Origin of the sequence: Streptomyces djakartensis, from assembly GCF_014651075.1 — a bacterium.
Classification (GTDB): Bacteria; Actinomycetota; Actinomycetes; order Streptomycetales; family Streptomycetaceae; genus Streptomyces; species Streptomyces djakartensis.
The window spans coordinates 54,766-112,436 of the sequence record NZ_BMWE01000015.1; the positions used below are offsets into that span (position 1 = coordinate 54,766).

A 57,671-nucleotide genomic window follows, 5' to 3' on the forward strand; every position below is an offset into this window, starting at 1 on the left:
TCCGGCGCGGTGATGGGCGCGGGCCTCGGCCGCAAGGGCGGTGTCGTCCGCTGGTCGACGGCGACCCGGATGTTCGTCGCCTGGGGCCTGACGCTCCCGGCGGCCGCCCTGGTGGGCGCGCTCGCGGAGTACGTCACCGGTTTCGGCGACTGGGGCACGGCCGTGGTGGCGGTCTTCCTCGTCGCGTCCAGCGCGGTGATCTGGAAGCTCTCGCGGCGAGAGGTCGTCGACCACACCAACGTCAACGACACCGGCGAGGCGGAGCCGGCCGGTGTGGTGACCGCGGCGATGGCCGCGGTGACCCCGCCGCCCGCGGCCGGCGCGGTGACGGAGGAGCCGGTTCCCGACTTCCCCGCCCAGGCCACCTCCGAGCGGACCCCGTCCACGACCACCACGGTCTGACGGCCACCGGTTACAAGGAAGAGTCTCTGAGATGAAGATCGACTGGGCGGCCCTCGGCTCCGTCTTCGGCGTCAGCCTCGTGGTCACGGTAGCCCTCGTGGGCCTGTTCACCCTCGGCATCGTCGGCCTGTCCCGCCGCGAGCGGGCGGTCGCGGCGGGTGGCTCCGCGGGCCTCGCGGTCACCGGCGCGTACGCGTGCTTCGCGGCGTGCGCGGCGGCTGTGGGATACGGGATCTATCTGATCGTGGCCTGACCACGATCGCGCGTGCCGGGCGGCACAGGGCTCATCGCCCTGTGCCGCCCGGCTGTCGTGTGGGGTTCTGCACACTCCCCCCTCGCAGGTCAACGGCAAGTTGACGGCCGTTCGCGGCCGTGGTGGACTGCCGGGGCCAGTACGGCGGCAGGAGAGGAAGCCGGTGCGAGTCCGGCGCGGTCCCGCCACTGTCACCGGGGTAGTGAACCCCCGGGAGCCAGGAACTCTCACCGCCGGTCTCGTCGAACCAGGGCGCGGACACCCTGAGTGAGGACATGTATCGCCATGCGCGGCTGCCGATCGAGGTTCAGCAACCCACCCCTGCCTGCCCCGTCGGCCGGCTGAGCCCATGGGTGCCGGTCGCGTCTTCGCGTACGGCGCCGCCGCCGGTCTGATCGGTGACCTGCTGCTCGGCGATCCTCGCCGGGGGCATCCGGTCGCCGCGTTCGGGCGGGCCTCGGGCGCCGTGGAACGGGTGTTGTGGCGGGACCACCGGGGGTGGGGCGCGCTGCACGCCGTGGTGTGCGCCGGGAGTGCGGTGGCCCTGGGGGCCGTCGCCGGGCGTGCCGTGCGGACCTCCGCCGTCGCCTCCGTGGCACTGACCGGCGCCGCCACCTGGGCCGTGGTCGGGGGGACTTCCCTCGCACGCGAGGCGCGGACGATCGGGCGTGCCCTGGAGGCGGGGGACGTCGAAGCGGCCCGGGCGCGGCTGCCGCATCTGTGCGGGCGGGACCCGCAGGCGCTCGACGCGGACGGGATCGCCCGGGCCGTCGTCGAGTCCGTTGCCGAGAACACCTCCGACGCCGTGGTGGGTGCCCTGGTGTGGGGGGCCGTCGGCGGCGTGCCGGGGCTGCTCGGGTTCCGGGCCGTGAACACCCTGGACGCCATGGTCGGTCACAAGTCCGCCCGGTACCGGCGGTTCGGGTGGGCCTCCGCCCGGCTGGACGACCTCGCGGGGTGGCCGGGGGCCCGGCTGACCGCCGTGCTCGCGGCCGTGGCCGGGGACGATCCACGGGGAGCCGTCAGGGCCTGGCGTGCCGATGCCGCCCGGCATCCGAGCCCCAACGCCGGGCCTGTGGAGGCCTCGTTCGCGGGGGCGCTCGGGGTGCGGCTCGGCGGGACCCTGTCGTACGGCGGGCGCGTCGAGCACCGGCCCGTGCTCAATGGGGCGGGGCGGCGCGTCGGCACCCGGGACGTGGACCGGGCGGTCCGGCTGTCCAGGCACGTGAGTTGGCTCGCGCTCGGCGTCTGTGTCGCCGCGCGCCGCATCGTGAAGGGGCGTACGTCATGACGGGCGGTGGACTTCTGGTCGCCGGTACCACCTCCGACGCCGGCAAGAGCGTCGTGACCGCCGGGATCTGCCGGTGGCTGGTGCGCCAGGGCGTCAAGGTCGCGCCCTTCAAGGCGCAGAACATGTCCCTCAACTCGTTCGTGACGAGGGAGGGCGCCGAGATCGGGCGGGCGCAGGCCATGCAGGCGCAGGCCTGCCGCGTCGAGCCGGTCGCGCTGATGAATCCCGTGCTGCTCAAACCCGGTGGCGAGCGGAGCAGTCAGGTCGTGCTGCTGGGCAAACCGGTGGGCGAGATGAGTGCGCGCGGCTACCACGGCGGACGGCAGCGGAAGCTGCTCGGGACCGTGCTGGACTGCCTGGAGCAGTTGCGGGGCACGTATGACGCGGTGATCTGCGAGGGGGCCGGGAGCCCGGCTGAGATCAACCTCAGGCGGACCGACATCGTCAACATGGGGATCGCCCGGGGCGCCGGGCTCCCCGTGCTCGTCGTCGGCGACATCGACCGGGGCGGGGTGTTCGCCTCGTTCTTCGGCACCGTCGCGCTGTTGTCACCCGAGGACCAGGAGTGCGTCGCGGGGTTCCTCGTCAACAAGTTCCGCGGGGACGTCTCGCTGCTGGAGCCCGGCCTCGACATGCTGCACGACCTCACCGGGCGGCGCACGTACGGCGTGCTGCCCTTCCGGCACGGGCTCGGGATCGACGAGGAGGACGGGCTGCGGGTGTCCCTGCGGGGAGCGGTGCGGGAGTCCGTCGTCGCGCCGCCCCACGGCGAGGACGTGCTGCGGGTCGCGGTCTGTGCCGTGCCGCTGATGTCCAACTTCACCGACGTGGACGCGCTCGCCGCCGAACCCGGTGTCGTGGTGCGGTTCGTGGACCGGCCGGAGGAACTGGCGGACGCCGACCTCGTCATCGTGCCCGGAACGCGCGGCACCGTCCGTGCCCTGGAGTGGCTCCGGGAGCGCGGGCTCGCCGACGCGCTGGTGCGCAGGGCCGCCGAACAGCGGCCCGTGCTGGGCGTCTGCGGCGGTTTCCAGATCCTCGGCGAGCACATCGAGGACGACGTGGAGAGCCGCCGGGGCCACGTCGACGGGCTGGGGATCCTGCCCGTACGGGTGCGGTTCGCCCGGGAGAAGACCCTCACCCGGCCGGAGGGCGAGGCCCTCGGGGAGCGCGTGGAGGGGTACGAGATCCACCACGGGGTCGCCGACGTCACCGGCGGCGTGCCCTTCCTCGACGGCTGCCGGGTCGGCCAGACCTGGGGCACGCACTGGCACGGTTCCCTGGAGTCGGACGGCTTCCGGCGGGCCTTCCTGCGCGAGGTGGCGGCCGCCGCCGGCCGGCGTTTCGTGCCGGCGCCCGACACCTCGTTCGCCGCGCTGCGCGAGGAGCAGCTAGACCGGCTCGGCGATCTGATCGAACAACACGCGGACACGGACGCGCTGTGGCGGCTCATCGAGTCGGGCGCGCCGCGAGGACTGCCCTTCATTCCACCGGGAGCGCCCGCATGAGCACTGTGTTGTTGTTGTCGACCGCCGACACGGACCTGCTGGCGGCCCGGGCCGCCTCCGGTGCCTCGTACCGGATCGGCAACCCGACCCGGGTGGACGTCCAGGAGGAGCTTCCGGCGCTGCTGGAGGGCGCCGACATCGCCGTGGTGCGGCTGCTCGGCGGCAAGCGGGCCTGGGAGGACGGGCTGGCCGCGCTGAAGGCGTCCGGCGTCCCGGCCGTGCTGCTCGGCGGCGAGACGGTGCCGGACGCGGAGCTGATGGCCGAGTCGTCCGTGCCGGCCGGTGTCGTGGCGGAGGCGCTGAAGTACCTCGTCGAGGGCGGACCGGCCAACCTCACCGAGCTGGCCCGGTTCCTGTCCGACACCGTGCTGCTCACGGGCGAGGGCTTCGCCGCTCCGCAGCGCATGCCGGAGTACGGCGTCCGCGGCGGGCGAGCACGGGCCGAGGGCCGGCCGACGGTCGGCGTGCTCTTCTACCGGGCGCACGAGCTGAGCGGCAACACCGCGTTCGTGGACACCCTGTGCGACGCGATCGAGGCGCGGGGGGCCAACGCGCTGCCCGTGTACTGCGGTTCGCTGCGCGGCGCGGACGAGGGACTGTACGAGATCCTCGGGCGGGCGGACGCCCTCGTGGCCACCGTCCTCGCGGCCGGCGGCAGCCACGCCTCGCAGGCCTCCGCGGGCGGCGACGAGGAGTCCTGGGACATCGGCGCCCTCGCCGAGCTGGACATCCCCGTGCTGCAAGGTCTGTGCCTGACGTCGTCGCGGCGCGCCTGGGAGGAGTCGGACGCCGCCCTCTCCCCCATGGACGCCGCGATGCAGGTCGCCATCCCGGAGTTCGACGGGCGGCTGATCACCGTGCCGTTCTCCTTCAAGGAGCAGGTCGCCGAGGAGGGCGCCGATGTGCCCGTGTACGTGGCCGACCCGGAGCGCGCCGCCCGGGTCGCCGGGATCGCCGTGCGGCACGCGCGGCTGAGGCACAAGGCGAACGCCGACAAGAAGCTCGCGCTCGTCTTCACCGCGTACCCGACCAAGCACTCCCGGGTCGGCAACGCGGTCGGCCTGGACACCCCGGCCTCGGCGGTGCGGGTGCTGGACGCCCTGCGGGACGCCGGATACGTGGTCGAGGGGTATCCCGCGGGCGGCGACGAGCTGATCCACCGGCTCATCGAGGCCGGGGGGCACGACGTGGAGTGGCTGACACAGGAGCAGCTGTCCGCCGCCCCGGCGCGGGTGCCGCTGGCCGACTACCGCGCCTGGTTCGACACGCTCGATCCCGCGCTCAGGGACGCCATGACCGAGGCGTGGGGCGAGCCGCCGGGCGGCCTGTACGTGGACGGCGACGACATCGTGCTGGCGTCGCTGCGGTTCGGCAACGTCGTGGTGATGATCCAGCCGCCGCGCGGCTTCGGCGAGAACCCGATCGCGATCTACCACGATCCGGACATGCCGCCGTCCCACCACTACCTGGCGGCGTACCGGTGGCTGGAGAACAGTTTCGGCGCGGACGCGATCGTGCACATGGGCAAGCACGGCACGATGGAGTGGCTGCCCGGCAAGGGGCTCGGGCTCAGCGCCGGCTGCGCCCCGGACGCCGTGCTCGGGGATCTGCCGCTGATCTACCCGTTCATCGTCAACGACCCGGGCGAGGGCACCCAGGCCAAGCGCCGCGGGCACGCCACGGTCGTCGACCACCTGGTGCCGCCGATGGCACGCGCCGACACCTACGGCGACCTGGCCAAGCTGGAACAGCTGCTCGACGAGTACGCGCTCGTGTCCGACCTGGACCCGGCGAAGGCCCCGGCGGTGCGCGCGCAGATCTGGACGCTGGTCAAGGCCGCCGAGCTCCACCACGATCTGCACGTCGACGAGCAGCCGGACGACGACGCGTTCGACGAGTTCGTCATGCACATCGACGGCTACCTGTGCGAGATCAAGGACGTGCAGATCCGCGACGGCCTGCACGTCCTGGGCTGCGGCCCGGTCGGTGAGCCGCGCGTCAACCTGGTGCTGGCCGTGCTGCGCGCCTCGCAGGTGTGGGGCGGGCGGGCGAACGCGCTGCCGGGGCTGAGGGCGGCACTGGCGGAGCACTTCGGGCTGGTGGAGAAGGAGCTGCTGGCCGAGCCGGGCGCTCCGGTGAAGGCGCCGGCGGAGCTGACGGACCTGGTGCCGGGCCCGGCGCGTACCGGAGCCGACGCGATCGACCTGCTGGAGCAGCTGTGCCGGCGGCTCGCGGAGGGCATGGAGGAGCGCGGCTGGGCGGTGGCCGAGAGCGCGGCGCTGGTCCGGGAGGTGCTCGGCACCGAACTGCCCGCCGCCGTGGCGGTGCTGGAGTTCGCCTGCACGGAGGTCGTGCCGCGGCTGGCCCGGACCACCGACGAGATCGGGCACATCCTGCGGGCCCTGGACGGCGGCTACGTCCCGGCCGGCCCGTCCGGTTCGCCGACCCGCGGGCTGGTCAACGTCCTGCCGACAGGCCGCAACTTCTACTCCGTCGACCCCAAGGCGATTCCGTCCCGGCTGAGCTGGGAGGTCGGGCAGTCGCTCGCGGACTCGCTGGTGCAGCGCTATCTGAGCGACACCGGCGCGTACCCGAAGTCCGTCGGGCTGACGGTGTGGGGCACCTCGGCCATGCGCACCCAGGGCGACGACATCGCCGAGATCCTGGCGCTGCTGGGCTGCCGGCCGGTGTGGGACGACGCCTCGCGGCGGGTGACCGGGTTCGAGGTGATCCCCCTCGCCGAGCTGGGGCGTCCGCGCATCGACGTCACGGTCCGTATCTCCGGGTTCTTCCGGGACGCGTTCCCGCACGTGGTGGGGCTGATCGACGACGCCGTCCGCGAGGTGGCCGAGCTGGACGAACCGGCGGAGTCCAACTACGTCCGGGCGCACGCCGACGCGGACACCGCCGGGCACGGCGACCGGCGCCGCGCGACCGCCCGGATCTTCGGCTCCAAGCCGGGGGCCTACGGGGCGGGTCTGCTGCCGCTGATCGACGCCCGCAACTGGCGCTCCGACGCGGACCTCGCCGAGGTGTACGCGGTGTGGGGCGGCTACGCCTACGGGCGGGGGCTCGACGGGCGGGCCGCGCGCGGGGACATGGAGACGGCGTTCCGGCGGATCGCGGTCGCCGCGAAGAACGTCGACACCCGCGAACACGACCTCGTCGACGCCGACGACTACTTCCAGTACCACGGCGGCATGGTCGCCATGGTCCGCCATCTGACGGGGGCCAGCCCCGAGGCGTACGTGGGCGACTCCGCGACCCCGGACCAGGTGAGGACCCGCACGCTCGGCGAGGAGACCCACCGCGTCTTCCGGGCCCGGGTGGTCAACCCGCGATGGATGGCGGCCATGCGGCGGCACGGCTACAAGGGCGCCTTCGAGATGGCGGCGACGGTGGACTACCTGTTCGGGTACGACGCCACGGCCGGGGTCGTGGACGACTGGATGTACGAGAAGCTCAGCGCGGAGTACGTCTTCGACCCGGAGAACCGGGACTTCATGAAGACGTCCAACCCCTGGGCCCTGCGCGGTATCGCCGAGCGGCTGCTGGAGGCCGCCGACCGCGGACTGTGGGCGGAGCCGGACCAGCAGACCCTGGAACGGCTCCGGGCGACCTACCTCGAGCTTGAGGGAGATCTGGAGGGCGACGCATGAATGCCCTGGAAGTCCCCGCGTCGGCGGGGAGCACACCAGCACACCGCCGACCGCCGGCGACACGGCCGGACGAGCCCCGCCTCGGCGGGGAGCAGGCTTCGACCATGACGAGACCGCGGCTCGGCCGCGAGTCCTTCTGCCGTGAATCCCCTGAAGGAGTGATCACCGCGTGAGCACGCCCTACCCCTTTTCCGCCCTCGTCGGACAGGACAGCCTCCGCTTGGCGCTGCTCATCAACGCGGTGAGCCCGGCGGTCGGCGGTGTGCTGGTGCGCGGTGAGAAGGGCACGGCCAAGTCGACGGCCGTGCGGGCGCTGTCGGCGCTCATCCCGGAGGTGGACGTCGTCTCCGGGTGCCGTTTCTCCTGCGACCCCGGCGCGCCCGACCCGGGCTGCCCGGACGGGCCGCACGAGCGGGGGGCGTCCGTCTCCCGTCCGGCCCGGATGGTGGAGCTGCCCGTCGGTGCCTCCGAGGACCGGCTCGTCGGCGCGCTGGACATCGAGCGGGCGCTCGCCGAGGGCGTGAAGGCCTTCGAGCCCGGGCTGCTCGCCGACGCGCACCGCGGGATCCTCTACGTCGACGAGGTCAACCTCCTCCACGACCACCTGGTCGACCTGCTGCTGGACGCGGCCGCGATGGGTGCCTCGTACGTCGAGCGGGAGGGCGTCTCGGTACGGCACGCCGCGCGGTTCCTGCTGGTCGGCACCATGAACCCCGAAGAGGGCGAGCTGCGGCCGCAGTTGCTCGACCGGTTCGGGCTGACCGTGGAGGTCACGGCCTCCCGGGAGCCCGACCAGCGGGTGGAGGTCGTCAGGCGGCGGCTCGCCTACGACGCCGATCCGGCCGCCTTCGCGGCCCGGTGGGCGGACGAGGAGGCCGCCGTACGGGCCCGGATCGCGGCGGCGCGGGAGCTGCTGCCGTCCGTGCGGCTGGGCGACGGGGCGCTGCGGCAGATCGCGGCGACCTGCGCGGCGTTCGAGGTGGACGGCATGCGCGCCGACATCGTGATGGCGCGCACCGCCACCGCGCTGGCGGCCTGGGCGGGGCGTACGGACGTGCTCGCGGAGGACGTACGGCAGGCGGCGCTGCTCGCGCTGCCGCACCGGCGGCGGCGCAACCCTTTCGACGCGCCGGGGCTGGACGAGGACAAGCTGGACGAGACCCTGGAGGAGTTCTCCGGGGACGACGACGATCAGGACCCCGACCCGGACCCGGGGCCGGACGGGCCCGGTGGCGGCGGTGGCGGTGGTGGGAAGCCGGAGCCCGGCGAGGGGCCTCAGGGCGGCGACGCCGAGGCGCAGGCCGAGCCGGGGGAAGGCGGGCAGCCGCAGCCGTCGGGGACCGGTGAGCAGTCGGCCGTACGGGCCGCCGAACCGTTCCGGACCAAGGTGCTGAGCGTGCCCGGACTCGGCGAGGGCGCGGCCGGGCGGCGTTCCAGGGCGCGGACCGAGCACGGGCGCACCACCGGGGCCCGGCGGCCGCGGGGCGCGCTCACCAAGCTGCACCTGGCGGCGACCGTGCAGGCCGCGGCGCCGCACCAGCGGGCGCGTGGACGGTCGGGGCCGGGACTGGTCGTGCGCCGGGACGACCTGCGGCAGGCCACCCGCGAGGGACACGAGGGCAATCTCGTGCTGTTCGTGGTGGACGCCTCCGGGTCGATGGCGGCACGGCAGCGGATGAGCGCCGTGAAGGGCGCCGTGCTGTCGCTGCTGCTGGACGCGTACCAGCGGCGGGACAAGGTGGGGCTGGTGACCTTCCGGGGATCGGACGCGGACGTCGCGCTGCCCCCGACCTCGTCCGTGGACGCGGCGGCGGCCCGGCTGGAGTCGCTGCCGACGGGCGGGCGTACGCCGCTGGCCGCCGGGCTGCTGCGCGCACACGACGTGCTGCGCGTGGAGCGGCTGCGGGATCCGGCGCGGCGCCCGCTGGTCGTGGTGGTGACGGACGGGCGGGCCACCGGGGGCCCGGAGCCGGTCGCCCTGGCCGGGCGGGCGGCACGGCTGTTCGCGGCCGAGGGCGTCGCGTCCGTCGTCGTGGACTGCGAGTCGGGGCCGGTGCGGCTGGGGCTCGCCGGGCAGCTCGCCGGTGAACTGGGTGGCACCGCCGTGACGCTGGACGAGCTGCGGGCCGACTCGATCGCCGGGCTGGTCAGGGATGTGCAGGGGACTACGAGGAGGGCCGCGTAATGCCGCAGGGACAGCCGAGTGTGGTTCCGGACGACGGGCTGACGACCCGACAGCGCCGGAACCGGCCGCTCGTCATGGTTCACACGGGCGTCGGGAAGGGCAAGTCCACCGCCGCCTTCGGGCTCGCGCTGCGGGCCTGGAACCAGGGGTGGCCGATCGGGGTGTTCCAGTTCGTCAAGTCGGCGAAGTGGAAGGTCGGCGAGGAGAACGCGCTGCGGGTGCTCGGTGCCTCCGGCGAGGGCGGGTCCGTCGCCTGGCACAAGATGGGCGAGGGCTGGTCCTGGGTGCAGCGTGATCTCCAGGGTGACAACTCGAGCAACGAGGAGAAGGCCCGGGAGGGCTGGGAGCAGGTCAAGCGGGACCTGGCGGCCGAGACGTACCGGCTGTACGTGCTGGACGAGTTCGCCTACCCGATGCACTGGGGATGGATCGACACGGACGAGGTCGTGGACGTCCTGCGGAACCGGCCCGGCACCCAGCATGTGGTGATCACCGGGCGCAACGCCCCCGGGAAGCTGCTGGACTTCGCCGACCTGGTGACCGAGATGTCCAAGGTGAAGCACCCCATGGACGCAGGGCAGAAGGGGCAGAGAGGCATCGAGTGGTGACGTCCTCGTCCGTTCCCCGGCTGGTGATCGCCGCGCCCTCCTCACGGAGCGGCAAGACCACCGTCGCCACGGGGCTGATGGCCGCGTTCGCCGCGCGGGGGCTCGCCGTGTCCCCGCACAAGGTCGGGCCGGACTACATCGACCCCGGGTACCACGCGCTCGCGACCGGGCGGGTGGGGCGGAACCTCGACGCGTACCTGTGCGGGCCGGAGCTGGTCGGGCCGTTGTTCCGGCACGGGGCGCGGGGGTGTGACCTCGCCGTGGTCGAGGGCGTGATGGGGATGTACGACGGGGCCGCGGGAGAGGGTGAACTCGCGTCCACGGCGCATGTGGCGAAGCTGCTGCGGGCGCCGGTGGTGCTGGTCGTCGACGCGGCGTCGCAGTCGCGGTCGGTGGCGGCGCTGGTGCACGGGTTCGTCTCCTGGGATCCGGAGGTCCGGGTCGGGGGCGTGATCCTGAACAAGGTCGCCTCGGACCGGCACGAGGAGCTGTTGCGGGAGGCCCTGGAGCAGGTGGGGGTGCCGGTGCTCGGGGTGTTGCGGCGGGCTCCGCAGGTGGACACGCCGTCGCGGCATCTGGGGCTGGTGCCGGTCGCCGAACGGCGGGCCGAGGCGGTGGAGGCCGTTGCCGCGATGGCCGCGCAGGTGGCCGAGGGGTGTGATCTGGAGGCGCTGCTGGGGTTGGCTCGGAGCGCCGGTGCGTTGTCGTGTGCCGCCTGGGATGCGGCTGAGGCTGTTTCCCCGCCCACCCACCACCCGACACGTTCGCAGGAAGGCACCAAGCCGAGAGTGGCGGTCGCCGGCGGGTCCGCGTTCACCTTCTCCTACGCCGAGCATGCCGAACTGCTCGCCGCCGCCGGTGCGGAGGTCGTGCCCTTCGACCCCCTGCGGGACGAGGAACTGCCCGAAGGGACGAGCGGGTTGGTGATCGGCGGCGGGTTCCCCGAGGTGTACGCCGCCGAACTGTCCGCCAACGAGCCGCTGCGCAAGTCCGTCGCCGCGCTCGCGGACAGCGGCGCTCCCCTCGCCGCCGAGTGCGCGGGGCTGCTGTACCTGTGCCGGGAGCTGGACGGGCAGCCGATGTGCGGGGTGCTGGACGCCGGGGCGCGGATGACCGACCGGCTGACCCTGGGCTACCGGGACGCCGTCGCCGTGGGCGACAGTGTGCTCGCGGCGGCCGGGACCCGGATGCGCGGCCACGAGTTCCACCGGACCGCCGTGGAGCCCGGCTCGGGGACGGACCCCGCCTGGGGCGTGCGGACTCCGCGGCGCGTCGAAGGCTTCGTACAGCGCGGTGTGCACGCGAGCTATCTGCACACCCACTGGGCGTCCCGGCCCGGTGTCGCCCGCCGGTTCGTGGAGAGGTGCCGCACGTCATGAGCAGCAGGTTGATCGGTGTCGGCGTCGGGCCCGGTGATCCGGAACTGGTGACCGTGAAGGGCGTCAACGCCTTGCGGCAGGCGGATGTCGTGGTCGTGCCCGTGATGGAGGGCGGGGAGCGCGGCCGGGCCGAGGCGACCGTGCTGCACTACGTGCCCGAGGAGAAGATCGTACGCGTGGTGTTCGCCCTCAACGAGCGGACCGACCGGGCGCGGCGTGAGGCCGCCTGGGACGCGGCCGGTCAGCGGGTCGCGGGGTTGCTGCGCGGACACGGTGCCGTCGCCTTCGCCACCATCGGGGACCCCAACGTGTACTCCACGTTCACGTACCTCGCGCAGACCGTCGCACAGCTCGTGCCGGGGACCGTCGTCGAGACCGTGCCCGGCATCACCGCCATGCAGGACCTCGCGGCACGGTCGGGCGCCGTGCTGACCGAGGGAACCGAGCCGCTCACCCTCGTGCCCGTCACCGCGGGGGCGACCGTGCTCAAGGAGGCCCTCGCGGGGCCCGGGACCGTCGTGGCCTACAAGTTCGGGCGGCAGGCCCACGAGGTCGCCGAGGCGCTGCGGGAGACCGGGCGGATCGGCGGCGCCGTGTGGGGGTCGGCGCTGGGACTGGCGGACGAGTCGATCCGGCCGGCCGCCGAACTCGACGACGCTCCCCTGCCCTATCTGTCGACGCTCATCGCCCCCGCGCGGCGGGACGGCGGGCGGGGCGGAAAGCTCTGACGCGCCGGTACTTCACCGTCAACCCTGTACGAGAGGACCATTCCATGGCCGACGCCCCAGCCGGCAAGGTGACCTTCGTCGGTGCCGGCCCCGGCGCCGCCGACCTGCTGACGTTCCGCGCCGCGCGCGCCATCGCCGAGGCCGATGTCGTGATCTGGGCGGCCAGCCTGGTCCAGGAGGAGGTCCTGCGGCACGCGCGCGAGGACGCGGAGATCCTCGACTCGGCGGGCCTCTCCCTGGAGGACGTCGTGGCGGTGTACCGGCGGGCCCGCGAGGAGGGGCTGCGCGTCGCCCGGATCCACTCCGGCGACCCCGCCCTGTGGGGCGGCACCCAGGAGCAGCTCGACCGGTGCGCAGAGATCGGTATCGCCACCGAGATCGTGCCCGGTGTGTCCTCCTTCTCCGCCGTCGCCGCTCTCGCACAGCGCGAGCTGACCATTCCGGAGGTCGCGCAGTCCGTCGTCCTGACCCGGCTCGGCGGTGGCAAGACGCCCATGCCGCCCGGGGAGGAGGTCCGCGAGTTCGCCCGGCACGGCACCACCATGGCGGTCTTCCTGTCCGCCGCCCGCAGCGGTCAGCTCGTGCGGGAGCTGCTGGAGGGCGGCTACCCGACGACCACCCCGGTCGTCGTCGCGTACCAGGCGACCTGGCCGGAGGAGCTGGTCGTGCGGTGCACGGTCGGCACACTGGAGGAGACGGTCAAGGAACACAAGCTCTGGAAGCACACCCTGTTCCTCGTCGGTCCGGCCCTCGACGCGCACGGCACGCGCTCGCACCTGTACCACCCGGGCCACTTCCACGGCTACCGCAAGGCCGACCCCGAGGCCCGCAGGGCCCTGCGCGCACGGCGAGCCGGCAGCACGTCCGCCGAAGAAGGAGTCGCCCGGTGATCGGCCTCATCTCCGCCACGGCGGCGGGAGCGGCGGCGCGGGACCGGCTGGCCGCCGCGTGGCCGGACCGCACGCGGGTGTACGAGGGTCCCGTCGGGGACGCCGTACGGGCCGCGTTCGCCCAGTGCGAGCAGCTCGTGTGCTTCCTGGCGACGGGCGCGGTGGTGCGCCTGGTGGCGCCGCTGCTGTCGGGCAAGGCGGCCGACCCGGGTGTGGTGTGTGTCGACGAGGGCGGCCGGTTCGCGGTGTCCCTGGTGGGCGGGCACGCGGGCGGCGCAAACGAACTCGCCGCAGAAGTCGGGGAGTTGCTGGGTGCCGAGCCGGTGGTGACGACGGCCACGGACGCCGTGGGGCTGCCCGGCCTGGACACCCTCGGCCTGCCGGTGGAGGGCGATGTCGCCGGGGTGTCGCGGGCGTTGCTGGACGGCGAGGCGGTGGCGCTGCGGGCCGAGGTGGCCTGGCCGCTGCCGCCGCTGCCGGTGGCGGCCGAGGGGGCGTACACGATCCGGGTGACCGACCGTGCGGTCGAGCCGGACGGGCGCGAGGTGGTGCTGCGGCCGCCGTCCCTGGTCGTCGGGGTCGGGGCATCGCGGGGTGCGCCCGCCGAGGAGGTTCTCGGGCTGGTCGAGGACGCCCTGCGGGAGGCCGGGCTGTCCGCCGCGTCCGTGGCCGAGCTGGCCACCGTCGACGCCAAGGCCGGGGAGCCGGGCATCGTCGAGGCCGCGCGGCGGCTGGGCGTACCGCTGGTGACGTACGCCGCCGGGGAGCTGGCCGGGGTCGAGGTGCCCAACCCGTCCGGCGCCCCGCTGGCCGCCGTCGGCACACCCTCCGTCGCGGAGGCCTCGGCGCTGCTGCGGGGCGGCGAACTCCTGGTCCCCAAGCGGAAGTCCGCCGGCAACCCGGCCATGGCCACCTGTGCCGTCGTACGGCGACCGGGCCGCGGGCGGCTCGCGGTGATCGGGCTCGGGCCGGGCGCCCGGGACCTGCTGACGCCGCGCGCCAGGGCCGAACTCCGGCGTGCCTCCGTGCTCGTCGGTCTCGACCAGTACGTCGACCAGATCCGCGATCTGCTGCGGCCCGGCACCCGGGTCCTGGAATCGGGGCTCGGGGCCGAGGAGGAGCGGGCGCGCACGGCCGTCGAGGAGGCCCGCAAGGGGCAGGCCGTCGCGCTCATCGGCAGCGGGGACGCGGGCGTGTACGCCATGGCCTCCCCCGCGCTCGCCGAGGCCTCCGACGACATCGACGTGGTCGGCGTGCCCGGTGTGACGGCCGCGCTCGCCGCCGGGGCGATCCTGGGGGCGCCGCTGGGCCACGACCACGTGTCGATCAGCCTGTCCGACCTGCACACCCCTTGGGAGGTCATCGAGCGGCGGGTGCGCGCGGCGGCCGAGGCGGACCTGGTCGTGACGTTCTACAACCCGCGCAGCCGGGGCCGCGACTGGCAGCTGCCGAAGGCGCTGGCGATCCTCGCCGGGCACCGGGAGCCGACGACCCCGGTCGGCGTGGTGCGCAACGCCTCGCGGCCGGACGAGTCCGCCCGCGTCACCACCCTGGCCGGGCTCGACCCCGCGACGGTCGACATGATGACGGTCGTGACCGTGGGCAACACGGCGACCCGCGAGATCGCCGGCCGCATGGTGACGCCGCGCGGCTACCGCTGGCAGGAGGGAGCCGAGTGAACCGCACGGCCCACCCGCCCACGCTCGACACCCCGCTCTACCACGCCGCTCGCGCCCCGAGGAGAAACCGTGACCACGCCGCCCGCCCTGCTGATCGCCGGCCACGGCACCCGTGACGACGCCGGAGCCGAGGCGTTCCGCGACTTCGTACGGGAGCTGGGGCGCCGCCACCCCGAACTGCCCGTCGCGGGCGGCTTCATCGAGCTGTCCCCGCCGCCGCTGGGCGAGGCCGTCACCGAGCTGGTGGAGCGGGGCGTACGGCGGTTCGCCGCCGTACCGCTGATGCTGGTGTCCGCCGGGCACGCCAAGGGTGACATCCCGGCGGCGCTGGCCCGCGAGAAGGAACGGCACCCCGGCATCTCGTACACCTACGGGCGCCCGCTCGGCCCGCACCCGGCACTGCTGAACGTGCTGGAGCGGCGGCTGGACGAGGCGCTGGGCGGTACGGCGCGCAGGCCGGGCGACCGCGCCGACGTGATGGTGCTGCTGGTGGGGCGCGGGTCGACGGACCCGGACGCCAACGCCGAGGTGCACAAGGCGGCGCGGCTGCTGTGGGAGGGACGCGGATACGCGGGTGTCGAGACGGCGTTCGTGTCCCTGGCGGCGCCGGACGTGCCGAGCGGGCTCGACCGGTGCGTGCGGCTCGGCGCCCGCCGGATCGTGGTGCTCCCCTACTTCCTGTTCACCGGCGTCCTTCCGGACCGGGTCCGGATGCAGACGGAGGGCTGGGCGGCGGCCCACCCGGAGGTCGAGGTGTGCTCGGCCGGTGTGGTCGGGCCGGAGCCGGAGCTGCTGGACCTGGTGTGGGAGCGGTACGAGGAGGCTCTCCGGGGCGATCTGCGGATGAACTGCGACAGTTGCGTCTACCGCGTCGCCCTGCCGGGCTTCGAGGACAAGGTGGGTTTGCCGCAGCAGCCGCACTTCCACCCGGACGACGACGCCCACCACGGGCACGGGCACCACCACGGGACGCACTCGCATGTGCACTGAGCACGGGCACGATCTGCGCCACCACGGGGACGCCGAGGTCCGGGACGACGGCGGCTCACTCGTCGACCTCGCCGTGAACGTCCGCGCGGACACGCCTCCGGTGTGGCTGCGGGAGCACATCGCCGCGTCGCTGGCCGGACTCGCGGCCTACCCGGACGGGCGGGCCGCCCGCGCGGCGGTGGCGGCGCGGCACGGGCTGCCGGTGGAGAGGGTGCTGCTGACGGCGGGGGCGGCGGAGGCGTTCGTACTGCTGGCACGGGCGCTGAAGGCGCGGCTGCCGGTCGTCGTCCATCCCCAGTTCACGGAGCCGGAGGCGGCGCTCCGGGACGCCGGGCACACGGTGGACCGGGTGCTGCTGCGGGAGGAGGACGGCTTCCGGCTCGACCCCGCGGACGTCCCGGAGGCCGCGGACCTGGTGGTGATCGGGAACCCGACCAACCCGACGTCGGTGCTGCACCCGGCGGACACGATCGCCTCGCTCGCCCGCCCCGGGCGGGTCCTGGTGGTGGACGAGGCCTTCATGGACGCGGTGCCGGGCGAGCGGGAGACCCTGGCGGACCGTGTCGACGTGCCCGGCCTCGTGGTGCTGCGCAGCCTGACCAAGACATGGGGGCTGGCGGGGCTGCGGATCGGGTACGTGCTGGCTGCGCCGGAGACCGTCGCGGACCTGGAGCGCGCGCAGCCGCTGTGGCCGGTCTCCACGCCGGCGCTGGCCGCGGCGCGGGCGTGTGTGGGGCCGCGCGCCGTCGCCGAGGCGGCCCACGCGGCCCACCGCATCGCGGCGGACCGGGCCCACCTGCTGGCGGGCCTCGCCGGGTTCGCCCCGGCGGGGTTGCGGGTGGTGGAGCCGGCCGAGGGCCCGTTCGTCCTCGTCCGTCTGCCGCACGCCGCCGCCGTCCGCCGGCGCCTGCGCGACCTCGGCTTCGCCGTGCGACGCGGGGACACGTTCCCCGGACTCGACGAGGAGTGGCTGCGGCTGGCGGTACGGGACCGGCGGACGACGGACGGCTTCCTGCGGGCACTGCGGCGAGCGGTACCCCACTGACGCTCCCCACACGGCGGTTCCGGGCCGGCCCCGCCCCCGGCCGGCCGGCTCTCCCGCGGGCACTACCGCGGACGGTGAGACGCCGGCCGCAGGCCGATACCAGTGCGGGCAGGTCACAGCCCTGCCGCCCCGCGGCGGCCACGGCGGCCAGCGGTGCACCGGGCACCGCCAAGAACAGCGGCAGGCCAGCACCAGGCCGGACCGGCCACAACGGGGACTGCCGTGGGCGTCACGGCGAACGGTGGGACGACGGCGGCGTCCTGCCGCAGGCCGGTGCCGGGAGTCGGGGTGGCGGCCGGGCCGCCGTCAGGGCAGGTGTTGGCCTGGGCGTTCTCGGGGTCAGCCGACCACGTGGCCGTTCAGCACCACCCGGCGCGGGGCGCCGAGCACGCGGACGTCCGCTCGCGGGTCCTCGTCGTAGACGACGAGGTCGGCGGGGGCGCCCTCCTCCAGGCCGGGGCGGCCGAGCCAGGCCCGGGCCGTCCAGGTGCCCGCCGCCAGGGCGTCGACGGGCGGGATGCCCGCGGTGACCAGTTCGGCGACCTCGGCCGCCGCGAGGCCGTGGGCGAGTTGGCCGCCGGCGTCAGTGCCGACGAAGACGGGGATGCCGGCGTCATAGGCACCCCGCACGGTGTCGTAGCGGCGTTCGTGGAGCCGGCGCATATGGGCCGACCAGCGCGGGAACCGGGCCTCGCCGCCGTCGGCGAGCTGCGGGAAGGTGGCGATGTTGACCAGGGTCGGCACGATGGCGACGCCACGGTCGGCGAACAGCGGGATCAGGTCCTCGGTCAGGCCCGTCGCGTGCTCGATGCAGTCGATGCCCGCCTCGACCAGATCCTGGAGGGAGTCCTCCGAGAAGCAGTGCGCGGTGACCCGGGCACCCAGGCGGTGCGCCTCCGCGATCGCCGCCTCGACCGCCCCGCGGGGCCAGCAGGCCGACAGGTCACCGAGGTCGCGGTCGATCCAGTCGCCGACCAGCTTCACCCAGCCGTCACCGCGCCGGGCCTCCTGGGCGACATAGGCGACCAGGTCCTCCGGCTCGATCTCCCAGGCGTAGTTGCGGATGTAGCGGCGGGTGCGGGCGATGTGCCGCCCGGCGCGGATGATCTTCGGCAGGTCGTCGCGGTCGTCCACCCACCTGGTGTCGGAGGGCGAGCCCGCGTCACGGATCAGCAGCGTGCCCGCGTCCCGGTCGGTCAGTGCCTGCTTCTCGGCGACGTCCTTCGGGACCGCCCCGTGCCGGTCCAGCCCCACGTGGCAGTGCGCGTCGACGAGGCCGGGCAGGGCCCAGCCCACGACCGTGCGGACGTCGCGGACGCCGGCCGGACGGTCGTAGGAGACGCGGCCGTCCACCACCCACAGCTCGTCCCGGACGTCCTCGGGCCCGACGAGCACCCGACCCTTCACGTGCAGCACCGCGCGATCGTTCATGCTCCGCACCTTAATGAGGCGCCGGGCGCGCCCCGCAAGGGGCGGGTGTCCCGGCAGGGCGGCGATACCCGGCGGTTACCCTCGATTCCGTTGTCCCCGTAGTGAAGAGAGCCACACCGTGACGCATCCGTTTCTGGACCTGGCCCCGCTCGGCGCGGACCGCTTCGCCGCCATCGAGGACCGTGTGGCGCGGCTGCTGAGCACCGAGCAGGACGTAGTGATCATGCAGGGCGAGGCGCTGCTGCCGCTGGAGGGAGCGATCCGCGCCACGGCCGGTCCGGGCACGACCGCGCTCAACGTCATCACCGGCCCGTACGGGCAGACCTTCGGCGACTGGCTGCGGGACTGCGGCGCCACGGTCGTCGATCTGGCGGTGCCGTTCCACACGGCGGTCACGGCCGAGCAGATCCGGCAGGCCCTCACCGAGCACCCGGAGATCGACTTCGTGTCCCTGGTGCACGCGGAGGCGGCGACCGGCAACACCAACCCGGTCGCGGAGATCGGCGAGGTGGTGCGGGCGCACGGAGCCCTGTTCTACCTGGACGCGGTGGCGTCGATCGGTGCCGAGCCGGTCCTGACGGACGCGTGGGGCGTGGACCTGTGCGTCATCGGTGCGCAGAAGGCGATGGGCGGGCCGGCCGGGGTGTCCGCGGTGTCGGTGAGCGAGCGGGCCTGGGCCCGGATGGCGGCGAACCCGAAGGCGCCGCGGCGGTCGTACCTGTCGCTCCTCGACTGGAAGGAGCGGTGGATCGAAGGCGGCCGGAGGGCGCTGCCGCACGCGCCGGCGCAGCTGGAGATGCTGGCGCTCGAGGCGTGTGTGGAGCGGATCGAGGCGGTGGGGCTGGACGCCTTGATGGCCCGGCACGCGTCCGCCGCGGCGGCCACGCGGGCCGGGGCCCTCGCGCTGGGTGGCGGCCTGGAGCCGTACGTGTACGAGGCGCGGGACGCGGCGCCGGTCGCCACGACGCTCCGGGTGCCGTCGGGGGCGGTGGCGTCCGAGGTGGTGGCGAGGGCGCTGGAGGCGGATCCGGCGGTGCCGGTCGCGGCCGGCGGGGGCGCGTTGGCCAAGGAGATGATCCGGGTCAACCACTACGGTGCCGATGCGACGCGTGGGGCGGTGCGGGCGAGTCTGACGGCGCTCGGGCAGGCGTTGGCCGAGCGGGGACTGGCCGTCGACGTGGAGGCGGCGCTGCGGGCCGTGGAGGGCGCGTGGCGGTAGCCCGGCACTGACGCGGCCGGGACGTGCGGCACGGGCGCGTTGTCAGAGGCCCGTGCCATGCTCCCCGTATGACCACCGACACACCCGCCGACAGCCCCCGCTCCCTCCCCGACGGCCGTCCCATACCCCACCTCACCGGCGACGAACGGGCCATGCTCGAGAGCTGGCTCGACTTCCACCGGGCCACGCTGGAGCTGAAGTGCGCCGGGCTGGACGACACGCAGGTGCGGGTCGCCGCGGCGGCGCCGTCGGCGCTGACGTTGCTCGGCCTGGTGCAGCACCTGGCCGAGGTCGAGCGGAACTGGTTCCAGAGGGTGGCCGCCGGTGCCGACGTGCCGCCCGTGTTCGAGGACCCGACCGGGTATGCCCTGGATCCCGCCCGAGGTCTCGACGAGGCGCTCGGCATCTGGCGGCGGGAGATCGCGCGGGGACGGGAACTGTGTGCCGGGCTGCCACTGGACCACGTCGGGCGGGTCACCGAGGGGCCCGTCCCCGGGATGGAGGTCAGCATGCGGTGGGTGCTCATTCACATGATCGAGGAGTACGCCCGGCACAACGGCCACGCCGATCTCCTGCGGGAACGCATCGACGGAGTGACCGGCGCCTGAATTCGCCATGGCCCCCACGGCTTCGCATATGTAAGCTGGCACACAATTAAGAATTGTTTCAAGATTAGCTTCCCGTATTCTTCTGCCCGCTTTCCTCGACCCTAAACACGCAGATTTTGAGGAAACTTCGCGGACAAATTCTGGCAGATCTCGTGGGGGTTACATACCTGTGACGCGTTACACATCGTGACCGCTTTGCCCGGTATTTTCCGGGCAAAGCCGGGCATACCACCTCTCATTCGCGGGGGCCTTCGCGCCCGCGTGATAACACAGGCCATGCCCATACGTAACCCCGATCGACGATGCAATTTTGAATTTCGCTGGGTAAGTTCAATTTGCATGACTGCCGTACAAGCAGATCCGCAAATCGACCGCCCCACGACGGCCGACGGAGCCGCACTGTGGCGGATGGCCAAGGACTCGAAGGTTCTCGACCTGAACTCGTCCTACAGCTATCTGCTGTGGTGCCGCGACTTCGCGGCCACCTCGGCCGTCGCGCGTGACGAACGCGGCGAGCCGATGGGCTTCATCACCGGGTACGTGCGGCCGGACAGCCCGCACACCCTGCTGGTGTGGCAGGTGGCGGTGGACGAGGCACACCGCGGGCGCGGCCTGGCCGCCAAGCTGCTCGACGGTCTGGTCGCGCGCACGGTCGCCGAGCGCGGGGTGACCACGGTGGAGACCACCATCACCCCGGGCAACACCGCCTCGGAGCGCCTGTTCACGTCGTTCGCCGAGCGGCACGGCGCCCGGCTGGAGCGCGAGGTGCTGTTCGACACCGGTCTGTTCCCCGACGGGCCGCACGACCCCGAGGTCCTGTACCGCATCGGCCCGCTGCCCCACTGACTTCCCACCCCCACTCCCACAGACTTCCCCCACGCCCCGAGGAGCGATTCGTCGTGACCATCACCCAGCCCGACCTGAGTGTCTTCGAGACCGTTGAGTCCGAGGTGCGCAGCTACTGCCGCGGCTGGCCCACCGTCTTCGACCGCGCGGTGGGCAGCCGCATGTACGACGAGGACGGCCACGAGTACCTCGACTTCTTCGCCGGAGCGGGGTCACTGAACTACGGGCACAACAACCCGGTCCTGAAACGCGCGCTGATCGACTACCTGGAGCGCGACGGCGTCACGCACGGGCTCGACATGTCGACCACCGCCAAGCGCACGTTCCTGGAGGCCTTCCAGAACCTGCTGCTGCGTCCGCGTGACCTGCCGTACAAGGTCATGTTCCCCGGCCCGACCGGCACCAACGCCGTGGAGTCCGCGCTGAAGCTGGCGCGGAAGGTGAAGGGACGCGAGGCGATCGTGTCGTTCACCAACGCCTTCCACGGCATGTCGCTGGGCTCGCTGGCCGTGACCGGCAACGCGTTCAAGCGGGCCGGCGCCGGCATCCCGCTGGTGCACGGCACGCCGATGCCGTTCGACAACTACTTCGACGGCACCGTCGAGGACTTCCTGTGGTTCGAGCGGCTCCTGGAGGACCAGGGCTCCGGCCTCAACAAGCCCGCCGCCGTGATCGTCGAGACGGTCCAGGGCGAGGGCGGCATCAACGTGGCCCGGCCCGAGTGGCTGCGCGCCCTGTCCGAGCTGTGCGAGCGGCAGGACATGCTGCTGATCGTCGACGACATCCAGATGGGCTGCGGCCGTACCGGCGCCTTCTTCTCCTTCGAGGAGGCGGGCATCACGCCGGACATCGTCACCGTCTCCAAGTCGATCAGCGGCTACGGCCTGCCCATGTCGCTGTGCCTGTTCAAGCCGGAGCTCGACATCTGGGAGCCGGGCGAGCACAACGGCACCTTCCGCGGCAACAACCCGGCCTTCGTCACGGCCACCGCGGCCCTGGAGACGTACTGGGCCGACGGCAGCGCGATGGAGAAGCAGACCCGCAAGCGCGGCGAGCAGGTCGAGCAGGCGATGATCTCCATCACCGAGGAGAACCTGGCCGACGTGAAGGAGTACCGGGGCCGCGGCCTGGTGTGGGGCCTGGAGTTCCACGACAAGTCCCGCGCCGGCAAGGTCGCCAAGCGCGCCTTCGAGCTCGGACTGCTCATCGAGACGTCCGGCCCCGAGAGCGAGGTCGTCAAACTGCTCCCCGCCCTCACGATCACCCCCGAGGAACTGGACGAGGGCCTGACGACGCTGGCCCGCGCCGTCCGCGAGACCGCCTGACCAAGAAGCACCACTCACCTAGGAGGCATCGCAGCACCGTGATTGTCCGTTCGTTCAAGGAGATCGAAGGTACCGACCGGCACGTGAAGTCGGCGTCCGGTACGTGGGAGAGCAAACGCATCGTTCTCGCCAAGGAGAAGGTCGGTTTCTCCCTGCACGAGACGACCCTGTACGCGGGTACGGAGACGTCGATGTGGTACGCGAACCACATCGAGGCCGTCGTCTGCGTGGAGGGCGAGGCCGAGCTGACCGACCACGAGACCGGGAAGTCGTACACCATCACGCCCGGCACCATGTACCTCCTGGACGGCCACGAGAAGCACACGCTGCGGATCAAGAAGGACTTCCGCTGCCTCTGCGTCTTCAATCCGCCCGTGACCGGACGGGAGGACCACGACGAGAACGGCGTTTACCCGCTGCTCACCGAGGAGGTGTGACGTTCCATGACCGCCACCATCGACACCACCACCACCGGTATCCCGGACCTGTACCCCAGCCGCGGTGCCACCGAGGTGATGACCCCGCGCCAGGACCCGGTCGTCTGGGGCGCGCCCGACGCTCCCGGCCCGGTCGCGCCGGCGGACCTGCTCTCCTTCGAGCGTGACGGCTTCCTCGCCATCGACGAGCTGATCACCGACGACGAGGTCACCGTCTACCGCAACGAGCTGAACCGGCTGGTCAACGACCCGGACATCCGTGCCGACGAGCGGTCGATCGTCGAGCCGATGTCCAAGGAGATCCGCTCGGTCTTCGAGGTGCACAAGATCAGCGAGGTCTTCGCCAAGCTGGTCCGTGACGAGCGGGTCGTCGGCCGGGCGCGCCAGATCCTCGGCTCGGACGTGTACGTCCACCAGTCGCGGATCAACGTCAAGCCGGGGTTCGGCGCCAGTGGTTTCTACTGGCACTCGGACTTCGAGACGTGGCACGCCGAGGACGGTCTGCCGCGGATGCGCACGGTGTCGGTCTCGATCGCGCTGACCGAGAACTACGACACCAACGGCGGACTGATGATCATGCCGGGGTCGCACAAGACGTTCCTCGGGTGCGCGGGGGCCACGCCGAAGGACAACTACAAGAAGTCGCTGCAGATGCAGGACGCGGGCACGCCGTCCGACGAGGCGCTGACCAAGTTCGCCTCCGAGCACGGCATCAAGCTCTTCACGGGCAAGGCCGGTTCGGCGACCTGGTTCGACTGCAACTGCATGCACGGTTCCGGCGACAACATCACGCCGTTCCCGCGCAGCAACGTCTTCATCGTGTTCAACAGCGTGGAGAACACGGCGGTGGAGCCGTTCGCGGCGCCGGTGCGGCGGCCGGAGTTCATCGGGGCGCGGGACTTCACGCCCGTTCGGTGACCGACCCCCCGGCCGGGGGTCCGGGGGTTGCCCCCGGAGAACACAGCATCGGGGCGCGGGACTTCACGCCGGTGAGGTGACCGTGTGACACAGCTGCCGGGTGGGGCCTCCTCGTGTGGGACGGGAGGCCCCACCCGGTTCTGTCATGCGGACAGCACGTCCAGCAGACGGTCCACGTCCGCGGACGTGTTGTGGAGGTGGAACGCGGCCCGCAGATTGCCCGCCCGGTCGGACACCTCGATGCCCGCCCTGCTCAGTTCGCCCTGCCGGTGGCCGAGCCCGGGGACGGACACGATCGCCGAGCCCGGCGCGGGCACCGGCGTGTGCCCCAGCTCGGCGAGCCCGGCGCGGAAGCGGTCGGCGAGGGCGACGTCGTGGGCGTGCACGACGTCGACGCCGATCTCCTCGATGAGCTCCAGCGAGGCGCGCAGCCCGGCATAGGTGAAGAGGGACGGGCTGACGTCGAACCGCCGCGCGGAGTGGGCGAGTTCCTCGACGGGCCCGTAGCAGCTCTCCCAGGGAACCTCACCGGCGACCCAGCCCGCGAGCAGCGGTGAGAGCCCGCCGAAGTCCTGCGGGACGACGCAGAACGCGGCCCCGTGCGGCCCCAGGAGCCACTTGAAACCGACAGCGGCGAGGAAGTCGTCCGCGTCGGCCTCCATCGGCAGCCAGCCTGCCGACTGGGAGGCGTCGACGTAGGTGCGGGCCCCGTGCGCCCGGGCCGCCTCACGTACGGCCGGCAGGTCGGCGAGCCGGCCGTCGGCGGACTGGACGGTGCTGACCGCGACGAGTGCGGTGCCGGGGCGGACGGACTCGGCGAGCCGCTCCAGGGGCACGACGCGCACCTTGAGGTCGTCGCGCACGTGGAAGGGGTTCACCAGCGAGGAGAAGTCGCCCTCAGCGGTGAGGACTTCCGCGCCGGCGGGCAGCGACGCGGCGATCAGTCCGCCGTACTCGGCGACCGAGGCGACCGTGGCGACCCACTCGGCCGGCACACCGGCCAGCCGGGCGAAGGACGCGCGGGCGGCCTCCACGTTCTCGTACAGGGGACCCAGGGGCATGCCCTCGGCCCGCATCCGCACCGCCTGGTCCAGGGCGGTGACGGTGCGGGCGGGCAGGAGCCCGTTGCTCGCGGTGTTCAGGTAGGTGTGCTTCGGGGTGAACTCGGCACGGACGAGGTTCTCGAAGGTCTCCATGGGACCACTCTGCGTCCCCGGGACCTCCCCGTCCATTGCCGATTTCTGCGCGGTGTCGCTAAGGAGCGCTTATGGATCCGCCCCGACCTGCGCGTTTTCAGTGCTGGGGCACGGCACACCCGTCCGGGCCGCACGCGTCCGCGTCACCGCCGTCCACGATCGTCAGGGGCGTGCGCTCGCCGTACGCCTGCGCCAGGGCCTGGGTGAAGACCTCGGCGGGCTGGGCGCCGGAGACGCCGTACTTGCGGTCGAGTACGAAGAACGGCACACCGCTCGCGCCGAGCTGCGCGGCCTCCCGCTCGTCGGCCCGGACCTCGGCGGCGTAGGCACCGGGGTCGGCGAGCACCCCACGGGCGGCGTCCGCTTCCAGACCAGCGGCCACGGCCAGCTCCACGAGCCGCTCGTCGTCACCGAAAACCGAGCGCTCCTCGGTGAAGTTGGCCCGGTACAGCAGGTCGAGCAGCCGCTCCTGGCGGCCCTGCTCCTTGGCGAAGTGGAGCAGCCGGTGCATGTCGAAGGTGCTGCCGTGGTCACGACCGCGCGTGCGGTACTCCAGCCCCTCTGCGGCGGCCTGCGCGCCCAGGTTGTCCTCGCCGGCCTCGGCCTGCGCCTCGGTCATCCCGTACTTCCTGGTGAGCATCGTGATCACGGGCTGGATGTCGTCCTTGGCGCGGCCCGGGTCGAGCTCGAAGGAGCGGTGCACCACCTCGACCTGGTCGCGGTGCGGGAAGTCCCGCAGCGCCTTCTCGAAGCGGGCCTTGCCCACGTAGCACCAGGGGCAGGCGATGTCGCTCCAGATCTCGACGCGCATGTCCAGTTCTCTCCAGCTCGTACGGGGTGCGGAGACTCCCTCCGCCGAGTAGGTGAACGTTCAAGCAGCTCGTTTCATTCCGGAGGCCGGCCCGGCCGGGGACGCGTTTCCCGCCGGGCCTCAGCTGCCGTCCCGCAGATCATCCGGCCAGTTCGGCCGGAACTCGACGTGGTCGTACGTCACCACGCAGCCCGCCCCCATCGGTGACTGGGCCATGAAACCGACCAGGGCCGCGCCCGTCTCCTTCTCGTCGCCGAGGGTGAAGAGGCGGACGAAAATCCAGCGTTCGCCGTCGCGGGAGGCGTGGAAGGCGAAGGCGCGACCCGTGCGACTGACCCGGAGCCAGACCGAACTGCCGTCCACCGTGAAGGAGTTGGCGTCGTCGGAGTGGCCCCGGGTGACGACCGTGCAGACCGTGGGGACGTCCGGGGAGTACTCCAGGCAGAGCTTGGCCCAGGTCCGCTCCCCTACGTGGACGTAGAGCGCCCCGGCGTCGAAGGCCGCACCGAACCCGACCGTGACCTTGGCGATCAGCTGGAAGTCCCCTTCGGGCGCCCCGAGCAGGCGCGGCGCGTCGGAAGCGGGATCCAGCGCCTCCCCGGTGGGCGGCACGAACCGGTCCTGGCGGGACCCGGCCCACCCCGTGAGTACGCCGTCCTCGTGGGACCAATGCCCATCGGGTCCATAGGTACGCAGCCCGAAGGGAAGTTCGGGAATCTCCAGATCCATTCGGCCCACTCTTTCAGCTCCGCCCTCACGGGGCGCGGGGAACTGCGCGATCAACCACAACGAACCGGCAGCCGGCGGACACCCGCACCCCTACGGCGCTATCGCTCCAGACGCCCGTTGAACCTGCGAGGCAGCCCCAGCGGGTTCTCGTCCCGCAGCTCCGCGGGGAGCAACGCCGGCGGTGTGTTCTGATACACGACAGGACGCAGCCACCGCTCGATCGCCGTACCGCCCACCGACGTGGATGTCGACGTCGTGGCCGGGTACGGCCCTCCGTGATGCTGCGCCGGCGCGACGGCGACACCCGTCGGCCAGCCGTTGACCAGCACACGGCCGGCCAGCGGCGTCAGCTCCCGCAGCAGCTCCGCACCGCCGCCCTGGCCGGCGGCCTCCTCCTCGGACAGCTGCACCGTCGCCGTCAGGTTGCCCGGCAGACGCGACAGCACCGCCTTCACCTCGGCCTCGTCCTCGTAGCGCGCCACAACGGTGACCGGGCCGAAGCACTCCTCCAGCAGCAGGTCGTGCTCGCCCTCCGCCGTAAGCCTGCTGGCCGGCACCGTGAGGAAGCCCGCGCTGACCGTGTGCTCACCGCCCGCGCCGGGCGTGACCGGGGAGTCGACGTCGGGCAGCTGGGCGCGCTCGGCCACGCCGGCGACGAAGTTGTCGCGCATGCGGTGGTCCAGCAGCACCCCGGCGTCGGTGTCGCTGACGGCGTCGGTCAGCGACTTCAGCAGGGCGTCACCGGCGGCACCGGCCGGTGCGAGGACGAGGCCCGGCTTCACGCAGAACTGGCCGACGCCCAGCGTCATGGAACCGGCGAGGCCGGAGCCGATCGCCTCGGCCCGCTCGGCGGCGGCGGCCTCGGTGACGACGACCGGGTTCAGGGAGCCCAGCTCGCCGTGGAACGGGATCGGCACGGGGCGGGCGGCCGCCGCGTCGAAGAGGGCCCGGCCACCGCGCACGGACCCGGTGAAGCCGGCCGCCGCGACCAGCGGGTGCTTGATCAGCTCGACACCCGCGTCGAAGCCGTGCACCAGGCCGACGACGCCCTCGGGGATGCCGTGCCGGGCGGCGGCGCGGCGCAGCATCTTGGCCACGTACTCCGACAGGGCCGGGTGGTCCGGGTGGGCCTTCACGACGACCGGGCAGCCGGCCGCCAGCGCGCTGGCGGTGTCGCCGCCCGCGACCGAGAAGGCGAAGGGGAAGTTCGACGCCGAGTACACGGCGACGACGCCCAGGGGCACCTTGTAGCGACGCAGGTCCGGGACGGGCGGGGTCGCGGTGTCGTCGGGGTGGTTGATGACGACGTCGAGGAAGGCGCCCTCGTCGACGATGCCGGCGAAGGCCCGCAGCTGGTAGCAGGTGCGGGCGAGCTCGCCGGTCAGCCGGACCGGGCCGAGCGCGGTCTCGGCGTCGGCGGTCTCGACCAGACCGTCCTTGGCCGCCTCCAGCTCGTCGGCGGCGGCGCGCAGGAAGGCGGACCGGACGGCGCGGTCGGCGAGCGCGCCCCGCACCTCGTGGGCGGCACGGACGGCGGCGTCCACCTCCTGGGCTGTGGCCTCCACCGCAACCTGTTCACGCTGCTTCCCGGTTCGGGGGTCGACACTCCAGACTGGTGCTGCTGCCACCGCGGGTCCCTCCACGTGTATCTGGGTCTCACCAGGCTTGTTCGATATACTGAACGCCGTCTCTGATGATGAATATGCTGTCGGAGACTATTTCCCGTCGAACGAAGGGGTCAAGGGCGATGGCGGCAGCCGAGGCAGGCGGCGGGGCACAGGTCAAGTCCGCGGTACGGACCGTTGAACTGCTGGAATACTTCGCCGGGCGTCCCGGTATGCACTCGCTCGCGGCGGTCCAGGAGGCCGTCGGGTATCCCAAGTCCAGCCTGTACATGCTGCTGCGCACGCTCGTCGAACTGGGCTGGGTGGAGACGGACGCCACGGGCACGCGGTACGGCATCGGGGTGCGCGCCCTGCTGGTCGGCACGTCGTACATCGACGGCGACGAGGTGGTCGCGGCGGCCCGCCCGACCCTGGACCGGCTCTCCGACGACACCACGGAGACGATCCACCTGGCCCGCCTGGACGGCACGAACGTCGTCTACCTCGCCACCCGCCAGTCGCAGCACTACCTGCGCCCCTTCACCCGGGTCGGCCGCCGTCTGCCCGCGCACTCCACGTCCCTCGGCAAGGCGCTGCTGAGCACGTACTCGGACGAGCAGGTGCGCAAGATGCTCCCGGAGACCCTGCCCGCGCTGACCGAGCACACGATCACCGACCGGGAGAAGCTCATCGAGGAGCTGCGCCAGGTGCGGGAGCAGGGCTTCGCCGTGGACCGCGAGGAGAACACGCTCGGGCTGCGCTGCTTCGGAGTCGCGATCCCCTACCGCACGCCCGCGCGGGACGCGATCAGCTGCTCGGTGCCGGTGGCCCGGCTGACGCCGGCGCACGAACAGCTCGTCAAGGACGCCCTCTTCGACGCGCGGGACCGGCTGACACTGGCCACCCGTAGGCTCTGAGGCATGAACGTCGAGCTGCGCGAGGTCCATGACAGCGATCTGCCGGTCTTCTTCCGGCAGATGAACGACCCCGAGGCGCTCCACATGGCCGCCTTCACCCCCGAGAACCCGTCCGACCGGGACGCCTTCGACGCCCACTGGGCGAGGATCCGGTCCTCGGACGCTGTGATCCGCACCGTGCTGGCCGACGGTGACGTGGTCGGCAGCACGGCGGTGTACGGGGAGCCGGGCGAGCGCGAGGTGACCTACTGGATCGACCGTGCGTACTGGGGCAAGGGCATCGCCACGGCGGCCCTGCGGGCCCTGCTGGCCGAGGTGCCCGAGCGTCCCCTCTACGCGCGAGCGGCCTCGGACAACGCCGGGTCGCTGCGCGTCCTGGAGAAGTGCGGCTTCGACGCCGTGGCGTCGGCCAGGGGGTATGCCCGCGCCCGCGGTGCCGAGATCGACGAGACGGTGCTCCTCCTGGAGGGATGAGGCCCACCGCCGGCCTCTCCCCCGTCCGGCGGAGACGGATCGTCGCCGTGCAGGACGTGCCGCCCGGCTCCGGCGCGGGAGCCTGATCGCATGACGCAGCCCCTCGCACCCTCCCCGGCCCCCGCCCTCGCCGTTCGCCTCAGCCGCCCCCGGCGTCTTCTCCGTGCCGTCGCCGTCCTTTCCTGTGTGCCGTACCTCGGTCTCAAGGCCGCCTGGATCGCGGGCAGCCACATCGGGATCCCCGAGGGAAGCGGACTGCTCGACGACCGCGTGGGCATGGCCGTGATCAACGGGGTCTCCGTGCTGCTCGACAGCGCGGTCGTCGTGCTGGCGCTGGTGCTGACCCGGCCGTGGGGGATGCGGGTGCCGGCCTGGCTGCTGGCGTTCCCCGTGTGGGTCGCCACCGGGCTGCTCGCCCCGATCATGGCCGGGTTCCCGGCGCAACTGATCGTGAAGGCGTTCGCAGACGGTGCCGCGCCGGGCCCGGAGCACGAGCCCTTCCTGCACGAGTGGGTGTTCACCGTCGTGTACACGGGCTTCATCCTGCAAGGACTCGCGCTGGGTGCCCTGTTCGTGCTCTACGCCCGCGACCGCTGGGGACACTTGTGGCGCGGGCGCCTGCGGGAGCTGCCCGTGGGCGTCGTCGGTCCGGCCCACCGCGCCCTCGCCGTCGCCGCCGCCGTGCTCGCCCTGCTGCCTCTCACCCTCCACCTGCTGTGGGCCTGCGGCTTCACCGCCGGGCTCGACGAGGGCCGGGCGGCGGACGGGGGCGCCGACTTCCGCGTCCTGGAAGCCGTGTTGGCGGCGTCCCTCCTCGCGGCCGTCGCCGGGGGCCTCCTGCTGGCCTTCCGGAGCGGCCGGGACCTGCCCGTGTCGGTGCCGCTCGCCCTGGCCTGGGTCGGCTCGGGTGCCGTGGCCTGCTGGGGTGGCTGGCTGTCGCTCGCCTCCCTCGGCGGCGGGGCGGACCTGACGGATCGTCCGACGCCGCTGATGAACCTCGCCTACGCTGGCCAGATGCTCGTCGGCCTGCTCGTCGCCGCCATCGGCACCTACTACTTCGCGGAGCGCTCGGCCAGGGCCGTACGGCGGGCGGCGTGAGCGCGGCCGCCCGGTCCCTGTTCGGCCGGCGGGCGCGCCTGCGCTGGGTCCATCTGATCCTCGGCGGCGCACTCGCCATGCCGTACTTCCTCGTCGGGTCGGTGATCATCGGTCCGGTCACGGGCTCCACCGACGTCTTCGGGTCCTTCCCTCTGCAACTCGCCTCCTTCGCCGTGGGCCTGCCGCTCGCCGCCATCTCGTCCCTGTTCCCGCTGACCCGCCCGCTGGAGTCCGCGGGCGTGCGCTGGCTGTGCGATGTCGACGCGGACCGGATCGCCATGGGACCGGCCCGGACGTGGGGCGAGAAGGGCCGTACGGCGGCCTGGTTCACGCTGCATCTCGGCTTCGGCGGAATCATCGCGGGCGCGTCGCTGGCACTGCCCCCGTTCGCCGCTGTGCTGATCGTCCTGCCGGCCTTCGCGGAACTGCGCGACCCTCGGCTCGGGCTGCCCGAAGTCTTCGACCACACCTGGGCGTCGGCGCTCGCGCCGGTCGCGGGTGCCGCCTCGCTCGTGGCCCTGGCCGGCTGCGCGGCCGGCTGCGGAGCGCTGCTGGCCCGCTGGGCGCCGGTGTTGCTCGGCCCCACACCCGAGGACCGGCTCGCCGCCGCCGAGGCACGCGCCGCCGACCTCGCCGTACGCAACCGGCTGGCACGGGAACTGCACGACTCCGTCGGCCACGCCCTGAGCGCGGTCACCCTCCAGGCGAGCGCCGCGCGCCGCCTGCTGGGCACCGACCCGGAATTCGTCCGCGAGGCCCTCGCCGCGATCGAGGACACGACCCGGCGTACCGTCGGGGAACTCGACGCCGTCCTGGGCGTGCTGCGCGAGGGCGACGCCCCCGGCACGGCCCCGGCGCCGACCCTCGCCGCCGACCTCGACGGCCTGCTGCGCCGTACCCGGGCGGGCGGACACCGGGTGACGGCCAGAGTCGAGGCCGACCCGGAGGCACTGCCCACGCTGCTGTCGCGGGAGGCGTACCGGATCGTGCAGGAGGGGCTGAGCAACGCCCTCAGGCACTCCGGCGACCGGGTGACGGTGGATGTGCGCATCGCGGTGACGGCCGGGCGGTTGGACATCCGCGTGGAGAATCCGCTGAGCGGTTCCGCGTCCTCCCGCCCCGGTGGCGGCCACGGCCTGCGCGGCGTCGCGGACCGGGTCCGGCTGCTGGGCGGGACGGTGACGGCCGGACCGACCGCCGCACAGACCTGGCGGCTGCACGCACGCCTGCCGATGACGCCGTGAAGGCCCGCGCCGAAAGGACCCGCATGACCCTGCCGACGCCCGTCCGTGTCGTCCTCGCCGACGACGAGCGCATGGTCCGCAGCGCGCTGCGCGCCATCGTCTCCGCCGAGCCGGACCTGGAAGTGGTGGGTGAGGCGGCCACCGGCGCCGAGGCCGTGTCGGTGGTACGGGAGCTGCGGCCGGACGTCGTCCTCATGGACGTCCGGATGCCGCAGACCGACGGAATCCGCGCCACCGAGCAGATCCTCGCCACCATGGACGAGCCGCCCCGGATCATCGTCGTGACCACGTTCGAGAACGACTCCTACGTGTACGACGCGCTGCGCGCCGGAGCGGCCGGGTTCCTGCTGAAGCGGGCGGAGGCGGACGCTCTGGTACAGGCGGTCCGGCTGGTGGCGCGCAGCGACAGCCTGCTGTTCCCGGCGGCCGTCCGCACCCTCGCGGCCGAACACGCCCGCGCCCACCCGGCGCCGCCCGCTTGGGTGGCGAAGCTCACGGCCCGCGAGCAGGAGGTGCTGCGGCACATGGCGGGCGGGCTGACCAACGCGGAGATCGCCCGCCGGATGGGGGTCGGTCCGGCAACGGTGAAGTCGCACGTCGCGGCGGTTCTGACCAAGACGGGCACCCGGGACCGCACACAGGCGGTCATCGCGGCGTACGAGACGGGCTTCCTGAACACCAGGTGAGAAAACCGGGCCACCGGATGAGAAACCAGGACGGGCGGGAACGATCCGCCCACCTCCACTCGTCCTCATGTTCGGGATGAACAAGACGATCAGGCGCGCATCGGTCTTCACGCTGCTGCTGGTGTTGGCCCTGCTGGGCAGGGCGACCTGGGTGCAGTTCTACGAGGGCCGGGCGCTCGCAGACGACAAGGACAACCGGCGGAACGCGATTCTGACCTACTCGGCGCCGCTCGGGAACATCATCGTGGGCGGCCGGTCGGTCACCGGCTCGGCGCCGACGAAGACGGGTGATCTCAAGTACAAGCGCACGTACACGGACGGTGAGCTGTACGCGGCGGTCACGGGATACGCCTCGCAGGCGTACGCGCCGACCCAGCTGGAGGGCATCTACACCGACCTCCTCAACGGCACCGACAGCCGTCTGAAGTCCGTGATGGACACCGTCACCAGCCAGCGGGCCGCCCCGGGCAACGTGGTCACGACGATCGACCCGGACGTACAGAAGGCGGCGTACGACGCCCTCGGTGACAAGAAGGGCGGCGCCGTCGCCATCGACCCGGGGACCGGCAGGATCCTCGCGGTCGTGTCGAGCCCGTCGTACGACCCGTCGTCGCTGACGGACGCCAACACGGCGGGAGCCGCCTGGAAGAAGCTCACCGGCGACCCGGAGAAGCCGCTGACCAACCGTGCGCTGCGGCAGCCGCTGCCGCCCGGCTCGACGTTCAAGCTGGTCGTGGCGGCGGCCGCGCTGGAGGACGAGCTGTACTCGTCGGTGGACGAGAGGACCGACAGCCCCGACCCGTACAGGCTGCCGGGCACCACCCGCGACCTTTCGAACGAGAACCCGAACGCGCCCTGCACGAACGCCACGATCCGTACGGCGCTGCAGTACTCCTGCAACAACGTCTTCGCGAAGATGGCCGTCGACCTGGGCCAGGACAAGGTGAAGGCGATGGCCGAGAAGTTCGGCTTCAACGACGACAGGCTGGATGTGCCGGTCCGGGCCTACCCGAGCGTGTACCCGTCGGACATGCACCCGTCGCAGACGGCACTGACCGGCATCGGCCAGTTCGATGTCACGGCGACGCCGCTTCAGATGGCCATGGTGTCGGCGGCCATAGCAAACGGCGGCAAGCTGGTCTCACCGCATATGGTTTCGCAGATCACCGACAGCGGCGGCAATGTGTTGCAGGACTACGACGACGGCGCGGGCAGCAAGGAGATCGTCAGCTCCTCGACCGCCGAGCAGTTGCAGTCGGCGATGCAGACCGTGGTGGAGGAGGGCACGGGTACCAACGCGCAGGTTCCGGGCGCCACCGTGGGTGGCAAGACGGGTACCGCCCAGCACGGCGAGAACAACAGCCAGGTTCCGTACGCCTGGTTCACCTCGTACGGCAGGTCCGCTTCGTCGGACAAGGAGGTCGCCGTGGCGGTCGTCGTCGAGCAGTCGGACGCGGCCCGCTCGGAGGTCAGCGGCAACGGGCTGGCCGCGCCGGTCGCCAGGGCGATGATGGAAGCGGCCCTCAAGGACTGAACCTCGGATGGTTGAAAGCCGTCTGTAGAGACGAGACGGGCCGCCCCCATCCCCCCGGGGGCGGCCCGTCCTCGTCACTTCGCTCCGAGGAGCTGCTCGATGGGGTCGATCGCGAAGTACACGAGGAACAGCGCCGAGGTCCCCCACAGCAGCCAGTGGGCCTCCTTGGCCCTGCCGAGCACGGTCTTGATGAGGACGTACGCGAGGAAGCCGGCGCCGATGCCGTTGCTGATGGAGTAGGTGAACGGCATCACGGCGATGGTGAGGAAGGCCGGGATGGCGATGTCGTACCGGTCCCAGTCGATGTGCTTGACCTGGGTCATCATCAAAAAGCCCACCGCGACCAGCGCCGGGGCTGCGGCCTGCAGCGGGACGATGGTGAGCAGCGGGGTCAGGAACAGCGCCAGGCCGAACAGGCCGCCGGTGACGAGGTTGGAGAAGCCGGTGCGCGAGCCCTCGCCGACACCGGCCGCCGACTCGATGTAGGAGGTCGCCGAGGAGGCGGAGGCCGCGCCGCCCGCGACCGCCGCCGCGCCGTCGATCAGCAGCACCCGGCCGAGGTTCGGCACCTTGCCCTCCTCGTCCAGCAGCCCGGCCTCGGCGCTGATGCCGACGACCGTGCCCATGGTGTCGAAGAAGTCGGACAGGATCAGGGTGAAGACCAGCAGGACGACGGTGATCACACCGACGCCGGGGGCGCTGAACGCGCCGAACAGGTCGAAGTCGCCGATGAGGCCGAAGTCCGGGGCGTCGACGAGCCGGTCGGGCCACGACGGGGTGGTCAGGCCCCAGGTCTTGATGTCTGCCACGGAGTTGATCACTATCGCCACGGCGGTCATCGTGACGATGCTGATCAGGATGGCGCCCTTGACCTTGCGGGCGAGCAGGCCGATCGTGAGAAGCACGCCGAGGCAGAAGACCAGCATCGGCCACCCGGTGAGCGTGCCGGTGCCGCCGAGCTGAACCGGCACGGTGGTGTTCGCGGCGTCCGGGATGCGAGTGACGAACCCGGCGTCGACGAAGCCGATGAAGGCGATGAACAAGCCGATGCCGACGCTGATCGCCTGCTTGAGCGGCTGGGGTATGGCGTGCATGACGGCCTCGCGCAGACCGGTCACCACCAGCACGCAGATCAGCAGGCCTTCCAGGACGATCAGGCCCATCGCGTCGTCCCAGCTCATCAGCGGGGCGATCTGGAAGGCGACCACGGCGTTGAGGCCGAGTCCGGTGGCGAGCGCGAGCGGCAGATTGCCCGCGACGCCCATGATGATCGTCATGACCGCGGCCACCAGGGCGGTGGCCGTGGTGAGCTGGACGGCGTCCAGCTGGTGCCCGAACTTGTCCTTGGCGCTGCCCAGGATGATGGGATTCAGGACAAGGATGTAGGCCATCGTGAAGAAGGTGGCGAAGCCGCCGCGGAACTCCCGGCCGAAGGTGGAACCCCGCTCGGAGATCCTGAAGAACCGGTCGAGGCTGTTCACCGGGGGTGGTGCGGCGGTCGGCCGGTCGGTCACCTGCTGCGGTTCGGACATGACGCGTGCTCCTTGGTGCCGGGGTGATCAGGGTGCGGATGCTGGCTGGATTGTCCCTGCGTTGAACCACATTCAGGTTTTCTTCGTGTAACGGAATCAGAGTCCGGTCCGCCAACCGGTGTTCGAAGCTCCGTACGAATCATCCTGAGATCGCTGCTACGCTTCCCGATCCCGTCCGGGCCTCCCCCGGATGATCACATGTCATCTACATGACACGCACAGCACCCCGGCCAGGGAGTGCCCGAAGCCGCTGCGAGGAGAGGTCGCCCGTGGGCACTGTCGTCGACGACGCCGCCTCCGTGGAGTTCCACGCCTTCTTCGAGCGCCACTACGCCGAACTGTCCCGCCTCGCCTACCTGCTGACCGGCGAGTCGGACACCGCCGACGACCTGGCGGCGGACGCGTTACTGGCGTTGTGGCACCGCTGGGACCGGGTGCGTGCCGCCGACCGTCCGGCGGCGTACGCCCGCGGTGTGGTCGCCAACCTGGCCCGTACCCGCATCCGCAGCGCGGTGCGCGAGCGACGGCGCATCGCCCTGTTCTGGTCGCAGCGCGAGGAGAACATCGAGAATCCGGACGTGGCGGGCGTGGTCGACGTCCAGGAGGCACTGCGCAGGCTGCCGTTCCGCAAGCGGGCCTGTGTGGTGCTGCGGCACGCCTTCGACCTCTCGGAGAGGGACACCGCGCTCGCCCTCGGCGTCTCGGTCGGTACGGTGAAGAGCCAGACCTCGAAGGGCATGGCCGAACTCCAGCGGCTGCTGGGCACACCGGGAGTGCCGCAGCGGATGCACGCGGCGCTGGGCACACCCCGTTGCTCGTCCGCCGTCGAGGGCGTGCGCACCGGCGAGGGCGGAGGGAGGGACCGATGACCGTGCGGCGGGACGTGCCCGGGGAGCTGCGCGCCCGGCTGCACGAGGCGGCCGGGGCGCATGAGCCCGACCGGGAGCGCATTCTGGCCCGGGTCGAGCGCGGCATGGCCGGTCCGGCCGGTTCCGGTCGCCAGGTCCCGCGTCCGCCGGTGTTCGGGTGGATGCGGGTGGCCGGTGCCACGGCCGCGGTGGCGGGCGTGCTGGCGGTGGGCGGTTACGCGGTCGCGTCGGCGGTGAACGAGGAGGCCGCCCCGCAGCAGCAGGAAGTGGCGACGCCACCCACCCCCACACCCACCCCTACGCCCACGCCCACGCCGTCGCCGGAGGCGACGAGCCGGGCCCCCGCGCCGCCGGCCGGGCACACGCCGTCCGCCACGCCGGAGGGGCCCGCGTCCGCTCCGCCGCCCCCGAGGAGACCGAGCACCTCGGTCACCGGGCGGCCACCCGCCACCGAGGACGGACCGCTGTGGTCGGACGGCTCGGTGGATCCGCACAGCAACGACTTCTGGGCGCAGAGCGACGTCACCCTCAAGTCCCGTGCGGAACTGACGGCGCTGACCGTGCGGTTGAGCGTCGCGCAGACCGGCGGGGTCTCGAACGCCGGGGCGTGGCGGTCGCTGCCCGAGAACGACTTCACCCTCACGGTCGACGAGCGGGACGGCTTCGTCCACTACACCTGGACGCTCAAGGAGGGCCGCAGGGTACCGGCGGGCGAGTGGGTGTTCGCGGGACAGTTCGACCACGACCGCGGCGGGCGCGACGCGGGCGCGGACCGCTACACGGTGACGGCCACGGCCGGCTCCGAACGGCTGTCCGTGGGCGGCGGGTTCGCCGCGGTGGACGACTAGCGGCCCCCTCGGCGACGGCGGTGCATGACGGGCTCGCTCGAGAAAGACCTGAAGGCGCGGCAACCCCTTCCCCGCCGGTGGCGACCACTGAACGCAAGAGCCACCCCCCACTCGAGGAATCGGTACATGACTGCACCAGCACAACAGCGCGTCCGCCATCGCCGCCGGGTCACCAAGCGGCGAACGGTGATCGCCGGACTGTCGGCGTTCGGCATCGCGGGAGCGGCGATGGTCACCACGTCGATGCTGTCCACCGCGAGCGCTGCCTCGCCCTGGCCCTCCGACACCGGCGACAAGCCCGTGTCGAAGACCATCCCGGTCTCCGGCGTCCACGACGGCGGGATGAAGAAGTTCTACGGCACCGGCGCGCTCGCCTCCGACGACCAGAAGGAGGGCCAGCCCCCTCTCTTCGAACTGGCCGACGGCGCCACCCTCAAGAACGTCGTCATCGGCACCCCGGCCGCGGACGGTGTGCACTGCAAGGGCAGTTGCACGCTGCAGAACGTGTGGTGGCTGGACGTCGGCGAGGACGCGGCCAGCTTCAAGGGCAAGTCGGCGTCCGCGGTGTACAAGGTGATCGGCGGCGGCGCGAAGAACGCCGACGACAAGGTGCTGCAGTTCAACGGCGCCGGCACGCTGAACGTGTCGGGCTTCCAGGTGCGAGACGCCGGCAAGCTGGTCCGCTCCTGCGGCAACTGCAAGACGCAGTACAAGCGCACGATCGTGCTGAACGACATCGACGTGACCGCGCCGATGAACTCGATCGTCGGCGTCAACGAGAACTACGGCGACACCGCCACGCTGTCGAAGGTCCGTGTCCACGGCGACGGCAAGAAAAAGATCAAGACGTGTGTGCGCTTCGAGGGCAACAACACGGGCAAGGAGCCCAAGGAGCTGACCCCGCCCGGCCCTGACGGCAAGACCTGCAAGTTCGAGGCGTCGGACATCAGTTACCAGTGAGTCCGCACCTCTCCTGAGCTCCGGTCGGCCCGAAACCCCCCTTGGGCCGGCCGGCTGCCGGATGTCCGGGCCCCCAGTCGGACGTTCGGCACCGCGGCCATCCGGAGCCCCCCTCCGGGCGGCCGAACGGCACCGTCCGAGCCCCCCTCGGCCGGTGCGCAGGGCGCCCCCGCCGTTTCGCACCGGCGGGGGCGTCGTCACGTGCGCGGCGCGCCCACCGCTTCCGAAACTTTCGGAACCACCGGCCTCCCGCACACCCGTTGACGCCCTGCCCCCGTCCGGTGAAACTCCGAAGGCTGTATTCAACAGAACCCCCCATACTTCGACAGGAAGTGTCATGCGCCCCCGCACGCGCCTGCTGCCGCTCCTGGCCCTGACGGGCCTTCTCCTGACCCTTCTCACCGCGCCGCCCAGCACCGCGGAATCCGGAGCACCACCCGTGAAGCACCCGAAGTACGCCGGCTATCTCTTCGCCTACTTCACGGGCGAGGGCACGGCCGACGGCGAGCAGATCCGGTACGCCCTGAGCCGGGGCAACGACGCGCTGCACTGGCGTGAGCTGAACGCCGGCAAGCCGGTCCTGACGTCGACCACCGGCGAGAAGGGCCTGCGCGACCCGTTCGTGATCCGCTCCCCCGAGGGCGACAAGTTCTTCCTGATCGCCACCGACCTGCGCATGTACCAGAACTCCAGCGGCAGCTGGGACCAGGTCCAGCGGCACGGCAGCAAGTCGATCATGGTCTGGGAGTCCACCGACCTGGTCAACTGGACCGACCAGCGGCTGGTGAAGGTCTCCCCGGACAACGCGGGCAACACCTGGGCCCCGGAGGCCTACTGGGACGACGAGCTCGACGCGTACGTCGTGTTCTGGGCGTCGAAGCTGTACGCCGACGACGACCCGGAGCACAAGGGCAACACGTACAACAAGATGATGTACGCGACCACCAAGGACTTCCGGACCTTCAGCGAGCCGAAGATCTGGAACGACCCCGGCTACTCGGTGATCGACTCCACGGTCGTCAAGCACAAGGACGAGTACTACCGCTACACCAAGGACGAGCGGGACCCCAGCTCCTCCAGCCCCTGCTCGAAGTTCATCACCGGCGAGAAGTCGGCTTCACTGACGTCGACGAAGTACGACTTCGTGGCCGACTGCATCGGCAAGGGCGCGATGGACCGCGGTGAGGGCCCGACGGTGTTCAAGTCCAACACCGAGAAGAAGTGGTACCTGTTCATCGACGAGTACGGCGGTCGCGGCTACCTGCCCTTCGAGACCACCGACCTCGCCTCCGGCGAGTGGACCCCGTCCACGGACTACCAGCTCCCGGCGAGCCCCCGGCACGGCACGGTGCTCCCGGTGACGCAGCAGGAGTACGACCGGCTGCTGGCGGCCTACCCGAGCACCCCGACCTCGGTGGTGGACGCGACGGCGGCGCGCCAGAAGGGGTACTCGATCGTCACGGAGAGCGCCTCGAAGGTCGTTCTCCCGATGGAGCCGAAGGCCGATCTGCGGGGCCTCGCCCCGAAGCTGTGGGTCTCAAAGGGCGCCACGCTCAGCCCGAGGTCCGGTACCCGCCGGGACTTCCGCAAGCCGCAGAAGTACACCGTGACGGCCGCCGACGGCACCAAGCGCACCTGGACGGTCGAGGCGGTCCGCACCCGCAGCCCCATGCTGCCGGGCCTGAACGCCGACCCGGACGTCCACTACCTGAACGGCAGATACTGGATCTACCCCACGACGGACGGCTTCCAGGGCTGGAGCGGCACCAAGTTCAAGGCGTACTCGTCGAAGGACCTGGTCGACTGGAAGGACCACGGCGTCATCCTCGATCTCGGCCCTGACGTGAGCTGGGCCGACAAGTACGCCTGGGCGCCCGCGATCGCCGAGCGGAACGGCAAGTACTACTTCTACTTCTGCGCCGAGCAGCAGATCGGCGTGGCGGTGGCCGACTCCCCCGCAGGCCCCTTCAAGGACGCGCTCGGCAAGCCGCTGGTCGCCAAGGGCGGCGCCCTGAAGGGCCAGATGATCGACCCGTCGGTCTTCACGGACGACGACGGCCAGGCGTATCTGTACTGGGGCAACGGCCACGGGTACGTCGTGCCGCTGGGCGACGACATGGTGTCCTACGACGCGGCGAAGGTGAAGGACATCACCCCGGCCGACTTCCGCGAGGGCTCGTTCGTGGTCAAGCGGAAGGGCACCTACTACTTCATGTGGTCGGAGGACGACACCCGCAGCGAGAACTACCACGTCGCGTACGCCACGGGACCGTCCCCGCTCGGCCCGTGGACCAAGCGCGGGACGATCCTCGAGAAGCGGCCCGAGTACGGCATCCTCGGCACCGGTCACCACTCGGTGGTGAACACCCCCGGCACCGACGACTGGTACATGGTCTACCACCGCTTCGCCCTGAACGGCCCGGGCAGGCCGGGCGGTGACGGCATGCACCGTGAGACCACCGTCGACCGCATGGAGTTCGCGGCGGACGGCGGCATCAAGCCGGTGGTTCCGACGCTGGAGGGGGTCGAGCCGGTACGGCGATGAGCCTCACAGGACGTCGTCGAGGCGGCTGAGGACGTCGTCCTGCACGGGAGCGGTGAAGACGTGGCCGAGCCTTGGCCACGTCTTCATCCGTATCCGCTCCTCGGCGACGCGGGCCGCCCCGGCCGGTTCGAGAGCGGCAGGATCAGCGGACGCGGCCGGCGCCCGAGCGGGCGCCGACGATGCCCGGGACGGCCTTCGCCGGGTCGAGGTCCGCCCGCAGGGCCGGCGTCCAGCCGGCACCCGGCTGCAGCGTCTCCGCGGGAATCTCCGCGTTGTGCACGGCGATCAGGTCGACCGCCCTGCCGTTGACGACGTTGCCGCCCGCGGTGACCGGCGCCTCGTTCCACTTCTTGAGGATCTTCGCCGGGCTGACGCCCTGGGCCAGCGTGAACGCGTTGTGCTCGGCGACGAGCCGGGACTCCTTGCCGATGCCGTAGACGTAGCCCCACTTCTGGCCCTTGGTGACGACGAAGTGGTTGTTGTACGAGTCGACCTGTCCGAAGCGGACGCGCGGCGCGCGCTCGACGATGCCCTCGAAGCGGTTGTGGTGCAGCGTGACCTTCAGTTTGCCGGAGTCGTCGGCGGTGGCGCCGTCGCTGTTGCCGATCAGCATGGTCTTGTCGTGGTCCTTGAAGGAGTTCCAGGACACCGTCACGTGGTTGGAGCCGCGCACGACGTCGAGCAGTCCGTCGTGCCGCTGGTAGGTCTTGCCGAAGTAGGACGGCAGCGCACTGTCGGGGTGACGGCCGTCGGTCAGCGTGTTGTGGTCGACCCACACGTGTGTGGAGCCGTAGACCACCACCGCGTCGTACTCGCTGTTCCAGGCGCCGGTCCTGTTGTCGTCGGTCGGGTCCCACTGCGGGAAGCAGTCGATCGGGGCCTCGACGGTGAGGTTGCGGACGATGACGTTGTCGACGCCCTTGATCTGCAGGCTGCCGCCGAGGATCCCCGAGCCCTTCCCCACGCCGATGATCGTGGTGTTGGCGGGCACGATCGCCTTGATGGCCTGGTCCTGCCGGGCGGCGGACGCGGCCCGCAGCTCCTCCTGCTCGCCGCTGACGGGCGTGTCGTGCCCCCAGACGGCCGGGTCGTAGGCGGCGAGGTACTTCTGGAGGTCGTACCCCTCGGCCTCGAACGCCTCGCAGCCCTGGGAGACGGCGTCGATCATCCCCGTCACTTTGATGATCTTCGGTGCCGACCCGCCGTCCTTCAGGGCGGCCTTGAACTGCTCCCAGGTGGTGACGGTGTGGACGTGCGCGGTGTCGGCGGCGGCACCGCCGGTGGTGCCGGTGCCGTACGAGCCCCACCCGTCGCCCGCTCCGAGGGTCTGGCGCGCCACGTCCCGCGGCTGGGCCTGCGCGCCGGTACCGCTCAGGGACAGCACGAGTGCGGCGCACCCGGCCACCACGACGACCCCGCCGAATATGGCATGATCATGACAGTTTCGAACGTTCATGGTGCGGCTCTCTTCCTTCATCGTCTCGGGGTGTTACGCCAAGGCCTCGGGCCAGGTGATCCACGCCTCGGGGATCTCCGTCTCCAGCCGGCGCACATCGCGCGGCCCGAGCACCCGGGTCCGGAGCATCTCCCGTGCCACCAGCCGGGCCACGGCGATCGCGCCGGACGGAGCGAAGTGCGTGTTGTCCTGCTCGGACGCGGTCCAGTTGAAGTACTTCTTCGTCTCCTCGACCCCGAGCTCCTGCCACAGGGCGAGCGACAGCGCCTGGACGTCCAGCAGCGCGACCCGCTCCTCGGCTGCGAGCGCCCGCATGGCCGCGGGGTACTCACCGTGCGTCGGCACGGCCTTCCCGCTCGCGTCGAACCTGCGCCGCTCCACGGACGTGGCCAGCACCGGACGCGCCCCACGGGCCCTGGCCCCGTCGACGTACATCCGCAAGAACTCCTGATACGTCGACCAGGGCTCGGTGTAGCGGGCCGGGTCCTGCGCCTTCTCGTCGTTGTGGGCGAACTGGATGAGCAGGAAATCGCCGGGCTGTATCGCAGAGAGGACGGCCGCGAGCCGGCCCTCGACCACGAAGCTCTTCGAACTGCGCCCGTTGACCGCATGGTTGGCGACCGGCAGGTCCTTGCGCAGAAAGAACGGCAGGGCCATACACCACCCGGTCTCAGGCGCGGCGTTCGCGTACTTCTGTGCGGCGGTGGAATCACCGGCGATGTAGACCGTACGGCGGCGGCCACCGGCATGAGCGGTACCGGTCAACGACCACGCAAGCGGCACGGATGCCACGGCGACAGCGGCTTGTCTTCGGCTGAGAGACACGCGGACTCCTTTCACGGGGACGGGGGCCACGCCGTCAGGGGCGCGGGGAACTGCGCGATCGGCCACGGGACGGCCCGCACCCTGCGATTTCGCAGGCCGCCCCGCGACGAGACCGAGCAGCGCGTCAGCCCTGCTGCTGATCCCACTCCTCCTGCGCGGCGTTCAACTGCTCGGCCAACGTGTCCAGGAATGACTTCGGGCTCATCTTCCCGAGCAGCACCTTCTGGAAGTTCGGCTCGTTGTCGGCCTTGGAGATCGTGTTCCAGTCCGGCAGGTAGTACGGCAGCTGCACGATCGTGGTCGACCCGTCCGACAACGCGTCGGCGGCCAGCTTCGTGGGCTCGGCCTTCGAGATCCACGCGTCCTTCGCCGCGTCCGTGTTCGACGGCACCTGCCCCGCCGTCTCGTTGAACTTCGAGTTCTCCGCCTTGGACGTGGCGAACTCGATGAACTTCCAGGCGGCTTCCTTGTTCTTGCCGCTCTTGAACAACCCCAGGCCGTCCACCGGATTGGAGACCTGGACCCGCTTGCCGCCCGGTCCGGTCGGCTGTGGAATGCCCCGGAACCTGTCGACCCCGAGCGCCTTCACATGGTCCTGGTACGACCCGAGATTGTGGTTCAGCATCCCGATCGTGCCGGAGTCCCACTGCGCGACCATCTTCGTGAAGTCGTTGTTGAGGTCGGCGGCCGGCGTGACCTTCTTGTACAGGCCCGCGTACTTCTCCAGCGCGGCCACGTTCCTGGGGTCGTTCACCGTGGTCTTCTCACCACTGGAGTCCCAGAACGAGGTGATCCCCGACTGCCCGTACATGGCGTCCAGGGCCTGCGCGATGGAGCCCGCGCCACCACGAATGGTGTACCCGAACTCGTTCTTGCCCTTGTTCGTGAGCTTGTCCGCGGCCTCGAAGAACCGTTCCCAGGTCGTCGGCTCTTTGAGGCCCGCCTTCTGGAACAGGTCGGTGCGGTAGTACAGCACACCGTTGTTCGCGGAGGTCGGGACCGAGTACAGCTTGTCGTCGCCCCCGCCGGCCGCCTTCAGCGACTCGACCATGTCCTTGTTGAGCTTGCCGTCCAGCGAGGACTTGGCGACCCGCTCGTCCAGCGGTTCCAGCGCGCCCTGCGCGGCGAACCCGGCGAGCATCGCCGCGCCCACGCCACCGACGTCCGGCAGCCCGCCGCCCTGCAGGGCCGTGTCGACCTTCGACTGGTACTCGGTCGCGGCGATCCCGACGTACTCGACCTTGATGTCCGGGTTGGCCTTCTCGAAGTCGGCGATGATCTCCTTCCAGATCTCGGTGCGGACACCGCCGTTGTTGTCCCAGAAGACGATCCTGCCCTTGCCGCTTCCCTCGGCGCCCTTGTCACCGGCGCCGCTGCCGTCGTCACCACAGGCGGTCGCGGTCAGGGCGAGCACGGCCCCCAGGGCGACGGCCGTGGCCGCGCGCCTGCTTCTGCGATTGCTGATCTTCATTGGTCGGCTCTCTTCTTCCGGATCCAGCGGAACTTGAAGGTGTGGGGCCGGTGCGGGGCATGGGGCGCCCCGGCGTCCCCCTGAGAGAGGCGGTGCCGTGTGGGGCCGCGCCGCCTTGTCGCTCGGCTGCGGACGGTCGGCGGTGACCGTCACGCCCGGGCCGTGGTGGCGGTACTCGGTGAAGTGGGCGTCCCGCCGCGAAGGCCCGCTCCTGTCGGTGTGACTCCGAACTGCGTGAAGGTCGCCGCGCCCGGGTGCCCCACCCCTACGGGGGCGAGGGCGAAGAGGCCGAGCAGCGCGCCGACCCAGCGCCACGGGGTGGCGAGGTCGTCACAGGCTCACCGCCTTGCGGACGAGGGCCGCCGCGGCGTCCCGGTCGAGGCGGCCGTCGGCGACCACGGTGACGACCCGGCGTACGACGGTCTCACCCGGCGGGACCGGCAGCCGCTCGTCGTACGCCAGGCAGGAGCCGACACCCGGGTACTCCTCGGTGCGTACGAACCACGGGTCGCGGCGGGTCTGTTCGGTGGCCCCGGCGAAGACCAGCGTCCAGGTGGAGCCGGCCAGGGCGAGCCAGTCGGCGCGGCTGCCGTGCGCCTCGGTCTCGCCCTCGGCGCCGGGGGTGAAGACGACCGGCGGCTCCTCCTCCTTGCGGGCCCGCCAGAAGAAGCCGCCGTAGGCGGCGCCCGGGCGTCCGTTGGTCGCGGGGCTGCCGATCGACAGCGGGGCCTTGGTGACGTTGGTGAGGGAGAAGGTGAGATCCAGCGCCCAGGCCCGGTCGGTGAGCTCGGTGGCCGCGACCGTGCGGCGCTCGCGCAGCAGTTCGCCGGCCGGGGCCGCCCAGCGCAGTTCCTCGACGAAGCCGTCCGGGTCGCGCAGCTGGAAGGTGACGTGCCGCTGGGAGCCGTGGTTGTCGAGTTCGGTCGGGCCCTGGTCGCGGACGTAGGTGCGCCCGCCCCAGAAGTTGAACCCCCCGACGTCGGGAACGGCGACACCGACGCCGAGGTGGTGTGTGTGGTCGGCCGGGCTCGTCTCGGTCACGGGCGTGCCGGCCAGGGTGGTGACGGGGTGCAGGTACGGGCGCGGGGAGAGCCGGGCGGGCAGCTCGGGCCGGGTGACGTACCGTCCGACCGGCCGGCCCGCGACGCGCAGGACGGCCGTGTCGTTGCTGGTCATCGGTTGCTCACCTCGTTCGACTGGTGTTCCCGGGCCGTCGCCCAGGGGGCGCCGAGTTCCGAGTAGAGGGAGAGGGTGTCGGCGGCGGCCGCGACGAGTCCGTCGATGCCGGGGACGACCCGGCGGTTCTCGTCGGGGATCCGGTGCCAGGCGGTGTCCGGCAGCGGCGCCGGGTCGGGCGCGGTCCGGATGGCCTCCACGACCTTCATGAAGGCGCCCGTCTCGTCCGGCGGGACGAGCAGGTCCGCCCCGGTGGTGAGGTGCGCGACGAGGTTCTCCAGCAGGTCGGTGCGGCCGTGGTCGGACTCCTGGGGGCCGTGGCCCGCGCGCTGGAGCAGCACCCGGTCCTGCTTGTACCAGAAGGTGATCCGGCCGCTGCTGCCGTGCACCAGCACGTACGGCTCGTCCGCCGCCTCGGCGCACAGGGTCGCGGCGACGGTGACCGGGTGGCCCTGCGCGGTGGCGATCCGGACGCAGGAGGTGTCGTCGGACTCGATGGCGTTGGCGCGCAGCAGCTCCGTCTCGATGCCGGTGACGTCCTCGGCCCGGGTGCTGCCGCCCAGGGCGAGGGCGGTGGCGACGGCGTGGGCGAGCGGGTTGGTCAGCGCCCCGTCGATCACGTCGACGCCGTTCAGCCGCCGCTTGCCCGCCCAGGGCGCACGCTTGAAGTAGTCCTCGTCGCGCACCCAGGCTCCGCCCCCGCCGAGCCCGACCAGCGAGCCGATCGCCCCCTGGCCGACCAGCTCGCGGATGGCGGGCAGGGCGTGCGAGCCCAGCGACTGGAAGCCGATCTGGCAGGCGACCCCGGCGGCCGCGACTGCGTCGGCCATCCGGCGGAACTCGGCGTACGAGGGGGCGGGCGGCTTCTCCAGGAGGAGGTGCACGCCCCGCTCGGCCGCTGTGAGGGCGAGGTCGGTGTGGGTCGGGATCGGGGTGCAGATCACGGCGATCCGGGCGCCGGTGGAGTCCAGCAGGGCGCCGAAGTCGGCGGACTGCTCGGGCGCGCCCAGGTCGCCGAGCTCCGCCTCGGTCAGCGGCGTCAGCTCGCAGACGCCCACCAGCCGTACGATGCCCCGCTTCTGCAGGCGGCGGATGTTCTCGATGTGCCAGCGGCCGTGCCCGCGGGCGCCGGCGAGGACGACGGGCAGTGGTGTGGTCAGGGGTTCGCTCATGGAGTCGATCATGCGACCGGTCACGGTGTCCGCCCCGCTCCCCCGCCGCTGGCCACCGCCCGGCCGGCCGCCGCGCAGCTGTCCATCCGGCGTCATCCCTTCACCGCCCCCGCGCTGAACCCGGTGATCAGCCACTTCTGGATGAAGGCGAACACGATCACGACCGGCACGGCCGCGATGATGCCGCCCGCGGCGAGCGCGCCGAGGTCGACGCTGTCGGCGCTCATCAGGGAGTTGAGGCCGACGGGGATCGTCTGCTTGTCCTGGTTGTTGAGGAACATCAGGGCGAACAGGAAGTGGTTCCAGGAGTGGACGAAGGCGAACGAGCCGACGGCGATGAGGCCGGGCCGCAGCAGCGGCAGCACCACGATCCGAAAGGCCGTCATGCGGTTGCAGCCGTCCACCCAGGCCGCCTCCTCCAGGGAGTACGGCACGTTCTTGATGAAGTTGCTGATCAGGATCATCGACAGGGGCAGCTGGAACACCGTCTCGGCGAGGATGACACTGCCCAGCGAATTGATCATCCGCAGTTCGGCGAAGATCTCGAACAGCGGCACCAGGAGCAGCGCCCCCGGCACGAACTGGGAGCAGAGCAGGGCCAGCATGAACACCCGCTTGACCTTGAAGTCGAACCGGGCGAGGGCGTAGCCGCCGGCCAGCGCGACGAGGGTGGTCATGAGCAGGGTGGCCACGCCGACGAGGACGCTGTTGGTGAAGTAGGTGCCGAAGCTGCGCTCCGTCCACACCTTCTCGAAGTGCTCGAAGGTGACCGGCCAGGGCACGAGCGAGGTCGAGCCGGCCGGGCGCAGCGAGAAGAGCAGAATCCAGTAGAAGGGGATGAGGGTGAAGAGGAGGTAGATGCCCAGGGGCAGATAGATCTGCCAGCGGGGGGCCTCGTCCCAGGCGCGGTTCTTCTTCACGGGCCGGGCCGGTTCGGGGGTGGCGCGCACGGGTGCGGGCGCCGCCTTGGTGGCTTCCTTGACGCTCACTTGCTCTCGCCTCCGAACTTGCTCAGCCGCAGGTAGACCATCGAGCAGAAGAGCAGGATCACGAACGCCACCGTGGTCAGGGCCGACGCGTATCCGAAGTTGTGGGCGTCGACGGACGTGTTGGCGATGTACAGCGGCAGCGTCGTGGTCTCGCCCGCGGGGCCGCCGCCGGTCAGGGTGTAGAGCAGGTCGACGTTGTTGAACTCCCACACCGCGCGCAGCAGCGTGGACAGGATGATGGCGTCCTTCAGGTGCGGCAGCGTGATGTGCCAGAACTGCTTCAGCCGGCCGGCCCCGTCGACCTCGGCGGCCTCGTACAGGTCCTTCGAGACGGACTGGAGGTCGGCGAGGATGAGGATCGCGAAGAACGGCACCCCGCGCCACAGGTCGGCCACGACCGCCGCCGGGAACACCGTGGAGGTGTCCGACAGCCAGCTGGTGCCGTACGAGCCGACGCCCAGGTCCGCGAGGTAACGGGTGATGCCCGTCTGGGAGTTGTAGAGCAGCACCCAGATCGCGGAGGTCAGCACGCCGGAGACGGCCCACGGGGAGAAGACCAGGGCGCGCCCCAGGCCCCGGCCGACGAAGGTCTGGTTGACGATGAGCGCCAGCGCGAGACCGAACAGCAGCTGGAGTCCGACCTCCACGAAGACCCACTTGGCGCTGAAGACCAGCGTGTCCCGGAAGACCGGGTCCTCGGTGAAGGCGTGGACGAAGTTGTCGAAGCCCGCGAATCCGTTCCGCCACGGCTTGGTGGGGTTGTAGTTCTGCAGGCTGTAGTAGAAGACGCTGACGACCGGGTAGGCGATGAAGCCCAGCATGAGCAGGGCGGCCGGCGCGATCAGCAGGTACGGGAGCCCGCGCGGTGTGGCGGAGGCACGGCGCCGCCGGGGTGGCGCGGGCGGTTTCGCCACGGCTGCGGCTTGGGCCATGACAGGGTCTCCGATCTCGGTACGGTCGTGCGGGAAGCGCTTTCTCGATGCGCGGAGGTCCGCCTGGAGTGCGTGGTACGGGGTGCCTCTTGCTGTGTGCGTGGCGGTTGCGTCGTGGCGTGTCGCGCGGTTCCCCGCGCGCCTGGGTGGGACTGGTCAACCGGTGTAGGGATCCGGGGTCTTGCCCGGCCTCGCCAAGAACGCGAAGTCGCAGCCTGTGTCCGCCTGGGTGATCTGGTCGTTGTAGAGGGCGCCGTAGCCGCGTTCGTAGCGGGTGGCCGGGGGCGTCCAATCCGCCCGGCGGCGCTCCAGCTCCGCTTCTTCCACGTCGAGTCGGAGGGACCGTGCCGCTACGTCGAGGGTGATGCTGTCCCCCGTCCGCACGAGTGCCAGCGGGCCGCCCACGTACGACTCGGGCGCGATGTGCAGCACGCACGCGCCGTAGCTCGTGCCGCTCATCCGGGCGTCGGAGATCCGGACCATGTCCCGCACGCCCTGCCTCAGCAGGCGGTCGGGGATGGGCAGCATGCCGTACTCGGGCATGCCCGGGCCGCCCTTGGGCCCGGCGTTCCGCAGCACGAGCACACTGTCGGCGGTGATGTTCAGCTCGACGTCGTTGATCGTGCGTTGCATGGTCCTGTAGTCGTCGAAGACGACGGCGGGGCCGGTGTGCTTGAGCAGGTGGGGCTCGGCGGCGATGTGCTTGATGACGGCGCCGTCCGGGCAGAGGTTGCCGCGCAGCACGGCGACCCCGCCCTCGGCGGCGACCGGGTTCTCGCGGGTGCGGATGACGTCGTCGTCGTGGACGACGGCGCCCTCGATCTGCTCTCCCAGGGTTCCGTTGACGGTGGGCCGGTCCAGGTGCAGCAGGTCGGTGATCCGCGAGAGGAAGGCGGGCAGGCCACCGGCGAAGTGGAAGTCCTCCATGAGGTACGTCTGTCCGCCGGGCCGGACGTTGGCGAGCACCGGCACGGTGCGGGCGATGCGGTCGAAGTCGTCGAGGGTGAGGTCGACCCGGCAGCGTCCCGCCATCGCGATCAGGTGGATGACGGCGTTGGTGGAGCCGCCGAGTCCGAGCACCGTGGTGACGGCGTCCTCGAAGGCCTCGCGGGTGAGGATCCGGGACGGCTTGAGCGCGGTCCAGGCGAGCTCCACGGCACGGCGCCCGGAGGCGGCGGCCATCCGCTCGTGCCCGGAGTCCACGGCCGGGATCGAGGAGGCGCCCGGCAGCGTCATGCCGAGGGCTTCCGCCGCCGCGGTCATCGTCGACGCGGTCCCCATGGTCATGCAGTGGCCGGGTGAACGCGCCAGCCCGCCCTGCAGGTCCCGCAGTTCGCAGTCGGTCAGATTGCCCGCGCGGTGCTCGTCCCAGTACTTCCACATGTCGGTCCCGGACCCGAGGGTCTCACCGCGCCAGTGGCCCGGCAGCATCGGCCCCGCGGGCACGAAGAGGGCCGGTACGTCGGCCGAGGCCGCGCCCATGAGCAGCGCGGGCGTCGACTTGTCGCAGCCGCCGAGCAGTACCGCCGCGTCGACCGGGTACGACCGCAGCAGCTCCTCGGTCTCCATCGCGAGCAGGTTGCGGTAGAGCATCGGGGTCGGCTTCTGGTACGTCTCGGAGAGCGTGGCGACCGGGAACTCCAGCGGGAAGCCGCCGGCCTGCCACACCCCCCGCTTGACCGCCTCGGCGCGCTCACGCAGATGGACGTGGCAGGGGTTGATGTCGGACCAGGTGTTCAGGACGGCGATCACCGGGCGGCCCCGGTACTCCTCCGCCTCGTAACCGAGCTGGCGCATCCGGGCGTTGTGCGACCAGGTGCGCAGCTGGCCCTCGGCGCCGTACCACTGGTGGCTCCTGAGGTCCTCGGGGCGCAGGCGGCCGGTCATATCGACCACCCCGCGGCGATCGCGGCGACCTCGGCGCGCTGGTCCTCCCGGAGGGTCCGGCTCGGCGGGCGGACCTCGCGGCGGCACAGGCCGAGGGAGGCGAGGGCCTCCTTGACGACGGTGACGTTGTTGGCGGAGCCGCTGTCGGCGCGCAGCTCCTCGAAGCGGCGGATCTGCTCCCAGACCTTCATGGCGGCCGGGTAGTCGCCGGAGCGCAGCGCCTCGATCATGTTCCGGGAGACGGCCGGGGCGACGTTGACGAGCCCGGAGGTGAAGCCGGTGGCGCCGGCGGAGAAGTAGGAGGGGGCGTACGGTTCGGCGAGCCCGGCGACCCACACGAACCGCTCCAGACCGGCGTCCCGGGCGAACGCGGCGAACCTGGCCGCGTCCGGGACGGCGTACTTCACACCGATGACGTTGGGGCAGTGGTCGGCGAGTTCGGCGAGGCGGGCGCCGGTGAGCTGCGCGTCGCGGATGTACGGGACGACGCCCAGTTCGGGGACTGCCTCGGCGATGGCCCGGTGGTAGTCGACCCAGCCGGCCTGGGAGACGTAGGGGTGGACGGGCTGGTGGACCATCACCATCTGGGCGCCGAGCCGGCGGGCGTGCCGGGCGGAGGCGACCGCGGTCGGCACGTCGTGACCCACCCCGGCCAGGATCGCGGCCCGGTCCCCTGCCTCGTCGACGGTCAGTTCCGTGACCAGGCGGCGCTCTTCGGGGGTGAGGGCGTAGAACTCGCCGGTGTTGCCGTTCGGGGTGAGGGTCGTGATGCCGCCGTCGAGCAGGCGGCGCAGCAGGGCCCGGTAGGTGTCCCGCTCGACGGAGCCGTCCTCGGCGAACGGGGTCACCGGGATCGCCACCACGTCGGCCAGGGCCGCCCGCTGGGTCTCGAACGCCACGCCGCTCATTGCTGACCTTCCTGTTCCGGTCCTGCCCCGGGGAAAGCGCGCCGCACGAAGGACGCGATGTGGGAGTGGAGGGCGCGGGCCGCGCCGTCGGCGTCGCCGTCCAGGGCGAGCCGGAGGATCTCGCGGTGCTCGCCGGCCTCCCGCTCCCAGGAGGGCGAGGCCGCCCAGGCGACGGCGGAGACCAGCGCGGCCTGGTCGCGGACCTCGTCGAGCATCCGGCCGAGCAGCGGGTTGCCGCACGGCAGGTACAGGGCACGGTGGAACTCCCGGTTGGCGAGGGAGCGTTCGGCGGTGTCGGTGGCGGCGTCGGCGCGGGCCAGCGCGTCCCGGGCGGCGTCCAGCGGGGCTCCGCGCCGCACGGCCCGCTTGAGCGCTTCGGGTTCCAGCAGCAGCCGTACGTCGTAGACCTCGCGCGCCATGTCCGCGTCCACCATGCGCACCGTGACGCCCTTGTACTGGCTCATGACGACGAGCCCGGTCCCGGCGAGGGTCTTGAGCGCCTCGCGCACCGGGGTCTTCGAAACCCCGAACTGCGCGGCGAGCTCGGTCTCGACCAGCGCCTGCCCCGGCGTCAACTGCCCGGTGAGGATGCGGTGTTTGATCCCCTCCAGCACGAACTGCGTGCGGGAGGGGATCGGCGTGGGCACAGAGGTCATGCGCGCCTCTCGGATCTCGCGGTCCCGGTGGATCGCGTATCGGATCTCGTGTATCGCGTCTCATATATGACGTACGAAGTACGACGCGATGACGGTAGGAGGGCACGTTCGCTTCGTCAATGCTTCGAACAAAGAAACTGCAACCGCTTTCCACGGCGTCCGTGCACGTAGCCCTCTGGCTCACCCCCTGTCGGCTCGCCTCTAGGGCACCTTCCCGATCCCTTCCCCGGGTCCTTAGGCCAACGATGACCAGGCATGACGACGACAAAGACGCCCTGGTCTCTCGCGCGCGTGCTGCGCGATCACAACGCGGGCCGCTACCTCTGCGCGGTGGTGGTCTCCGGCTTCGGCACCTCGGCGCTGTGGCTGGCGTCCGGGGTGTGGGTGAAGGACCTCACCGGCTCGGACGGCCTGGCCGCGCTGTGCATGCTCGCCATGTGGCTGCCGACCCTGGCCGGCCCGCTGCTGGGCACGCTCGCCGACCGGGGACGGCGCACACCGCTGCTGATCGGCGTGAACCTGCTGCTCGCCGCCCTCCTGCTCACCCTCGTGACCGTCGACACCCCGGGCGACCTGTGGCTGCTGTACGCGGTGCTGTTCGTGTACGGCGCGGCGGGCGTCGTCTCCGACGCGGCCGAGTCGGCGCTGGTGGCGACCGCGGTCGACCCGTCCCTGCTCGGCGACTTGGGCGGCCTGCGGATGACGGCCACCGAGGGCATGAAACTCCTGGCCCCGCTGGCGGGTGCGGGCCTGTACGCGGCGTATGGCGGCGCGAGTGTCGCCGTGCTCGACGCGGCGACGTTCGTACTGGCCGCGGGCCTGTACACGATGCTGCGCGTCCGGGAGGACAAGCCGGCGCCGCTCACCGGGAGCCGTCGGCGTCGGACCGCCGAGGGCGCACGCCACCTGTGGGGACACCCGCTGCTGCGACCCTTGGTGGTGGCGGGCGGCGCCACCATGCTGTGCGCCGGCCTGAACGGGGCCATGGCCTACGCCGTCGTCGACGACCTCGGGCACTCACCCGAGTACGCCGGTGTGCTGTACGCCGTGCAGGGCGCCGGGTCGGTCGCGGCGGGCCTGCTCGCCGGCCCCGCCCTGCGCCGCTCGGGCGAGCGTCGCTTCGCGGCGTACGGCATCACGCTGCTGGCGGTCGCGGTGGCCCTGCGGGCGGTGCCGTCCGACCCGCTGGCGCTGGTGTGCTCCGCCGCGACCGGCGCGGGGCTGCCCACCGTGCTGATCGCCACGCTGACCTCGGTGCAGCGCGAGACGCCGGGCCCGCTGCTCGGCCGGGTCACGGCCACGGCCAACACCCTGGTGTACGCGCCGAACGCGGCCGGTCTGGCCGCCGGGGCGGCCCTCGTCGAGCTGGTGAACCACCGGCTGGCGCTGGTGACCCTGGGCGTTGCCCTGTTGGTGACGGCGGCCTCACTGTTCCCACTCCCGGCCAGGGCCAGGACCGCCCCCGGCCGGTGAAGTCGGCCCACCGTGCACCGTCCCCGGCCAGGCCCGGAACCGCTCCGGACCGACGCCTGTGCAGCCTCACCCCCCAGGCCGGGGCGGGGCCCCTCTCCAGCCAGTCGGCGCCCTGTCGCAGCGCCGATCGAGACGGGCAGCTCCGCGACCGGAGAGGGCCGCCCCATCGCCTCAGCGCCCGGCGAGGGCCGCGCGGACCTTCTCCAGGTCGCCGTCCGACGCCAACCCGGCGTGGTACAGCCGCAGTTCCGTGGCCCCGAGCCGCCGGGCCCGAGCCGCGTCGGCCGCGAGCGTGCCGGGACTGCCGCCCATGCCGGAGACGACGGGGAAGTTGGCGGCGATGACGGCGCCCTCCTTGCCCTGGCGGGCGAACGGCGTCAGCGTGCCGGTGCCGCCCGCGCAGGGCACGACCACACCGTCCGCCACGGAGAGGATGTGCGCCGGGTCGACCCCGGGGTTGGCGCCGACGTGGTAGGAGACCGGGTCCGCGTGCAGCAGCACCTGGAAACCGTCGGGCGCCGCCTCTCGCACGGCCCCGACCACCGCCTCCTGGAGCGTGCGGGCGGTGTCGTCGCGGTACGCGCGGGTGGTGTGCGCGAGTGTCTCGCCGAGGAGCTTCTCGATGCCCGGCCAGCCCCCGTCGGAGGGCGCGCCCTGCCACACCGGTTCCAGCGCGGTCCGTACGGCGGCCGCCAGCTCGTCGGCGTCCAGACCGTACCGGCCGTAGCCCTCCCGGCAGGCCGGGCAGAAACAGAGTGCCATCAGGTACTGCCCGCTGTCGCCGAGGCCGACGCCGCCGGTCTTGTCGTGGGCGTGCAGATGCTGCAGTCCGTACCAGCCGAGGGACTCCAGCTCGGTGCCGCGCGCTCCGGGGCGTACGGCCGCCTCCGCCGCCAGGTCGGTCAGGTAGGCGCGGGTGGCGGGCTGGGCGATGCAGGGCGCCCACGGGTAGCGGTCGCCGTAGGCGTTGACGACCGAGGTGCCGGGGTGCTCGGCGCCCAGGCGGGAGTTGTGCGCGAGGACGACCCAGGTGTGCACCTCCAGACCGGCGTCCGTGAGGGCGGCGGCGGCCTCGCCGAAGGCGTCGCCGGGGGCCCAGTCCCCGGCCGGGCAGGGGCGCAGCTCCCGGCCGTCCCAGCGGTCGCCCACCGGGTAGAGCACGGCGGCGTGCCCGGCGGTGACGATGCGGTGCCGTGGATGGCGGGGCGTGAGCGCGCGGGTGGAGTGGTAGGCGGCGGCGAGCGTCACCTGCTCCACGCCGAGTGCGGCGATCCGCGCGGGCGCCTTCGGGTCCCCGTTGACGTCCCAGGGGTAGACGAACGCCGACGCCTTCACTTGGCCTCCTCCAGCAGCGCGTAGCCGCGCTCGATCAGTTCGGCGAGCCGCTTGACATGATCCCCGGTCGGCTCCTGCAGCGGGGGCCGCACCTCCCCCACGTCCAGTCCGCGCAGCCGTACACCGGCCTTGACGAGGGCGACGGCGTAGCCGCGGCCCTGGGCGCGCAGTTCGACGAAGGGGCGGAAGAAACCGTCCAGGAGCTTCTCCACGGTCGGCTCGTCGCCGGTTTGCAGGGCCTGGTGGAAGGCGAGAGCGAGTTCGGGGGCGAAGCAGAACACGGCGGAGGAGTAGAGCGTGACGCCGAGGGCGCGGTAGGCGAGCTGGGTCTGCTCCGCGGTCGGCAGGCCGTTGAAGTACAGGAAGTCGCCCGGGGCCTCGGAGCGCACGGCGCTGACGATCCGCTGCATGAGGTCGAGGTCGCCCAGCCCGTCCTTGAGACCGATGACGCCGTCCGTGCGGGCGAGTTCGACGACGGTCTCCGGTGTGAAGACGGCGTTGTCGCGCTGGTAGACCACGACGGGCAGGGAGGTCGCCGCCGCCACCTCCCGGTAGTGCCGCAGCAGCCCTTCCTGCCCGGCGACGACGAGGTAGGGCGGCATGGCGAGCAGCCCGTCCGCTCCGGCCGCCTCGGCGAGGCGGGCGTAGCGCACGGCGAGCGCCGTGCCGTACCCGGCGCCGGCGACGACCGGCACCCGTCCCCCGGCCGCCTCGACGGCCGCCCGGACGCAGGCCTCGAACTCCTCGGGGGTGAGCGCGTGGAACTCGCCCGTGCCGCAGCAGGCGAACACGGCGGCGGCTCCGGCCTCCACCCCGCGACGCACATGGGTGCGGTAGGTGTCGAGGTCCACGGAGCCGTCCGGGCCGTACGCGGTGACCGGGAAGAACAGCGGTCCGCTGGGGATGTCGAGTCGAGCGGCGAGAGGGGCTGACGTCACGAGCTCTCCCGGTTCCTAGTTCCATATTCATGATTGACGTCCATATTTCTGAACACTGTCACGCTAAGGTGCCGCCGCGGCGCCGGTCAAGCGCGCGAACCCGCGACGCACCAGCGAATTCACCCCTCCGGCGAGCTACTTGACGGGCTCCGCCCCGGCTCCTTAGCGTGTCCACGCATATGAATGCCGTGCGCTCATGTGTCCGGCGGCCGATTCAAGGAGATCCGAGGATGCCCGCTCCCCGCACCGTCCTGCTCACCGGCGCCGCCGGCGGCCTCGGCACCCTGATGCGGGACCTGCTCCCGGACTACGGCTACGAACTGCGTCTGCTCGACATGCGCCCCATCGAGGGGGCTCCGGACGCGATCACCGCCGACCTCGCCGACAGAGAGGCCCTGCGCGAGGCCGTCCGGGGTGTCGACGCGATCATCCACCTCGCGGGCATCTCCCTGGAGGCCCCCTTCGAGAAGATCCTCAAGGCGAACATCGAGGGCACCTACCACCTCTACGAGGCCGCCCGCGAGGAGGGCGTCGGCCGGATCGTCTTCGCCTCCTCCAACCACGCCGTCGGCTACACGCCGCGCCCCCAGGGCGACGACCCCCTCATCCCCGTCGACACCCCGCGCCGCCCGGACACCTTCTACGGCCTGTCCAAGTGCTTCGGCGAGGACCTCGCCCAGCTCTACTGGGACAAGCACGGCCTGGAGACGGTGTCGGTGCGGATCGGCTCCTGCTTCCCCGAGCCGACCAGCGTGCGCATGCTCTCGGTGTGGATGAGCCCCGCCGACGGCGCCCGCCTCTTCCACGCGGCCCTGACCGCCGAGCACGTCGGCCACACCGTCGTCCACGGCTCCTCCGCCAACACCCGGCTCTGGTGGGACCTGAGCACGGCCCGGGCGCTCGGCTACGAACCGCAGGACGACTCCGAGCCGTTCGCCGAGAAGCTCATCGCCGAGCAGGGCGAGCTGGAGCCGGGGAACGAGGCGCACGCCTACCTCGGCGGCCCGTTCGTGACGGACCCGCCGATCTGGCCGTACTGACCGAAAAGAAGCCGCAGCCCGGGCGGGCGGGCACCGAACGGGCCCGCCCGCCCGGGCGTGCGGGCACGGCGCGGAAACCGTGGGGCAACACCCTCAGGGGCGCGGGGAACCGCGCGACCAGCCACAACGCACCCGCAGACGGCCACGGCCTCCCCGCGGCACTCCACGCATCCGCACGACCGAACGGGCACACACGGGCAGGATCGCACCCGCGACAGACCTGGTCACCACTCGGCACCCGCTGTAGAACTTCCCCCATGGCCCGACCGAGGGCCCGAACGGGCAGCACGGCAGGAAGGCGGGTGACGGATGAACAGAACCGCGGAAGAACGCCAGCGCGAGATCGTGCTCGTCGCCCGACGTGACGGCTCGGTCGACGTCACCACCCTCGCGGCCGAGCTGGGCGTCGCCAAGGAGACGGTGCGGCGGGACCTGCGCGTCCTGGAGGACCACGGCCTGCTCCGCCGCACCCACGGCGGCGCCTATCCCGTGGAGAGCGCCGGGTTCGAGACGACGCTGGCCTTCCGGGCCACCCGGCACGTCCCCGAGAAGCGCCGCATCGCGACCGCCGCGGCCGGACTGCTCGGCGACGCCGAGACCGTCTTCGTCGACGAGGGCTACACCCCGCAGCTCATCGCCGAGGCTCTTCCCCGGGACCGGCCGCTGACCGTGGTCACCGCGTCCCTGCCGGTCGCGGGCGCGCTCGCCGGGACCGACACCGTGTCCGTCCTGCTGCTCGGCGGCCGGGTCCGCTCCGGCACCCTCGCCACCGTCGACCACTGGACGACGAAGATGCTGGCCGGCTTCGTCGTCGACCTGGCGTTCATCGGCGCCAACGGCATCTCCCGCGAACACGGCCTCACCACCCCCGACCCGGCCGTCAGCGAGGTCAAGACCCAGGCCGTCCGGGCCGCCCGCCGCGTCGTCTTCGCGGGCGTGCACACCAAGTTCGGAGCGGTCAGCTT

General features: G+C 72.0%; 50 protein-coding genes and 1 riboswitch (2 of these 51 only partly in view). Of the genes, 32 read left to right on the top strand and 18 right to left on the bottom strand.

Features of this window, described 5'->3' with window-relative positions; translation table 11 throughout:
- The 13 genes from IE212_RS24740 to cobC all read left to right on the top strand — a co-directional run.
- Window positions 1–402, top strand: partial view of an inorganic phosphate transporter gene (locus tag IE212_RS24740; RefSeq protein ID WP_190200137.1) — the 3' portion only. Its footprint begins 846 nt before the window's first position; 402 of the gene's 1,248 nt are visible here — the last part of the coding sequence; its start codon lies beyond the left edge, outside the window; the stop codon is at window positions 400–402.
- A gap of 31 nt (window positions 403–433) precedes the next feature.
- Complete coding sequence (locus IE212_RS24745; RefSeq protein WP_190200138.1) at window positions 434–655, top strand: hypothetical protein; 222 nt, start codon at window positions 434–436, stop codon at window positions 653–655.
- 106 nt (window positions 656–761) lie between these two features.
- A riboswitch (cobalamin riboswitch) is annotated at window positions 762–901 on the top strand.
- A 103-nt stretch (window positions 902–1,004) separates the two neighbouring features.
- Window positions 1,005–1,946: a cobalamin biosynthesis protein gene (locus tag IE212_RS24750; protein ID WP_190200139.1), complete on the top strand. Its 942-nt coding sequence runs from the start codon at window positions 1,005–1,007 to the stop codon at window positions 1,944–1,946.
- On the top strand, window positions 1,943–3,454 hold the full coding sequence (locus tag IE212_RS24755; protein WP_190200140.1) for a cobyric acid synthase: 1,512 nt from the start codon (window positions 1,943–1,945) through the stop codon (window positions 3,452–3,454). The genes IE212_RS24750 and IE212_RS24755 overlap by 4 nt, the downstream gene beginning before the upstream one ends.
- Entirely contained in the window at window positions 3,451–7,113 is a 3,663-nt protein-coding gene (gene cobN / locus IE212_RS24760) for a cobaltochelatase subunit CobN (RefSeq protein ID WP_190200141.1), read from the top strand. Before IE212_RS24755 ends, cobN begins: the two co-directional genes overlap by 4 nt.
- A gap of 169 nt (window positions 7,114–7,282) precedes the next feature.
- Window positions 7,283–9,298, top strand: coding sequence for a putative cobaltochelatase (locus IE212_RS24765; RefSeq protein WP_190200142.1), 2,016 nt, complete (start codon window positions 7,283–7,285; stop codon window positions 9,296–9,298).
- Window positions 9,298–9,906: a cob(I)yrinic acid a,c-diamide adenosyltransferase gene (cobO, locus tag IE212_RS24770; RefSeq protein ID WP_190200143.1), complete on the top strand. Its 609-nt coding sequence runs from the start codon at window positions 9,298–9,300 to the stop codon at window positions 9,904–9,906. The genes IE212_RS24765 and cobO overlap by 1 nt, the downstream gene beginning before the upstream one ends.
- Window positions 9,900–11,285, top strand: coding sequence for a cobyrinic acid a,c-diamide synthase CobB (locus IE212_RS24775; protein WP_190200144.1), 1,386 nt, complete (start codon window positions 9,900–9,902; stop codon window positions 11,283–11,285). Before cobO ends, IE212_RS24775 begins: the two co-directional genes overlap by 7 nt.
- A complete protein-coding gene (cobI, locus tag IE212_RS24780; protein ID WP_190200145.1) occupies window positions 11,282–12,013 on the top strand; it encodes a precorrin-2 C(20)-methyltransferase in 732 nt (243 codons plus the stop codon). The genes IE212_RS24775 and cobI overlap by 4 nt, the downstream gene beginning before the upstream one ends.
- Window positions 12,014–12,057: 44 nt before the next feature.
- Window positions 12,058–12,903, top strand: a complete 846-nt coding sequence (gene cobM / locus IE212_RS24785; RefSeq protein WP_190200146.1) for a precorrin-4 C(11)-methyltransferase — start codon at window positions 12,058–12,060, stop codon at window positions 12,901–12,903.
- Window positions 12,900–14,582: a precorrin-3B C(17)-methyltransferase gene (gene cobJ / locus IE212_RS24790; RefSeq protein ID WP_190200147.1), complete on the top strand. Its 1,683-nt coding sequence runs from the start codon at window positions 12,900–12,902 to the stop codon at window positions 14,580–14,582. The genes cobM and cobJ overlap by 4 nt, the downstream gene beginning before the upstream one ends.
- 69 nt (window positions 14,583–14,651) lie before the next feature.
- The gene (locus IE212_RS24795) at window positions 14,652–15,572 is read left to right on the top strand and encodes a sirohydrochlorin chelatase (protein WP_190200148.1); all 921 of its coding nucleotides are present in this window, start codon (window positions 14,652–14,654) and stop codon (window positions 15,570–15,572) included.
- Entirely contained in the window at window positions 15,562–16,617 is a 1,056-nt protein-coding gene (gene cobC, locus IE212_RS24800) for an Rv2231c family histidinol phosphate aminotransferase CobC (RefSeq protein WP_190200149.1), read from the top strand. Before IE212_RS24795 ends, cobC begins: the two co-directional genes overlap by 11 nt.
- 339 nt (window positions 16,618–16,956) lie before the next feature.
- On the opposite strand, the gene IE212_RS24805 is transcribed toward cobC, so the two are convergent.
- Window positions 16,957–18,048: an amidohydrolase family protein gene (locus tag IE212_RS24805; RefSeq protein ID WP_190200150.1), complete on the bottom strand. Its 1,092-nt coding sequence runs from the start codon at window positions 18,046–18,048 to the stop codon at window positions 16,957–16,959.
- Between the two features lie 118 nt (window positions 18,049–18,166).
- Here IE212_RS24805 and IE212_RS24810 point away from each other — a divergent pair, with 118 nt between their 5' ends.
- From IE212_RS24810 to thpD, 6 genes are all read left to right on the top strand, one after another.
- Window positions 18,167–19,267 (top strand): pyridoxal-phosphate-dependent aminotransferase family protein, encoded by a 1,101-nt coding sequence (locus IE212_RS24810; RefSeq protein WP_190200151.1) that lies wholly within the window; start codon window positions 18,167–18,169, stop codon window positions 19,265–19,267.
- A gap of 68 nt (window positions 19,268–19,335) precedes the next feature.
- Window positions 19,336–19,875 (top strand): DinB family protein, encoded by a 540-nt coding sequence (locus IE212_RS24815; protein ID WP_190200152.1) that lies wholly within the window; start codon window positions 19,336–19,338, stop codon window positions 19,873–19,875.
- Window positions 19,876–20,214: 339 nt separating this feature from the next.
- The gene (gene ectA, locus IE212_RS24820; RefSeq protein WP_190200153.1) at window positions 20,215–20,721 is read left to right on the top strand and encodes a diaminobutyrate acetyltransferase; all 507 of its coding nucleotides are present in this window, start codon (window positions 20,215–20,217) and stop codon (window positions 20,719–20,721) included.
- 53 nt (window positions 20,722–20,774) lie between these two features.
- Entirely contained in the window at window positions 20,775–22,046 is a 1,272-nt protein-coding gene (ectB, locus tag IE212_RS24825) for a diaminobutyrate--2-oxoglutarate transaminase (protein ID WP_190200154.1), read from the top strand.
- 38 nt (window positions 22,047–22,084) lie between these two features.
- Window positions 22,085–22,483, top strand: a complete 399-nt coding sequence (locus IE212_RS24830; protein ID WP_190200155.1) for an ectoine synthase — start codon at window positions 22,085–22,087, stop codon at window positions 22,481–22,483.
- Window positions 22,484–22,501: 18 nt separating this feature from the next.
- Complete coding sequence (thpD, locus tag IE212_RS24835) at window positions 22,502–23,401, top strand: ectoine hydroxylase (protein ID WP_190200234.1); 900 nt, start codon at window positions 22,502–22,504, stop codon at window positions 23,399–23,401.
- A 143-nt stretch (window positions 23,402–23,544) separates the two neighbouring features.
- Here the strand turns inward: thpD and IE212_RS24840 are convergent, their stop codons facing one another.
- The 4 genes from IE212_RS24840 to IE212_RS24855 all read right to left on the bottom strand — a co-directional run bounded on the left by IE212_RS24840 (window position 23,545) and on the right by IE212_RS24855 (window position 27,765).
- Entirely contained in the window at window positions 23,545–24,597 is a 1,053-nt protein-coding gene (locus IE212_RS24840) for an aminotransferase class V-fold PLP-dependent enzyme (RefSeq protein ID WP_190200156.1), read from the bottom strand.
- Window positions 24,598–24,694: 97 nt separating this feature from the next.
- Window positions 24,695–25,408, bottom strand: coding sequence for a DsbA family oxidoreductase (locus IE212_RS24845; protein ID WP_190200157.1), 714 nt, complete (start codon window positions 25,406–25,408; stop codon window positions 24,695–24,697).
- A 120-nt stretch (window positions 25,409–25,528) separates the two neighbouring features.
- Complete coding sequence (locus IE212_RS24850; protein WP_190200158.1) at window positions 25,529–26,137, bottom strand: DUF1349 domain-containing protein; 609 nt, start codon at window positions 26,135–26,137, stop codon at window positions 25,529–25,531.
- Window positions 26,138–26,235: 98 nt separating this feature from the next.
- Window positions 26,236–27,765, bottom strand: a complete 1,530-nt coding sequence (locus IE212_RS24855; RefSeq protein ID WP_190200159.1) for an aldehyde dehydrogenase (NADP(+)) — start codon at window positions 27,763–27,765, stop codon at window positions 26,236–26,238.
- Window positions 27,766–27,884: 119 nt separating this feature from the next.
- On the opposite strand from IE212_RS24855, the gene IE212_RS24860 reads away from it, so the two are divergent.
- The 6 genes from IE212_RS24860 (at window position 27,885) to IE212_RS24885 (ending at window position 33,694) form a co-directional block, all read left to right on the top strand.
- A complete protein-coding gene (locus IE212_RS24860) occupies window positions 27,885–28,658 on the top strand; it encodes an IclR family transcriptional regulator (RefSeq protein WP_190200160.1) in 774 nt (257 codons plus the stop codon).
- Window positions 28,659–28,661: 3 nt separating this feature from the next.
- On the top strand, window positions 28,662–29,132 hold the full coding sequence (locus tag IE212_RS24865; RefSeq protein WP_190200161.1) for a GNAT family N-acetyltransferase: 471 nt from the start codon (window positions 28,662–28,664) through the stop codon (window positions 29,130–29,132).
- A gap of 90 nt (window positions 29,133–29,222) precedes the next feature.
- A complete protein-coding gene (locus tag IE212_RS24870; protein WP_190200162.1) occupies window positions 29,223–30,230 on the top strand; it encodes a hypothetical protein in 1,008 nt (335 codons plus the stop codon).
- Window positions 30,227–31,474, top strand: a complete 1,248-nt coding sequence (locus tag IE212_RS24875; protein ID WP_190200163.1) for a sensor histidine kinase — start codon at window positions 30,227–30,229, stop codon at window positions 31,472–31,474. The genes IE212_RS24870 and IE212_RS24875 overlap by 4 nt, the downstream gene beginning before the upstream one ends.
- A 23-nt stretch (window positions 31,475–31,497) precedes the next feature.
- Window positions 31,498–32,160, top strand: coding sequence for a response regulator (locus IE212_RS24880; protein ID WP_190200164.1), 663 nt, complete (start codon window positions 31,498–31,500; stop codon window positions 32,158–32,160).
- A 76-nt stretch (window positions 32,161–32,236) separates the two neighbouring features.
- Window positions 32,237–33,694 (top strand): peptidoglycan D,D-transpeptidase FtsI family protein, encoded by a 1,458-nt coding sequence (locus tag IE212_RS24885; protein WP_190200235.1) that lies wholly within the window; start codon window positions 32,237–32,239, stop codon window positions 33,692–33,694.
- Between the two features lie 74 nt (window positions 33,695–33,768).
- Here the strand turns inward: IE212_RS24885 and IE212_RS24890 are convergent, their stop codons facing one another.
- Window positions 33,769–35,226: an NCS2 family permease gene (locus IE212_RS24890; protein WP_190200165.1), complete on the bottom strand. Its 1,458-nt coding sequence runs from the start codon at window positions 35,224–35,226 to the stop codon at window positions 33,769–33,771.
- Between the two features lie 269 nt (window positions 35,227–35,495).
- Here IE212_RS24890 and IE212_RS24895 point away from each other — a divergent pair, with 269 nt between their 5' ends.
- From IE212_RS24895 to IE212_RS24910, 4 genes are all read left to right on the top strand, one after another.
- Window positions 35,496–36,095 (top strand): SigE family RNA polymerase sigma factor, encoded by a 600-nt coding sequence (locus tag IE212_RS24895; protein ID WP_190200166.1) that lies wholly within the window; start codon window positions 35,496–35,498, stop codon window positions 36,093–36,095.
- Complete coding sequence (locus IE212_RS24900) at window positions 36,092–36,943, top strand: hypothetical protein (RefSeq protein WP_190200167.1); 852 nt, start codon at window positions 36,092–36,094, stop codon at window positions 36,941–36,943. The genes IE212_RS24895 and IE212_RS24900 overlap by 4 nt, the downstream gene beginning before the upstream one ends.
- Window positions 36,944–37,069: 126 nt before the next feature.
- Complete coding sequence (locus tag IE212_RS24905) at window positions 37,070–37,903, top strand: pectate lyase (protein WP_190200168.1); 834 nt, start codon at window positions 37,070–37,072, stop codon at window positions 37,901–37,903.
- A gap of 337 nt (window positions 37,904–38,240) precedes the next feature.
- Entirely contained in the window at window positions 38,241–40,448 is a 2,208-nt protein-coding gene (locus IE212_RS24910) for a glycoside hydrolase family 43 protein (protein WP_190200169.1), read from the top strand.
- Window positions 40,449–40,590: 142 nt separating this feature from the next.
- On the opposite strand, the gene IE212_RS24915 is transcribed toward IE212_RS24910, so the two are convergent.
- From IE212_RS24915 to IE212_RS24960, 10 genes are all read right to left on the bottom strand, one after another.
- Window positions 40,591–41,904 (bottom strand): pectate lyase family protein, encoded by a 1,314-nt coding sequence (locus IE212_RS24915; RefSeq protein ID WP_190200170.1) that lies wholly within the window; start codon window positions 41,902–41,904, stop codon window positions 40,591–40,593.
- 33 nt (window positions 41,905–41,937) lie between these two features.
- Complete coding sequence (locus IE212_RS24920; RefSeq protein ID WP_190200171.1) at window positions 41,938–42,729, bottom strand: rhamnogalacturonan acetylesterase; 792 nt, start codon at window positions 42,727–42,729, stop codon at window positions 41,938–41,940.
- A gap of 124 nt (window positions 42,730–42,853) precedes the next feature.
- Window positions 42,854–44,200 carry an ABC transporter substrate-binding protein gene (locus tag IE212_RS24925; protein WP_190200172.1) on the bottom strand — a complete coding sequence of 449 codons (1,347 nt, stop codon included), beginning with the start codon at window positions 44,198–44,200 and terminating at the stop codon, window positions 42,854–42,856.
- Between the two features lie 330 nt (window positions 44,201–44,530).
- On the bottom strand, window positions 44,531–45,376 hold the full coding sequence (locus tag IE212_RS24930; protein ID WP_190200173.1) for a DUF6807 domain-containing protein: 846 nt from the start codon (window positions 45,374–45,376) through the stop codon (window positions 44,531–44,533).
- Entirely contained in the window at window positions 45,373–46,548 is a 1,176-nt protein-coding gene (locus tag IE212_RS24935) for a Gfo/Idh/MocA family protein (RefSeq protein ID WP_190200174.1), read from the bottom strand. Before IE212_RS24935 ends, IE212_RS24930 begins: the two co-directional genes overlap by 4 nt.
- A gap of 92 nt (window positions 46,549–46,640) precedes the next feature.
- Window positions 46,641–47,537, bottom strand: a complete 897-nt coding sequence (locus IE212_RS24940) for a carbohydrate ABC transporter permease (protein ID WP_190200175.1) — start codon at window positions 47,535–47,537, stop codon at window positions 46,641–46,643.
- Window positions 47,534–48,469, bottom strand: coding sequence for a carbohydrate ABC transporter permease (locus IE212_RS24945; RefSeq protein ID WP_190200176.1), 936 nt, complete (start codon window positions 48,467–48,469; stop codon window positions 47,534–47,536). The genes IE212_RS24940 and IE212_RS24945 overlap by 4 nt, the downstream gene beginning before the upstream one ends.
- A 156-nt stretch (window positions 48,470–48,625) precedes the next feature.
- Window positions 48,626–50,356, bottom strand: coding sequence for an L-arabinonate dehydratase (araD, locus tag IE212_RS24950; RefSeq protein WP_190200177.1), 1,731 nt, complete (start codon window positions 50,354–50,356; stop codon window positions 48,626–48,628).
- Window positions 50,353–51,264, bottom strand: a complete 912-nt coding sequence (locus tag IE212_RS24955) for a dihydrodipicolinate synthase family protein (RefSeq protein WP_190200178.1) — start codon at window positions 51,262–51,264, stop codon at window positions 50,353–50,355. The genes araD and IE212_RS24955 overlap by 4 nt, the downstream gene beginning before the upstream one ends.
- Window positions 51,261–51,920, bottom strand: a complete 660-nt coding sequence (locus IE212_RS24960) for a GntR family transcriptional regulator (RefSeq protein WP_190200179.1) — start codon at window positions 51,918–51,920, stop codon at window positions 51,261–51,263. Before IE212_RS24960 ends, IE212_RS24955 begins: the two co-directional genes overlap by 4 nt.
- Window positions 51,921–52,175: 255 nt before the next feature.
- Between IE212_RS24960 and IE212_RS24965 the strand changes: the two genes are divergently transcribed.
- Window positions 52,176–53,393 (top strand): MFS transporter, encoded by a 1,218-nt coding sequence (locus tag IE212_RS24965; protein ID WP_190200180.1) that lies wholly within the window; start codon window positions 52,176–52,178, stop codon window positions 53,391–53,393.
- A gap of 171 nt (window positions 53,394–53,564) precedes the next feature.
- Here the strand turns inward: IE212_RS24965 and IE212_RS24970 are convergent, their stop codons facing one another.
- Together IE212_RS24970 and IE212_RS24975 are read right to left on the bottom strand one after the other, a co-directional pair.
- Entirely contained in the window at window positions 53,565–54,728 is a 1,164-nt protein-coding gene (locus IE212_RS24970) for a hypothetical protein (RefSeq protein ID WP_190200181.1), read from the bottom strand.
- Entirely contained in the window at window positions 54,725–55,666 is a 942-nt protein-coding gene (locus tag IE212_RS24975; protein WP_190200182.1) for a 5-dehydro-4-deoxyglucarate dehydratase, read from the bottom strand. The genes IE212_RS24970 and IE212_RS24975 overlap by 4 nt, the downstream gene beginning before the upstream one ends.
- 230 nt (window positions 55,667–55,896) lie before the next feature.
- Between IE212_RS24975 and IE212_RS24980 the strand changes: the two genes are divergently transcribed.
- Window positions 55,897–56,706 (top strand): NAD-dependent epimerase/dehydratase family protein, encoded by an 810-nt coding sequence (locus IE212_RS24980; protein ID WP_190200183.1) that lies wholly within the window; start codon window positions 55,897–55,899, stop codon window positions 56,704–56,706.
- Window positions 56,707–57,015: 309 nt separating this feature from the next.
- Window positions 57,016–57,671 carry the 5' portion of a DeoR/GlpR family DNA-binding transcription regulator gene (locus tag IE212_RS24985; protein ID WP_190200184.1) on the top strand. Its footprint extends 112 nt past the window's final position, so the window shows 656 of its 768 coding nt (coding positions 1–656); it begins with the start codon at window positions 57,016–57,018; its stop codon lies beyond the right edge, outside the window.

What these genes read in the sequence shown, in the direction of transcription:
- IE212_RS24850 (WP_190200158.1), bottom strand. Translation starts at nt 26,137, where the DNA reads ATGGATCTGGAGATTCCCGAACTTCCCTTCGGGCTGCGTACCTATGGA.
- IE212_RS24890 (WP_190200165.1), bottom strand. Translation starts at nt 35,226, where the DNA reads ATGTCCGAACCGCAGCAGGTGACCGACCGGCCGACCGCCGCACCACCC.
- IE212_RS24905 (WP_190200168.1), top strand. Translation starts at nt 37,070, where the DNA reads ATGACTGCACCAGCACAACAGCGCGTCCGCCATCGCCGCCGGGTCACC.
- IE212_RS24845 (WP_190200157.1), bottom strand. Translation starts at nt 25,408, where the DNA reads ATGCGCGTCGAGATCTGGAGCGACATCGCCTGCCCCTGGTGCTACGTG.
- IE212_RS24930 (WP_190200173.1), bottom strand. Translation starts at nt 45,376, where the DNA reads ATGACCAGCAACGACACGGCCGTCCTGCGCGTCGCGGGCCGGCCGGTC.
- IE212_RS24915 (WP_190200170.1), bottom strand. Translation starts at nt 41,904, where the DNA reads ATGAACGTTCGAAACTGTCATGATCATGCCATATTCGGCGGGGTCGTC.
- IE212_RS24980 (WP_190200183.1), top strand. Translation starts at nt 55,897, where the DNA reads ATGCCCGCTCCCCGCACCGTCCTGCTCACCGGCGCCGCCGGCGGCCTC.
- IE212_RS24870 (WP_190200162.1), top strand. Translation starts at nt 29,223, where the DNA reads ATGACGCAGCCCCTCGCACCCTCCCCGGCCCCCGCCCTCGCCGTTCGC.
- IE212_RS24840 (WP_190200156.1), bottom strand. Translation starts at nt 24,597, where the DNA reads ATGGAGACCTTCGAGAACCTCGTCCGTGCCGAGTTCACCCCGAAGCAC.
- cobC (WP_190200149.1), top strand. Translation starts at nt 15,562, where the DNA reads ATGTGCACTGAGCACGGGCACGATCTGCGCCACCACGGGGACGCCGAG.
- IE212_RS24945 (WP_190200176.1), bottom strand. Translation starts at nt 48,469, where the DNA reads ATGGCCCAAGCCGCAGCCGTGGCGAAACCGCCCGCGCCACCCCGGCGG.
- IE212_RS24865 (WP_190200161.1), top strand. Translation starts at nt 28,662, where the DNA reads ATGAACGTCGAGCTGCGCGAGGTCCATGACAGCGATCTGCCGGTCTTC.
- araD (WP_190200177.1), bottom strand. Translation starts at nt 50,356, where the DNA reads ATGACCGGCCGCCTGCGCCCCGAGGACCTCAGGAGCCACCAGTGGTAC.
- IE212_RS24860 (WP_190200160.1), top strand. Translation starts at nt 27,885, where the DNA reads ATGGCGGCAGCCGAGGCAGGCGGCGGGGCACAGGTCAAGTCCGCGGTA.
- IE212_RS24750 (WP_190200139.1), top strand. Translation starts at nt 1,005, where the DNA reads ATGGGTGCCGGTCGCGTCTTCGCGTACGGCGCCGCCGCCGGTCTGATC.
- IE212_RS24815 (WP_190200152.1), top strand. Translation starts at nt 19,336, where the DNA reads ATGACCACCGACACACCCGCCGACAGCCCCCGCTCCCTCCCCGACGGC.
- cobM (WP_190200146.1), top strand. Translation starts at nt 12,058, where the DNA reads ATGGCCGACGCCCCAGCCGGCAAGGTGACCTTCGTCGGTGCCGGCCCC.
- cobN (WP_190200141.1), top strand. Translation starts at nt 3,451, where the DNA reads ATGAGCACTGTGTTGTTGTTGTCGACCGCCGACACGGACCTGCTGGCG.
- IE212_RS24885 (WP_190200235.1), top strand. Translation starts at nt 32,237, where the DNA reads ATGAACAAGACGATCAGGCGCGCATCGGTCTTCACGCTGCTGCTGGTG.
- IE212_RS24925 (WP_190200172.1), bottom strand. Translation starts at nt 44,200, where the DNA reads ATGAAGATCAGCAATCGCAGAAGCAGGCGCGCGGCCACGGCCGTCGCC.
- IE212_RS24880 (WP_190200164.1), top strand. Translation starts at nt 31,498, where the DNA reads ATGACCCTGCCGACGCCCGTCCGTGTCGTCCTCGCCGACGACGAGCGC.
- IE212_RS24805 (WP_190200150.1), bottom strand. Translation starts at nt 18,048, where the DNA reads ATGAACGATCGCGCGGTGCTGCACGTGAAGGGTCGGGTGCTCGTCGGG.
- IE212_RS24955 (WP_190200178.1), bottom strand. Translation starts at nt 51,264, where the DNA reads ATGAGCGGCGTGGCGTTCGAGACCCAGCGGGCGGCCCTGGCCGACGTG.
- IE212_RS24900 (WP_190200167.1), top strand. Translation starts at nt 36,092, where the DNA reads ATGACCGTGCGGCGGGACGTGCCCGGGGAGCTGCGCGCCCGGCTGCAC.
- ectA (WP_190200153.1), top strand. Translation starts at nt 20,215, where the DNA reads ATGACTGCCGTACAAGCAGATCCGCAAATCGACCGCCCCACGACGGCC.
- cobO (WP_190200143.1), top strand. Translation starts at nt 9,298, where the DNA reads ATGCCGCAGGGACAGCCGAGTGTGGTTCCGGACGACGGGCTGACGACC.
- IE212_RS24965 (WP_190200180.1), top strand. Translation starts at nt 52,176, where the DNA reads ATGACGACGACAAAGACGCCCTGGTCTCTCGCGCGCGTGCTGCGCGAT.
- IE212_RS24910 (WP_190200169.1), top strand. Translation starts at nt 38,241, where the DNA reads ATGCGCCCCCGCACGCGCCTGCTGCCGCTCCTGGCCCTGACGGGCCTT.
- IE212_RS24935 (WP_190200174.1), bottom strand. Translation starts at nt 46,548, where the DNA reads ATGAGCGAACCCCTGACCACACCACTGCCCGTCGTCCTCGCCGGCGCC.
- IE212_RS24745 (WP_190200138.1), top strand. Translation starts at nt 434, where the DNA reads ATGAAGATCGACTGGGCGGCCCTCGGCTCCGTCTTCGGCGTCAGCCTC.
- IE212_RS24960 (WP_190200179.1), bottom strand. Translation starts at nt 51,920, where the DNA reads ATGACCTCTGTGCCCACGCCGATCCCCTCCCGCACGCAGTTCGTGCTG.
- IE212_RS24755 (WP_190200140.1), top strand. Translation starts at nt 1,943, where the DNA reads ATGACGGGCGGTGGACTTCTGGTCGCCGGTACCACCTCCGACGCCGGC.
- cobI (WP_190200145.1), top strand. Translation starts at nt 11,282, where the DNA reads ATGAGCAGCAGGTTGATCGGTGTCGGCGTCGGGCCCGGTGATCCGGAA.